The sequence below is a fragment of the Coprococcus sp. BIOML-A2 genome, assembly GCF_009875795.1.
In the GTDB taxonomy this organism is placed as follows: domain Bacteria; phylum Bacillota; class Clostridia; order Lachnospirales; family Lachnospiraceae; genus Coprococcus; species Coprococcus aceti.
On sequence record NZ_WWSI01000003.1, the window covers coordinates 57,672 to 115,342 of the forward strand.

Below are 57,671 nucleotides of genomic sequence, written 5' to 3' on the forward strand. Positions count from 1 at the left end.
TGAATAATGTTGTTTTACCGCAGTTAGGATTTCCTGCAAGTGCAATCTTTACTGACATTGTTTACCCTCTTTCCTATTGTATTGTGCAGACGCATTTAAAGGGGCTTACGCACGGCGTCTGCGTACTTCATATTAGCCTTTTCTATCATATGTTAGCATATACTAACGTATGAACAAAAAAATAAGCTGTTACTCTACCTCTATGATCTCAGCATCAGCTTTACGTATTGATAACTCATAGCCTCTTACAGTAACCTCTACAGGATCACCGAGAGGGGCAACCTTACGAACATAAACCTGTACACCCTTTGTGATGCCCATGTCCATGATACGTCTCTTTACAGGACCCTCGCCTGCAATCTTCTTGACAGTGACAGTACTGCCAACCTTGACATCTTTTAATGTGCTCATGATCTTACTCCTTTTACATACTTTTGTCGTCAGTCAGATACATGTAATCGTACCTATACAAGTATCTTGCTGGCCATATCTTTATCAATGGCAACACGGGAATCTTTGATATTAACTATAAGATTTCCTGCATTCTCTGCCACGACAGTTACAACACTGCCTTCAACAAAGCCCAGCTTTTCAAGAAACAATCGTGTTTTCTCTCTCCCGCCAACCTTTTTGATCACATTGGCTTCTCCCGGTTTTGCAAATGTTAATGGCATAATTGCACCTCCTTAACTAGCAACTTAAACCACTGATTTTCATATCGTGGTTAGTATATACTAACATCAATTAGATGTCAATAATATTAATCATTTTGGACTAATTGAACAAAACACGGCTCTTTTATTGATAAAAAGTGCCTATTTGTCGAAATTCGTATTTCAATTATCAAATTGAATAAAAAATTCATTTATGATATATTATTTATAATTGCTACATTGATACAGATACATTTATAATGTTAAATATAAGGGGGATATATAATAATGTTGACCACGAATGAATCAGTAGAGAATTATCTTGAAACCATTCTCGTTCTCAGCCAGAAGCTTCCGGTCGTCCGAAGCGTTGATGTTGCCAACGAGACTGGCTATAAGAAATCAAGTGTAAGCGTTGCTATGAAGAATCTCAGGGAGATGTGTTATATAGAAGTAAGCGATTCAGGATACATAACTCTCACAGCAGCCGGTAAAAAAATTGCAGAGATGATATATGAGAGGCACCAGCTTCTGTCTTCATGGTTCACAAGTCTCGGCGTTGCAAAAGAGACCGCAGCCGAGGATGCCTGCAAGATCGAACACGTTATAAGCCAGGAGACTTTTGAGGCCATCAAGAGGCATGTGAATTCTACAAATGCATAACATAGAATATAAGTTCTGACACAGACAGGATAAACAACAAAACAGGAACAGCGTATAGCTCCATAGCAAGCTATACGCTGTTCCTGTTTTATATGGAATATATAATATTGCTCTTAACGTACATATCCAACCAGCTCGCCCTGTCTGACTCTGGTCTCAATATCTTTTCTAGAATTTTCAACTATTCTGTCTAAAGGAGCGACTTTGTCCTTCTGGATGAGAAGAATGATTGTTGAGCCACCAAACTCAAAATAGCCCTTTTCCTCTCCTCTTCTGACATCCGTGGAATCCACATACCTGTTAACTATACGACCAACCAGAAGTGCTCCAACCTCCATATCAATGATGGTTCCCGCATCCTGCGTCCTTATAAGACAATACTCTCTGGTATTTTCTTTGTAAATGTCGTAATATTCACTGGCTATAGGGTTAACTGTGTGATATAAGCCTTCTATACGTCTGACATCAGACTGCTTTCCAGACACGTTATATATGTATCTGTGATAATCATCGACACACAGTCTGAACAGCCACAATTTTCCACCTCTGTAGTGTCTCGCAAGCTTTTTGTCCCTGAGGAGGGATGCCACCGTGTACTCTGAATCCTTTATATTGAAAGTCTGTCGTTCTGTGTCTTCTATATCATATACCGTAAGCCTGCTGTCACATGGACTCACAAAACCTTCATCGGTCATATCTATGGTCCTTGCTCCCGGCACCAGCTTTCTCTTGAAGAAATCGTTATATGAGTCAAACTCATTCTTCTGACACACAGATATATCAATATCATTTTTCTTAATGAATGGATTGATCATGATTCTGGATAATCCAGTGTCCATGAATCTTCCCACAAGCTTTGACACCTCTGGTCTGATCAGCCATCCCAGCACCATACGACCCGCTCTGTTGCCATATAACAGGCGCAGGACTCTGTCCTGTGTCGATACACACTCATTATGTTTTGATCTTTTGTATATTGCATATTTGTTCTTTATCATATCTTATACATCATCCTTCATCGCTTCTGTATATCCGGTATAGCCAAATTACTTCTATATCTTTTATTTTCCATAGCTCCTATACACTTATAATAGAAGGGATATAAAATAAGGAATAGTTATGATATGACGTCTGACTATGTATCTTATCATAAGCCAAACTACGGCAACTGCCACAATGACAATTATCACCATAAGTTCCTTTGTGGTTGGCTTAGGGAATCTGAAATCTGTTATGAAAAGTATCATTGCAAGTATCATGATTCCATGAAGCAGAATTGGGAAAGAGGACCCAAGCAAAGGTGACGTAACGTATATTATAGGAAGCCCCACCGATATTGCGGTGATCGGCATTCCATGGAAATACTTTCTTCCATCTGGCTGCTCTATGACCTCAGCATCATCATCGTCATTGTTCTTCTTCTCCTCGAGCACGTTATAGTATGCAAGTCTTATCATTCCAGCCAGACAGTACAGTGCAAGAATAACCATTCCAAACGGCGTGTTCATTCCTGAATACCAGCACAATACAACAGGAAAAACTCCAAAACTCACCAGGTCACAGAGAGAATCTATCTGGATACCAAATCTCTTCTCATCCATAGTCCTATCCTTCTTGCTCCTTGCGACTTTTCCGTCAAATGCATCAAACAGACCGGAAAGTGCAAGACACAATATTCCTATGCTAAGGTGTCCGGTAAATGTAAAGAACATGCCTGTGATAGATGACACCAGGCTCATATATGTCAAAATAACTGTATAATTATAAAATCCTACCATGTGTGAAATACCCCGTTTTTTTCTTTTATACTTGCAAAAAGCACGTATGAATCAAATTATACACAATTACTTGACATAAAACCACATCTTTTTGCAAATCTTTCATACAATTAATCCTTTGAAGCTGTTTTCCATACACACGGTCCCCCAGCCTGTATATCTGTTCGGGTAACTGCCCAGTGAACCGAGAGGCTTTGCTCCCCTTATAAGCTGAGCCTTAACCCTCTCTCCGTACATATATGGATCGTTCCCCAGGACTATCCCCCATTCCATGATAAGTGCCGCACAGCCAGACACAAATGCCGCCGCCAGCGATGTGCCATCGGCATTTCCGTATCCATACTCACCATAGCTGACAGTCACTCCGACACCCGGAGCTGCAATATCCGGTTTTATGGCATTATCCGACGTAAAACCCCTGCCTGAAAATCCCGTTATGGATGCATTTACCTGATCATAGGCAGCCACCGTTATTATATTTGATGCCGTACCCGGGATCGTGAGGGTTCCATACACCGAAGGATTCTCAAATGCAACCTGCCCCGTCACATAACTGTCACCGGGTAGATACGCATTGAATATCCCATTTGCAATGCTCTTCGGTGCAATCCTCACATGCCATATCCCCTGCTCTATATCCCCGGTCCCAGACTGGAAAAATACATATATGAGCTGCTTGACATTGTAAGGTGAAGGTCCCTGGAATATCCCAAGCAACTCCGTGCTCCCATAATACGCCCCGGATACTATCTGTCCCTCCGTGAGATACGCCACAAGGTCGTAGGACGGCGAATAGACGAGCACATCGAAGCTGTCGATATAGTTTTTCCATATCTGCAGGCCAAAGTTTTTCACACCGGCCGCCACCGCAATGTCAATACTCGCATAGCTTACATTTCCAAGCATACCGCTGGTATGCAGTTGTCTTCCACCGTCATTTCCTGAACCCGTGACAACACACACCTTAGCCATCTGGGCCACAGAATTAACAAACAGCTCAAGTGTCGACGTGCCATCATGGGCTCCAAAGTTATTTCCATATGAAAGATTTATCACTACCGGAGTTCCAGTCTCCATGCTGTATCTCACAAGTAGATCTATCCCCATCATTATACCTATCGTGTCCGGCAGCGCGCGTTCAAGCGACTGTTCAACGACAATGATCCGGGCTTTTCCCGCCACTCCTATATTGCTCCCGGCGGCCACAGATGCAACCTCCGTGCCATGCTGCTCTCCCATGACACCAGGCAGCCGCCTGTCCTCATACATTTGCCCGATCTCACTTTGATCATATATCCGTCCAAGGCCATAGCGGTTTGGGTAAGTCCTTTCATAATCTGTATTCTGGTTCCAATACATGACTATCCTGGAGCCGGCGTCATCTGCAAATTCCCGGTTGAGGATATTCACGCCGCTATCTATAATTCCGATACATACGCCTTCGCCTGTGAGCCCATACTTCGACATGAAATTTTCCGTTATGCAGGATATGTATCTGTCATAGGCGACACCCGCACCATAACTGTAATATTGAGCTTTATCGATATAAAGTACCCTCGGCTCCTCCTGAAGCCTTTTTATATTGTAGGAATACACGTTCACTATGGCATATCCCCCGAGCAGATAAACGCAGCTATTCAGAATATCTCCCTCAAGATCATCTATGTCACCGGAATGTCTGATTATCAGCATCCACGAATCATCGGATGCGTTATATCCAAGATAAAGACTGCTGTACGGCATGTAACCATCCGCATCCATGGCAAGTTTAAGTTCAGGGCTTATTTTGTCATCCATACATATACATTTCTCATTTTTTATCATTATATTGCACAAAATATCGCTCTATGTCGCAAATTGTTTGCTTATTTCGCACTTTTTAGGATGTTTTAGCACTTTTCCACATTATCCACAGATTTATACACATTTTTCAAATATATAGTCGTATATTGAAAAACTTAACCACATTTCCATCAACAAATTAAAAATTCAATCGAAATATCGATGCTTCATTTATTGTAATACGACCATTTTCTTACCGGCCCACATATATAATTCCAATTGCACTACATGAAAAGAAGTGAATTATTTGAACTTTCTGACAAATGTATTACTAGGCAGACATTCAAGGATCACCAATGCTATCGGTTACCTGGACACAGGTAACACGCTAAGATGCAATCTCACAGGACGCAGCGTCGCCGTGACTACATACGCCGTAGCCATCGAACTGGCTCCACCGGAACTGACTCCACTGCTCGATGACTACATCAAAAAACCGTCTTCCATATATGAATATGATTACCGTGATGACATTCCGGCCGGAATACACATAATTCCCTACAATACGATATGCTCCGGAAATCAGCTTATGCTCGCCATGGACATTGACTACATGTTCATCGACAGCTCATACATGGAACACAGACCACTGATCGGTATCAGCCCAAATACATTTAATATACTTCACACAGACAAATGTATTCTTTTAAGCAAATATTATATGAAAAGAGGCAAAAGACATGTTAAACACAATAAGGGGTAACGACTTCAAATTTACTGTTGCCAGCAATATTTCACTGCGCTCCCTGAAAAGCGGCAAAGATATATATTATATTGGAGGAACCGAGGTACTTCCCGCCCCGCTGGAACCCCACGAGGAGGCCGTGGTCATAAACGAACTCACAAACAACCAGTCGGATTCCGCAAAGAAAATGCTGATAGAGCGAAATCTGCGACTTGTCGTATACATTGCTAAAAAATTTGACAACACGGGTGTCGGAATTGAGGATCTGATATCCATAGGCACGATCGGTCTCATCAAGGCCATAAACACCTTCAAAAATGACAAAAACATAAAGCTTGCTACCTACGCATCAAGATGTATTGAAAATGAGATACTCATGTTTCTCCGTCGCAACAGCAAGCTCAGAACAGAGGTGTCCATCGATGAACCGCTGAATGTTGACTGGGACGGCAACGAACTGCTTCTGTCCGACATTCTGGGAACGGATGAGGACGTAGTCTACCGTGATCTGGAGACAGAGGTAGACTACAATCTCCTCGACAATGCCATATCAAAGCTCTGTGAAAAGGAACGCACCATCATAGAACTGCGGTATGGAATAAACACCATAGGTGGGGTAGAAAAGACTCAGAAGGAGGTGGCTGATCTCCTGGGAATATCCCAGTCCTACATATCCAGGCTGGAAAAAAGAATAATCAAGAAGCTTCGCAGAGAGATAATGAAGCAATACTGATACACACAGACAAATATGACCGGGAAGCTACATACATCCGTTGTTCTGCAGTCTCCCGGTCATAATCTTTCAGTGACGATATTATGTCATTATGACATACTGTCAGTGATGATATCCCGCCATACGTCTCTTGTAATCATCCACTTTATCCCTCAGTTTGGTGTAGTCCTTTTCCTTGAGCTGCCCCTCCTCATTAAGCTTCGTAACCAGCTCATCAAGTTCCTTCAAGGCTTTATGCGCCAGATCCTTGTAGTTGTTCGCCAGATTCATATCCAACTCATTCACAGCCGAATTCACCTGCTGTTTTACTTTTCTACTCATCATAATATATCACCGCCCATTCATTTCAAGATCTTATTCCCACGTATACCAAAAGAGCCTGAAACCCTTGATTCTACTCAGGTTTCAGGCTCAATATAATGCCGGCTGCGGGACTTGAACCCGCACGATGTTGCCACCAACAGATTTTGAGTCTGCCTCGTCTGCCAATTCCGACAAGCCGGCGCTTGCGACATTTGTTATATTAACACATGCCCCATTTAGTGTCAACTACTTATCATCCCCTGTTATCCTTCGCGCAACCACGACAAATCTGCCATCCTCAGTGTGTGAAGCGCATGTTGAAAGTGTGATGAGTTCATCACCGTACTCAGCCGTAACACCGCTGTCATATGATGTGTTTGACTTGACAAAATCAATATATTCATCAAATTCCGCCTTATCCGCAGCGTTAAAGAACTCATAATAATGATAGTGCTCCGTGTCATCGTCAGGATATATCTCCGATCGGAATGCACCGATGACCTCGTATGTTCCGGTCTCATACAACGTGTCAAACTTGATATTCTTATGCTTCTTATAAAAGCTCTCGTCCTCATACTGAAGCAGCTCTCTGAACATTATTCCCGACTTCATGTTATGTCCGTATATGAGAACATTGTCCGTTCTGTCATCAAACGGTCTGCAGTTCATATCTATGAACGGTGTACCCGGATCACTCCAGTTCTTATCGAAGTCCAGATGCAGATAATAATCGTTGTCATCGGGAGTGTACATGACCGGATAATCTATGGTCGTACCATCGATCGTGAGCCATCCTGCAATATCACTGTTCTTCTCGTATAACTTCTCGAACTTCTTGAGTATCTTCTTCTCGCCATTGTCCTTACTTTTATCCGAGACCTCCACCGTAACCTTTTCGGTATCATCCCCATCGGTATCGAGCATTCCTTTAAGATCATTGAAGTTATTCTGCGCATTCTTCGCAATATAATAATACCTTCCAAGATACGCACCGCTCCCAACTGCTATAAGTAAAAAAACGACCAACAGTATGTCCAGAACTATATCCTTTGCTGTTCTCTTTTTCTTTTGTTTTGATCTGTCTGCATTCTTTCTGTTCATGTCTTACCCTCAAAAGAAAACTAAAAAGGCTTCTGTACCTGCATACAGAAGTCCTTTTGTTGATTAATAATACTTCTTGTTTCCCCACAGATTCTTTTTCTTAAGATCAACATACTCTGAATATGCCTGTTCAAGTATCTGCTTCTCGTTAGGAAATTTCAGAAGGTGGTAGGCTTCATGGTATTTGTAGTAACCGGAATCCACGAAATACTCTTCTCTCTGTGGCTTGCTGTAATAGCTGTCAGACATCATGAGATACCAATGAACATCCTTATTTACCACATCAAATGCCGTGTTAAAAGTGTAATTGCTCTTTCCCACGTATTTGATTATAGATGCGCTTACACCTGTCTCCTCTTTCACTTCTCGCAAGGCGGTCTCATCGTGCTCCTCGCCCTTTTCAACAGTTCCCTTGGGGAGAACCCATCCTTCGTATTTGTTCTTGTAGTTCTTATACAACAACAATACTTTTCCTCTGAAGATTACCACCCCTCCACAGCTTGTTGCTTCTATCACTGCAATTCCTCCTGTTTCTTCCGGGTGTGTAATTAAAACTTGAAGTCAGTATATCATATGTCAAATTATTTTTAAAGTAAATATGATCACGTATTAATGGCATACGCATCATTTTGTGCAATTATTTCACATAATTATAGTATGCGTCAAAGAGCTGTCTGGCAATATACTTTGCTGAAGCTCCAGTTGAGCTTGCATTCTCAACTATGACACATACGACTATATCCGGATCATCAACATTTGAGAATCCAACAAACCACGAATGTGAATCCATGTTGTCGTTGAACTCCGCAGTACCTGTCTTTCCGGCTATGGTATATGAGCAATCTGCAAATGCATCCGATGCCGTACCATATGATGTTACGCCAAGCATCAGATCCTTCAGAAGTCTTGCGTCAGATGCAGATATGATCTTACCGTAGGTGTTCGGCTTGAATGTCTTTACAAGATTGCCATCGCATGTCTCTATCCTGTCGATGAGATATGGGGACATCATGACTCCTCCGTTTGCTATGGTGCTCATGATCATGGCACTGTGCAGAGGTGTTATAAGTGTGTCGCCCTGTCCTATGGCTGTCTGAGGTATCTCCGAATCATCTGAGGTTGCATTTAACTCGAATACTGATTTTCTGTAATATCCGTCATAAGGAAGATCCTTGTTAAACAGGAACTTCTCACACAGATCCTTGTACGACTGCTTGTTGAGCTTCATTCCTATATTGGCAAATGAAGTGTTACAAGATTTCGCCAGTGAGTCCGCCAGATCCACAGTTCCATGAACCGCATAATCTGAGCAGTGTATCTGTACTCCGTCAAATATATCCTCGCCCTCGCACTCATACGAATATTTCTGATAATTGCTGTTCTCATGAATATACTCCAGAGCCGTGAGTACCTTGAAGGTTGAACCAGGTGGATACAGACCCTGTGTTGCACGATTCAACAGATAAGAGCTGTCAGAATCCTGTGAATCCTCTATCACACTGTCTATATAGTTCGGATCAAAATCAGGCTTTGAGACCATGGCAAGGATCTTTCCAGTATCCGGTTCCATAACCACAACAGCGCCGTCATTATATCCCAGTGCATCGTAAGCCGTGCTCTGCAGCGTGGTATTCAGTGTACTTATGACATTGTTTCCCAGACTCTTCTCATTCCTGAGCTTGTTGTATGTCTGCGTGATTATGTTCTGGTTTGATGTCAGGAGATAGTACGCGGAGCTCATCTCAAGTCCCGCCTGTCCGTTGCTGTCATATCCGACAACATGTGCGAACACATTGGAATATGGATAATTTCTGTACTCATTTCCATCATCATCCGTCAATGTCTCCGCAAGGACATTTCCATCGCTGGATATGATGCTTCCCTTCTTTATCTTCTCCGCATAGAGAGACTGTCTCCCATTGTATGAATTGGCGATGAATGTTCTTGAATCCCTCACCATAAACACGATAATATATGCAAACATACAGATAAAGATTATGACAACAAAATATGTTATAACCAGAACAGGCACATTCTTTTTGTCATTTGTCTTCTTGTCCAGAATGTCACTATTCTCCCCAGAATTCATCTGAGTTCGTCTCTTTCCTGTCATATCCTGTCTTTGCTTTGCGCTGGACTGGCTTTTTCTGTTTGCGTTGTTTTTCACCGCTGTTTGACTGACCCCTGACCGCGACTGGGGTCTCTGGCCACTCTTCCCTGCTGATACTTTCCTGTCTGACATTTTTATCAACTCCACTGTTCTCTAATACACATATACCCTGAATTATTCCAAATATAATGAGTGTGCTGACAACCGAACTCACTCCATAGCTCACAAGCGGCAGCGTCACACCCGTAGATGGTATGAACTTCACAACACCGCCAACGTTCAGGAATATCTGGAATATGAAGCATATTGTAAAACCAAAGGCTACATTCTTATAAAAAGCATCTCTTATCTTCATCGATATATTGATGAAATATATGAAGCAGCTCAGATACATAAGAAGCAGGCAGAGTCCAAATATAACTCCAAGCTCCTCACATATCGCAGCAAATATAAAATCACTGGACACGACCGGTATCGATGTCGGAAGTCCCTGGCACAGACCCGTTCCCTCGAATCCGCCCGAGCCTATCGCAAACAGACTCTGTGCAACCTGATATCCACTTCCATCTATATATTCGATCGGGTTAAGCCATGCATCGATTCTCATGGTGACATGGCTGAAATGATTCTTCAAAAGCATATATCCAACCACAGCAAGAACCGAACCTCCGAGGCCTCCGCCTATAAGTATGCTGTGCTTACCAGTGGCAAGGTACAGCATCATGACAAATACCATGAAGAAGATCACCGCACCACCGAGATCCGTCTCAGCCACCAGAACCAGCATGAAAAGTCCTGCTACACAGATCGTTTTCATCATATCCTTAAAGTTCTTTGCCTTTTCAAATGAGCTGGCAAGGAAGAATACGAATATGATCTTGACGATCTCCATAGGCTGCATCGATATTCCGCCTATGCTTATCCAGTTGTTTGAACCATATTTATCAACTCCCACATGCGGGATGAACACCGTGCACAGGAAGCCTATACCAAACACCGCATAGAATATATTCCATTTCTTTATCTGCGGGAACTTTACCACGAACAACGGCACAAATGCCGTCACCACCAACATGATCGTGGCAAATATAAACTGCTTCTTCGCCAGGTCAAAATCAAGTCTTGTCAGCATGACATAACCTATGAGAAGAAGGAATGACATATTGTTCGTTATAAGTCTCGATGAGCCCTTATAAATGGCATGATATGAAACCATATATGTTATGGATACTATCATCTGCAGCAGATAAAATATAAGTATGCTCTTCTTCTCATAATGCAGATATAATGTCAGATAGCAAAGAAAATGTATCATGAACACATAAAATATCTGCACATTAAGCGCCCGCCGCTTCTTATCGGCAGGCACAGGCTTTAAAACCGTAAAGCATTTTACGGTGTATAAAACCATAAAAAATATGATCAAATACTTCGCTATCTCCGTTACTATTGTTATCATGTTTCCACCTTTATCAAAAAGTCTTAATCGATTCCTTTGTAATAATGTCCCCTGGTATACTGATCTACAGACATGGATAACGCTTTTTCCCCTGACAGGGCAAGCTCCAGACTGTCCATTATATCCTTCACTTTATTAGTATCCTCAATTGTAAATTCAATATAACAGTCTTTATCTGAAATACCGGTTTCAGCCAGTCTGTCTATCATATTTGTAGGAACACCATTATATATAATGTTATAGCAGTGCGCACAGTCATTTCTGACATAGAATCTGTTTCCCCTGTCATCCGTCAGGACATTCCGGGACATCTTCCTTGAGGCACAGCCGTTCATGTAATTACCAACTATACAGTTTGCAGTGATCATAACCTTCTGATGACCATAGAGCTTTATGAGTGTCTCATATGAAAGACCATGTATCTCATCAAGTGTGAGCTCGTTTGAGCACATAAAGCACACATCACCCATATTCTCTCTATAGAAATCAAACGCATTGTCATTATACGCATAGAGACTGGCATCTGCGATCACGAGTCCCTTATAGTCCAACTTCTTTAGAATTCCCAGCTCGTCATAATTTCTGATCATCACACCGTCAAATGAACCAAGTTCACCGGAAAGGCCTGAATATCTGTCAAGCTCCCTCTGCCGCAATATCTCAGGCAGAGCAAGGATCACTCTGAATCCGGCCTGCTTCAACTCATCTGCATATTTTCTGACATTATAATCTACTATCACATTGCTGACCCATTTATAATTCTTAACAATATTTACATGGTCAGCGTCCGACACTCCAACTGTAACACCGTGAACAGTGTTGTTTTTCACATTTTCAAGAGGTCTTTCAACGCCAGGCAGGCCAGTTCTTACTGCACCGCCATCCCGCCTGTAACTCTGTGAGATCTGCAGTCCAAGCTGTTCAAGCGCCTCCCGCCTCAGGTTGTTCACTGCGCTTATCTGTACAAACAGGTTGTCAGATACATCAGCAGTTATATCCCCGAGTACATAATCTGTACCGCCTGTCTTTTTGATCTTGTCAACTATCTGTGACTCTGTGACAGGCTTGTTAAGTGCCTGTGTACACACAGGCCCCTCGACTGAGACAGAACACTTTCCTTCTACAGTTGAAAGCTTAAGCTCTAATGGCTGATCCGCATACGCACTGACATGTGCAGCGAGCTCTATCTTCCTGTCGGCATTTATTATATTATTCTGTATATCTTCCAGAAGCTTACCGTTTCTTGTACGGTATACATCATTGAACTTTGCAATGCTCCTGAATGACTTCGCCTTAAGTCTGACATTCTTTCCCGCTTTTGCCGCCACATTGCATGTGAGCTCCACATCACCATTTCTGCCTCTTATCTCAAGGACATCGCCTGCGGATACATTCTCGTCAAGTTTTATATCCACATATGGCTTTTCTACCGCATTCACACGCCCAACCTTAATTCCTGTGTGGTTCGGTCTGCTGTTCGCAAGCATCTTTTTGCCATTGGATGTGTAATAATAACCTGAGTAGAATCCGCCCCTGTTATATATGTCGAGAAGCTTCTTCTCCTGCTCCTCTGCCAGTTTCTCCACTGACTCGCCCGCCAGATAAGCATCTCTGACCTCACGGTACGCAGTCACGGTTGCAGCCACATACTCTGGCTTTTTCATTCTTCCCTCTATCTTGAAAGAATCAATTCCCGCATCTATGAGCCTGCTCAGACTCTTCAACATGCACATATCCTTCAGGCTGAGCATATACTCATTTACATCATTTGAGGCATACTGCTTTCTGCACGGCTGGGCACACCTTCCCCTGTTACCGCTTCTTCCTCCGGCAAAGCTGCTCATCAGGCACCTTCCGGAATAGCTGTAACACATCGCTCCGTGGACAAATGTCTCCACCTCTATATCAACATTTTTCTTGATCTCTGTGATTTCTGACAATGACAATTCTCTCGATGGCACAAATCTGGTCATGCCTATGCTTTTCAGAAACGCAGCGCCCTGTGAACTGGACACGCTGAGCTGTGTACTTCCGTGCAGTGGAAGGTCTGGAAACGACTTGCCCAGAACGGAGACAACTCCCATATCCTGTACAATTATCCCATCCACGCCCTGCCTGTAATAAGGCTCCACATATGATGGGAGCCTTTGTATCTCTTCATTCTTAAGCAGTGTGTTGATTGCCATATAGACCTTCACTCCGAATCTGTGACAATAGTCTATGGTATCAAGCAATTCTTTTTCATCAAAATTACCGGCAAATGCCCGGGCACTGAACATACTGCCTCCAAGATATACCGCGTCTGCATATGCATTGACTGCAGCTCTCACCGCCTCCGTATTGCCCGCCGGTGCCAAAATTTCAGTCTTATTTAACATTTTTCTCCGCTTCAAGTTTTATGATCTGTCTCTGAAGTTCACTTATCTTCTCTTTGTATTCCTCTATCATCTTCTGTGCAGACTCATACTTTATCTGCACCTCGATAACCTCATGTCTCAGATCATATATCTGCTTATCCTTGTCGTCATCCTCGGTGAGCATCTGATTGACCTGATCCTTTGCCTTAAAGTAGTCATCGGCTATATTCAGTGCAAGCAGAACATTCTGATACTCTGCGTTAAATCTCCTGTACGCCTCAGATGACTGACATTCTGCTATCTTGCCATTGATATATGTCGCCACATTCTGGAGATAGTCCTCGCTCTCCTGGCCGCTCAATGTATATACTTTATTGTTGATTACCACCTTGATATCATTCTTCTGTGCCATATCCCATTCTCCTTTACTTATCCTTTATAAATGCATCCAGTCCAAAATGTCTGTAACATAGATCAGTGACAACTCTTCCCCGGGGAGTTCTGTTTATGAATCCATTCATTATGAAATACGGCTCATACACATCCTCTATCGTGCCCGGATCCTCACCAACGGCAGCCGCCAGTGTATCCAGACCGACAGGCCCTCCTGCAAATTTCTCTATCATTGTCATTAATATATTTCTATCATTCACGTCCAGTCCCATGGAATCGACCTGAAGCTTGTCCAGAGCGGCCTTAGCAACATCGTGATCTATATGGCCGTCATGACACACCTCAGCATAATCCCTGCAGCGCTTGAGAAGTCTGTTCGCAAGTCTCGGTGTACCTCTTGATCTTCTTGCGATCTCAAGTGCACCCTCCTCGTCTATGTCAACTCCAAGAACCTCCGCTGACCTCATCACTATCTCTCTCAGATCGTCATGGGTATAAAATTCCAGCTTGTCCACCATTCCAAATCTGTCCCTTAGGGGAGCCGACAACATTCCGACCCTCGTCGTTGCACCTATCAGAGTAAATCTTGGCAGATCAAGTCTGATCGACCTTGCACCTGCGCCCTTGCCTATCACAACATCTATTGCGTAATCCTCCATAGCCGGATAGAGCACCTCCTCAACCTGTGTGCTGAGTCTGTGTATCTCATCGATAAACAAAATGTCGTTGTCCGACAGATTGTTGAGTATCGCGGCAAGCTCACCGGGCTTTTCTATGGCAGGTCCCGAGGTGATCTTGATATTTACCCCCATCTCATTTGCCACAATGGTCGACAGCGTCGTCTTACCAAGTCCCGGCGGTCCATACAGAAGCAGATGATCCAGTGGCTCATTTCTCTTCTTCGCCGCCTCTATGAATATGTGCAGATTATCCTTGACCTTTTTCTGTCCAATATACTCCGACAGATACTGAGGTCTGAGATTATATTCACTTTTCTGTTCTTCTATGTCCAAGCTTTCTGTTGAAATAATTCTGCCCATTTTTTCTACCTATCTGATCAATATTCTATATCATAAATCTGAGTGCCGCCTTAAGAAGCTGCTCCTCATCCATATCCGCTGAACCATCTACACGCGAAACAGCACGTCCCGCCTCAACACCTGAATATCCAAGTGCTGTGAGAGCCGATATGACATTTGTTCTCACATCGCCTGCAGCGGTCTGCACAGCAACCGAATCATTGTATGCTGCATCTATCATATCCTCCATACTCAGCTTATCCTTGAGCTCCAGAATGATCCTCGAAGCGCCCTTTGCCCCGATTCCATTAGCCTTTGATATGGCCTTTACATCCTCAGATATGACCGCAAGCCTGAGCTCATTCACGGTGAGTGTTGACAGAAGAGACATGGCTACCTTTGGCCCCACACCGCTCACTCCCAGCAGTATCTTGAACACATTGAGTTCATCTGCATTCTCAAAGCCAAACAGACATATCTCATCCTCGCGTATATACATGTATGTGCTTACTTTTATCTCTGAATGTACCGGTGGAAGCTTCTCCATAAACTTTCCGGATACCATGAGCTGATACCCTATTCCACCACACTCAATCACTATATAATTGTCACCCTTTATTTCAAGTGCTCCTCGAATATATGAAATCATCCGTTAACTTTTCCTGTCCTGTAATATATGACGGTATCTCAAAATCGCATAGAAACCGACACTAAATCTTCGTAATTATATCATATTATTTATCAATTGTGAATATATGTTTGCTTTTTTGAAAAACGACAGCTACTATATATATTGCAGAACAATGCATGTTCTATAATGTACCTTACGCAAGGAACCAAAAGGAGCCATTATGAAAATTTTTGAATATACTGAAGACATAAATGTAGATACAGCTCACATATCGGACGAGCTGTCGGATATACTCTATTTTGATATAGAAACAACCGGCCTCAGCGCCAAACGTTCGGATCTCTATCTGATCGGTTGTTCATATTTCTCAGACAGTGCATTTCGCACCCAGTTGATATTCAATGACAACGGAACTTCAGAGCCTGAAATGCTGTCCCATTTTGAACAGATCCTAAAGAATCACAAAATACTGGTGTCATACAACGGCGATACCTTTGACATCCCCTACTTGCTGAAAAAGATGGAGCAATTCGACGTGGACACTACGCTTGACAATATACAGAGCGTGGATATATATAGAACAACCAGAAAATACAAAAAGCTTCTGCGTCTGGACTCGGCTAAACAGTTTGACATAGAGCATCTGATTGACTTCCAGAGAAATACTTTTATATCAGGAGGCGATCTTATATCCGCCTACAAGCATTATCTGAGTTCTCACGACGAATCTCTGCTTGACGATATGCTCACCCATAACCATGACGATATAAGAGGGCTTATATCTATATCTGAATTTGTGAATATCCCTCATATTCCTGATGACTTTCAGATAGATGATATATCCGATACCATCGATTCAATAACATACAACTGTTCCATTCCAAAGCTTCCATGCCGCATAACGGAATCCCTGAATGGAATTCTTGTAAATGCATGTGACACACATATGCATGTGGTCGTTCCAAAGACCCGGGACACCGAAATGAAATACTTCTTCAAGGACTACAAAAATTATTACTATCTACCTATGGAGCACATGGCCATACACAAATCAATGGCGGCTTATGTGGACGATGCCCACAAGGAAAAAGCGACAAAGGACAATGCTTTCACCACCAAGACCGGCAGCTTCATACCCTGTCCACCAGGATTTCACGGAGAGATATTCTATGATACAGATCTTAAAGGAAACCGTTTTCTTTCGGACAGCACCGAATTACACGAAAAATGTGAGCAATCCCACGCCTATATCCTTGCAGTCCTGAACAAACTATTCTGATATAAATATTCTGACATAAAAAAACCGTAGTCATTATCGACTACGGTTTTCTTAACTGTCTATATATCAGATTACTCCTCTGTGTCCTCTGCTACATCATCTGTATACTCTGGAGCTGGAAGTAATTCCTTTACGCTGAGACTGATCTTCTTGTCATCTGCATTGCACTCAACAACAACTGCCTCAACCTCATCGCCTACCTTGTATACATCCTCTGGCTTGTTAACATGCTCATATGAGATCTGTGATACATGGAGAAGTGCGTCAACACCTGGCTCAAGCTCGATAAATGCACCGAAATCAGCCATTCTTGCTACCTTACCTGTAACTACTGTTCCAGGAGCATACTTCTCTGCTGCGTTAAGCCATGGGTTTGTATCATCAAACTTAAGGCTGAGAGCAATCTTCTCGCCGTCAATGTTCTTGATGAATGCCTTAACAGTATCACCAACCTTGAGAACTGACTTAGGATCGTCAACTCTTCCCCATGACATCTCTGAGATGTGAAGAAGTCCATCTGCTCCACCGAGATCTATGAATGCACCGAAGCTTGTAACGTTCTTTACAACACCCTCAACTATCATTCCAACTTCTATTCTATCAAACAGAGCCTTTGCAGCCTCTGCCTTTCTTGCTGCAACGATCTGCTTTCTGTTACCAATTATTCTTCTCTTCTTTGGCTGGTACTCTGTGAGTACAAACTCGATATCCTGATCAAGGTACTTGTCAAGATTCTTCTCATATGTATCTGAAACAAGACTAGCAGGGATAAATACTCTTGTCTCATCGTACATAACGTTAAGTCCACCGCTTACAACCTGAACAACCTTACCTGTAAGGATCTCTCCTGACTCAAGAGCAGCCTCAAGCTTCTCATTAGCCTTCTCTGCAGCAACTCTCTTGTATGAGAGAAGAACTGATCCCTCGCCATCGTTTGTCTTAACAACCTTGGCTGTTATCGGATCATCAACATGTACAAGCTCTGTCAGATCTGCATTAGGTGTGTTGGTATACTCACTTCTAGGAATAATACCATCTGACTTGTAGCTGATGTCTACCAGAATCTCATCAGGCTTAACATCGATAACTCTACCTTCTACTATCTCTCCTGTCTTGATTGAGACTCTGCTCTCATCATTCTTTAATAATTCTTCAAAATTCATCTCGTCCATCCTACCATGAACCTCCTTAATAATTTTGTTTGGGGTAGATGCCCCAGCTGTAATACCTACCCTACTAACGGATTCAAAAGTAGTCAAATCCAAATCAACGAGTGTCTGTATATAGTAAGTATTCTCACATTCTTTTTTACTAATCTCATATAACTTCTGAGTATTAGAGCTGTTCCGACCACCTATAACAATCATGGCATCTACCTTTGATGCAATCTCCTGCGCCTCCCTTTGACGCACAGACGTAGCATTACAGATAGTCTTATAAGCAGTAACATTATACAATTTATTTCGAATAATATCAACAATATAATTAAATTTTCTGTAATTAAAAGTTGTCTGACTAACTATCGATATATTATCCGCTGTTTTGACCTCTCCGTCAATATATTTTCTTACAAAAGCCTCAGCCTCCTCCTCGGAACCTATGACTACCGTAGGCTCTACACACCAGCCCACGATTCCTTTCACCTCGGGATGGCTTGAGTCGCCTATGATGACGACTGTATTTCCTTTCTGTCCTTCCTCGCGCACTATGTTGTGTATCTTCTTGACAAATGGACAGGTCGCATCTATCACCGTATTCCCACCAGCCTCCAGAATGTCATATATCCTTTTCTCAGCGCCATGGGATCTGATTATGACCTTGCTGTCTTTTATCTCAAGCAATTCGTCATCACTGTCGATCACCTGCACTCCGTGCTTTGTAAGATCACCAACCACCTCTTCATTGTGTATTATCTGACCATAAGTATACACATTTTCCTCATCAGCATGTTCGTATGCTGTATCCACCGCACGCTGAACGCCAAAGCAGAATCCGGCACTCTTTGCAAGTAATATCTCCATATCTAAACCACCTGTATTACATTCTCTCTCTTGCAAGTCCGACTATAGTGTCTGTAACCTGCTCTATCGTCATATCTGAGCTGTCGATAAGAACCGCGTCATCAGCCCTCTTTAAAGGAGCTGTTTTTCTCTCCATATCCTGCTTATCCCTCTGGATTATATCCTGCTCTATCTTCTCTATATCAATATTCTCAGCGCCCTTTGCGACAAGCTCGTCATATCTTCTTTTGGCCCTCACTGCCGAAGAGGCGGTAAGGTATACCTTGAGCTCTGCTGAAGGAAGTATATTTGTTCCTATATCCCTTCCATCCATGACAACATCATTTGAAGCAGCGAGATCCCGCTGGAGTGACAGAAGCTTTTCCCTGACGCATGGAAGTGCAGATGCCTTTGAAGCCATATTACCAGCAGCCTCAGTTCTCAGCTTTCCTGTTACATTCTCGCCGTTAAGGTAGACCTGCTGTGCTCCATCCTCATATTTTATCTCCACGGAAATGTCCGCTATGCTTTTCTCCACCAGGTCTTCATCGCTGGCAGATATATCGCTTTCTGTGAGATATACAGCCACCGCCCTGTACATGGCACCTGTATCCACATATATAAAACCAAGCTCGCCTGCCGCCTTTTTTGCTATCGTGCTTTTGCCTGCACCTGCAGGTCCATCTATTGCTATATTCATATCTTCGTCTCCCTGTAATTAAATTGACTGTCGTCCACGCCTATTGTAAACTCTCGGAAGCAGAAAGTCCAGCCAGATATCCAGTCGACCACGCCACCTGCAGGTTAAATCCACCTGTCAGCGCATCGATATCCAGCAGTTCTCCGGCAAAATACACGCCCCCCACAAACTTAGACTCCATGGTGGAAGGATTTACCTCTTTTACGCTCACTCCGCCTCTTGTGATTATAGCCTCATCATATCCCCGAAGCCCCACAAATGTAAGTCTGAATTCCTTCAGCACATCTATAAGTCTCTGTCTTTCTTCCCTGGTCACTGAGTTGACCTTCTTATACGGATCGATACCGGATCTCTCCACAACCACATCTATCATCTTGATCGGAAGCAGATCTCCAAGAGAATTCTTGAAGTCTTTGTTTGCATATTTCTTGAAATCCTTGAGGAGTCTGGCATCAAGCATATCTCTGTCCATAGCCGGCTTCAGATCTATGTACATGTCTATATCTTTTCCAATATACCTGTGTATATATGCGGAGGCCTTGATCACCAGCGGCCCACTTATGCCAAAGTGGGTAAACAGCATCTCCCCCTGTTCGTCAAATATTTTCTTCTTTCCACTGCTTATGTGAAGTGCCACGTTTTTAAGCGACAGTCCCATCATCATGGAGCAGCATTTCTCTTCTATCTCAAACGGAACCAGTGATGGACTTAACGGCTTTATCGTATGACCCATATGTTCTGCCAGTCTGTATCCGTCTCCGGTAGATCCCGTGAGTGGATACGATCTTCCGCCGGTACAAATTATAACAGCATCACAGTATATCCTGTCATTGCCTGTCCCGCCGTTATCTCCTGATACGTCAACACTCTTTATCCTGCCATCCTCTATATTGATTCCTGTAACCTTCGTATTCAAATACAGACTTATATTTTTATTTCTGTTTATAAGAGTTTTGAATGCTCCTATAACGTCTGAAGAATGATCGCTTGTCGGGAACACTCTTCCTCCGCGTTCTATCTTGAGCGGACACCCAGCCTTCTCCAGATAGTCCATTATCATATTGTTGTCAAATGTATAAAAGGAGCTGTACATAAACTTGCTGTTTGTGACCACTGAATTAAAAAATCCGTCAGCGTCACATGCATTTGTCACATTACAACGTCCCTTACCTGTTATAAATAACTTTTTTCCGATCCTGTCATTCTTTTCAATGAGAATGACCTTATTCTTCTGTGCCGCTGTCAGTGCAGCCATTACCCCTGCAGCTCCTGCTCCTATAACCACTATTTTTCCTGTCATATTATCTCCATATATTAAGCAAAAGGACAGAGACTCCGCTCGCGGAGCTCCGTCCCTTTTTATGATCATTTATATATCTGACCTTATGAATTCAGTTATTAAACTGGATAAGCTGTGCTGTCCTTGTCAGCAAGTGTGACATCGACCTTCTTATCCTGAGCCTCTCTGTACTTGAAGAAGTCAGTTGCAACCTGTGGGAACAGTGCATATGTGAGTACATCCTCATCCTGCTTCTTGTACTGGATCATCTCCTTCTCAATCTTGTCGAGCTCGTTCTCAAGAAGATCTGCTGGACGGCATGTGATCTGCTTCTCATCGCCGATAACCTTCTTCTTAACCTCTGGATCAACAGGCTTTACTGACTGACCATACTCGCCACGTACAAGTGCCTTTGACTCCTTTGTACACATCTTGTATCTCTCGCCTGTTACGACGTTGAGAACTGCCTGTGTGCCAACGATCTGGCTTGAAGGAGTAACAAGTGGTGGCTCACCATAGTCCTTACGAACTCTTGGAACCTCCTCAAGAACTGCCTCGAACTTATCCTCAGCACCCATCTCCTTGAGCTGTGATACGAGGTTTGAAAGCATTCCACCAGGTACCTGGTAGAGAAGTGTCTTAACGTTAACGCCAAGAACCTTTGGATTTAAGAGACCACTTGCGATCCACTCTTCTCTGAGTGGTCTGAAGTAGTCTGCTATCTCAGCCAGAAGCTTCTGATCCAGACCTGGATCAAACTCTGTTCCCTCAAATGTCTTGGCCATAACCTCTGTTGCAGGCTGTGATGTACCAAGCGCAAGAGGTGAGATTGCTGTATCGATGACATCACATCCAGCCTCTACAGCCTTGAGATATGTCATTGAAGCTACACCTGATGTGTAATGTGTATGAAGCTGAATTGGAAGGCTTGAACCATCCTTGAGTGCCTGTACAAGCTCTGTAGCCTTATTTGGAACAAGAAGTCCAGCCATATCCTTGATACAGATTGAATCTGCTCCCATATCCTCGATTCTCTTTGCCATATCCTTCCAGTAATCCAGAGTATATGCATCACCGAGTGTATATGAAAGAGCTACCTGGGCATGTCCACCCTCTTTGTTACAAGCCTTAACTGATGTCTGAAGGTTTCTAAGATCGTTCAGACAGTCAAATATTCTGATGATATCAATACCATTTGCGATTGACTTCTGTACGAAATACTCTACAACATCATCTGCATAATGACGGTATCCGAGGATATTCTGTCCTCTGAAGAGCATCTGCAGCTTTGTATTCTTGAATCCATCTCTGAGCTTTCTGAGTCTCTCCCATGGATCCTCCTTAAGGAATCTGAGTGATGCATCAAATGTTGCGCCGCCCCAGCACTCTACTGAATGATAACCAACCTTATCCATCTTGTCGATGATAGGAAGCATCTGCTCGGTTGTCATACGAGTAGCTATAAGTGACTGATGCGCATCACGCAGTACAGTTTCCGTAATCTTTATCGGTTTCTTATCTGCCATTTTATCGTCCTCCTATATAATTTCATTGCCTAAATTCTTAATTAAATTCCAAATATTGCAAGGAATGTACCAGCTGCTACGGCTGTACCGATAACACCTGCAACGTTTGGTCCCATAGCGTTCATCAGAAGGAAGTTTGTAGGATCATACTGTGCTCCAACCTTCTGTGATACTCTGGCTGCCATTGGAACGGCTGATACACCAGCTGAACCGATAAGCGGATTAACCTTGCCCTTTGTAGCCCAACACATGAGCTTACCGAATAGAACTCCGGCTGCTGTACCAACTGCGAATGCTACAAGACCAAGGAATACTATCTTAAGTGTACTCATCTTTAGGAATGCCTCTGCACTTGTAGATGCACCTACTGAAGTACCAAGTAAGATAACTACGATATACATAAGAGCGTTTGAAGCTGTCTCTGTGAGCTGCTTAACAACGCCACACTCTCTGAAGAGGTTACCAAGCATCAGCATACCTACAAGTGGTGCTGTTGTTGGAAGTATAAGAACTACCACAAGTGTAACGATGATAGGGAAGAGGATCTTCTCGATCTTGGTTACAGGTCTGAGCTGTGGCATTCTAACAAGTCTCTCCTTCTTTGTTGTGAGAGCCTTCATGATAGGTGGCTGTATAACAGGTACAAGTGACATATATGAATATGCCGCAACTGCTATAGGTCCGAGAAGTGTTCCACCCATGCCGAGCTTACCGGCAAGGTAGATAGATGTAGGACCATCTGCACCACCGATGATCGATATAGCCGCAGCCTCTTTGCCGTTGAATCCCATAAGGAATGCAAGGAAGTAAGCTGTATAGATACCGAACTGAGCTGCAGCGCCGAGCAGGAAACTCTTCGGGTTCGCGATAAGCGGACCAAAGTCTGTCATGGCACCTACGCCCATGAATATAAGTGAAGGTAAGATACTCCACTCATCAAGCAGGTAAAAATAATGTAACAAGCCGCCCTCTGCCATAATATCTGGGAACATGTTTACAAGAAACATACCAAATGAGATAGGGACAAGAAGAAGTGGCTCAAAACCCTTTCCGATTGCAAGATACATGAAAGCAAACGCTATAAGGATCATAACGTAATTCTTCCAGTCAAGACTTGCAAAACCGGTCTGATTAGCTAAATTTGTCAAAACGTCAACTATTGTGCTGCCCATTTAGTTGTTTCCTCCTATAAGATTTATTCTAATTCAAGCAATTAGTTGAGTGTTGCAAGTGTGTCGCCTGACTCAACACTAGCGCCTACTGTAACATCTATGCTTGCGATAGTACCATCTTCCGGAGCAACAACTTCGTTTTCCATCTTCATAGCCTCAAGGATAAGGATTACCTGACCCTTCTTTACTGAGTCGCCAACATTAGCCTTTACTGCAAGGATCTTACCAGGCATAGGTGATGAAACCTTAACGCTTCCTGCGCCGCCTGCTGCTGGTGCTGGAGCTGCAGGAGCTGCTGCAGGTGCTGCCACTGGAGCTGCTGCTACAGGTGCTGCTACTGGAGCTGCGCCACCTGATAATTCTTCAACTGATACATCGTATGATGTGCCATTAACTGTGATTCTATAATTCTTCATAACAATTATCCTCCTATAATTATCTCTTATTCTTTTTTCTTGGTCTTACAACCAACTTATCGTTACTTGGATAGTTTACACGAACTCTTGTCTTTCCGCCCTGTGCCGCCATAACCGCTGCTGATATAACCGCAACAAGCTCTGAGTCGTTCATAACGCTCTCACCGGTCGCTGTGTTGACAATGTCTACTATTCCAGCTGGAGCAGGTGCGCTTCCTGCAGGAGTCTCATCCTCCTTGTCAACATTTAATGTTGCAACGCTTCCAAGAGCCTTCTTTGCCTTCTCAGCCTTTCTCTTCTCTCTTGTCTCCTTGTCCAAAAGAGCCGGAACATACTTGAGAAGTGAAATTATGAATGATATGAAGATAAGTGCTATAAACACGATACCCATACCTATGAGGGTATTTGCTCCCGCATCCTTCATCTTGTCCTTAAGTGTCTGATTAGCAGCAACTTCAAATTCGGAAATCTTGTATGGATAAACACCATTTGATGCAAGCATCTGATCAGCCTCTTCTTCTGAATACTTATTCTGAGCCATCACTGAATACTTCTGGAAATTGTAAGTTACCGAATTGTCTACAAATGTTGCCTTTACTATAGCTTCTTTTTCTGCACATTCTGCATATAATGTAACAACAACCTTGTCATCAACTTCTTGTATTGTTTTATCATCTTCATCTTCGAGATTGACCGGCTTAAACTGCTGGAATTTACCATAGTCAGACTCAATCGTTGAAAAAACCTTTAATGCATCAGCAGTCGTTTCATCTACCTGACCGCCATTTGCCTCTTCATCCACATAGAAATTATATACATCTTCAACCTGCGCAATCTGCATGTAATTCGTAGCCTGTGTTTCTGCTATCTGAACCAATGTGTTTCCGTCATAGTCAAATTCTACTTTCTTGTCTGAAGACGAACATCCGGCAAGTGCAAATGTAACAGCTAACATAGAAACTATCAATAATAACTTTTTCTTTATTATCTTTTCCATTAAGTTGTCACTCCTTTATATTGTTCCATGCTTCTTGAATGGTCTGTCCTCACTCTTTGAAAAAAGCATATCGAGTGCTGCTATAACTCTCTTTCTTGTTGCATCAGGCTCGATGATATCATCCACGTAGCCTCTTCTCGCTGCAGATACGGCACCTGAAAGAGCATCTGTGTACTCAGCCTTCTTCTCCTTGATATAAGCAAGCTTGTCACCGGCTGCTGCGATCTCATCTTCATACATGATCTTTACAGCCATCTCTGGATCCATTGTTCCGATAACTGACTTAGGCCAAGCAAATACAACATCAGCTCCGATAGCCTTTGAACACATAACTGTGTAGGCTGTACCATATGCCTTGTCAAGCATAACAGTTACCTTTGGCACTGTTGCGTTGGCATAAGCGTAAGTAAGCTTTGCAACAGCCTTTGAGATAGTCTTCTCTTCCTTTACAGTTGCTGCAAATCCCTTGATGTTTACAAGTGTGACAACTGGGATATTGAATGAATCACAAAGCTTTACGAAATCCTCTGCCTTATATGCACCGGCTGTTGTCATGACATCCTTCTGGTTTCCGACAACACCGACTGTCTCACCGTTAAGTCTGATAAATGCAGTAACAACGTCATCTGCAAAATCCTTCTTGAGCTCGAATACAAACTCATCATCAGTGATATCTGCTATAACAGCCTTCACATCCCCTGCCTTTGTAGCAAGATCTGGGATGATTCTGTTCACATCATCCTCACATACTGCGCAGTCGCCATCATCCTCATTGTTTGATGGAAGAAGACCTACCATAGTTCTCACTGCACCGAGAAGCTCTGCCTCTGTGTCGTATACTGCGTCAACATTTGCTGTGTTCTCTGCAACATAATCTGCTGCTGCAGTGTCAAGCTTCTCTGCACGGTTCTCATCCAGTGCATTTGGACTGTTAACAAAGAGCTTAGCTCCTTCCTTAGTCATGAATGTTACGTCTGTGAGATTAGGTATAAGTGCTGCACCACCACCGCATGTACCAAATATAGCTGTGATCTGTGGTATTACACCTGATGCAAGAGTCTGCTTCATGAATACCTCTCCAAATGCATTAAGAGCATCTGTAGCCTCCTGAAGTCTGAGTCCGGCACAATCGATCAGCCCGATAACAGGTGCACCCATCTTCATTGCCATGTCGTAAAGGTTTGCGATCTTCTTGGCATGCATCTCGCCTATAGAACCGCCGAGCACCTTTGCATCCTGGCTGTAAACATAAACTAAATTGCCATCGATCACTCCATAACCGGTTATTACGCCGTCTTTTGGAGTATCCTTGTCCTGAATGTTGAAATCTGTATTTCTAGCAGTTACATATGCGCCGATTTCAACAAAACTTGAGTCATCAAGTAACATTGAAATTCTGTCACTTGCTGACAAGCTTGGTGTGTTGCTCATTTTTAGCCCTCCGTTTAATTTATTTTAGGACTATATATAGTCCAATTTTCGCCGAGTATAATTGTAAAGCCTTTGTCGTCATATTTCAAGTAAAATCGAAAAAACCACCAAAGGTTTATCGGCGTTGTAAGCAATTATTTTTCAAAATAAAACAGGGAATCTGTGTAAAATATACCCCCAAACAAAAGTATACCCCAAATTCCCCGTTGAATTATAAAATCTGTTTTATTTTTTACTGTTTTAGTCCTTGAGAACTTCTCTGTTGTGATACAGATAATCTCCAAGAGATATAAGTGTCAGTGCAAGTGCAAGGTAGATGAGCACCTGATCAAAGATGTAGAACACCTTGAGATCAGCTATCAGAAATCCTACCATGATCATCTGAACCGTTGTCTTGATCTTTCCCCACCATCCGGCAGCAATAACAATTCCCTTTTCTGCCGCAATAAGTCTGAATCCGCTTATTATGAAATCACGCGCTATGATCACTATAACGATCCATGCTGGGATCCTGTTCAGATCCGACAGTGCTATGAGTGCCGAACATACCAGCAGCTTATCTGCCAGAGGATCCATGAATTTTCCAAAATTGGTGACCAGATTGTATTTTCTTGCAATCTTTCCGTCAAGCATATCTGTAAGTGATGCGGCTATGAATATTCCAAGTGCCACCCACTTCGACCATCCCGGTGACATATATAAAAACACGAGAAAGAATGGAATCATTATAGCTCTTAGTATTGTCAATTTGTTTGGTAAATTCATTCTACTATCACTCCTGTCAAGTCATATTCATTTGCCTCGGTTATCTTCACATCCACAAATGAACCGGATATCAATTCATATGGTGCGCTGACGAACACTATTCCGTCAACCCCCGGAGCATCTCTGTAGGTTCTTCCCACATATACATCATCGTCGACCAGATATCCCTCAATGAGAACCTTCTGGGGGCTTCCGATCATCTGCTGGTTCTTCTCATAGGAAATCTCCTGCTGAAGCTCCATGATCTCATCGCGCCACTTTACAGCCAGCTCTCCATCCACCTGATCCTCGTACTCCGCAGCCGGAGTGCCCTCCTCAGGCGAATAAGTGAATACTCCAAGCCTGTCAAACTCGCACTCGTCAACAAAGTCGACCAGACCATCGTGCAGTTCCTGTGTCTCACCTGGGAAACCAGATATGAGCGTGGTTCTGATGGCTATATCCGGCATGGCTGTCCTCAGTCTGCCGACAAGCTCCACAATGTCCTCTCTGCTGGTCCGTCTGCCCATTCTCTTAAGTATCGCATTCTCAGAATGCTGGATAGGTATATCGACATAATGGCAGATCTTCGGATTCGTGGCCATAACCTCTATTAGTTCATCTGTTATCTCCTCCGGATAACAGTACAGAAGTCTTATCCACTCTATGCCTTCTATCTCACTGAGTTTTGTGAGAAGCTCTGGAAGCTTCTTCTCACCATACAGATCAACTCCGTACAGCGTAGTCTCCTGTGCCACAAGGACAAGCTCCTTTATACCATCAGACGCAAGCTTTTCAGCGGATGCGATCAGGCTGTCCATCGGCATGCTTCTGTATCTGCCTCGTATGTGAGGTATTATACAATAAGTGCACAGTTTATTACAACCTTCTGCGATCTTAAAATACGCCATCGACGCATTTGTCGTTACTATTCTCTCGGCAATCGGCCTTGGAGTATAATTTATATCATCTATGATCGACTCCTCGTCGGTTCCTATTGCCTCAACTATCTTATCGTAATTGGTCGCACCAATAATGACATCGATCTCCGGAAGCTCCTTCATTATCTCGTCCTTGTATCTCTGGGACAGACATCCCGCAACGATAAGCTTTTTTAGTTTTCCGGTTTTCTTCAGTTCTCCCATCTCGATGATGGTGTTGATGCTTTCCTCTTTCGCATCGCTGATGAACGCACAGGTATTTACAACTACTACATCTGCCTCTGTCTCATCATTTGTAAGCTGGTGGCCGGCTTTGTTCAGCAAACCGAGCATGACCTCGCTGTCCACCAGATTTTTATCACAGCCTAGTGATATGAGTAATACTTTCATCTGTTCTCCAATAATTTTGCACTTGTTCTTAGTTTATATTTATTGATTCTACACAGTTTGACATGAGCATGGCTATGGTCATAGGGCCGACTCCGCCAGGTACAGGAGTTATCGCTCCGGCAACCTCCTTGGCTGATTCAAAATCCACATCACCGCAGAGCTTATTATTCTCATCCCTGTGGATTCCCACATCTATAACTGTTGCGCCTTCCTTGATGTAAGATGCATCGATCATTTCTGGCTTTCCTATTGCCACCACGAGTATATCAGCACGTCTGCACACTTCCTTGAGATTCCTTGTTCTGGAATGGCACACGGTTACGGTTCCGTTCTCACGGAGCAGCAGCATGCTCATAGGCTTGCCTACTATATTGCTTCTGCCGAGTACCACGCACTCCTTACCCTCTATCTCTATTCCTGATCTCTTGATGAGCTGGATAACTCCGGCTGGTGTACATGACACAAAGCCCGGCTGTCCTATGCTGAGTGCACCAACACTCATCGGATGGAAGCCGTCCACATCCTTCTTTGGAGATATGGTCTTTATAACCTTATCCTCATCTATATGCTTTGGAAGCGGGAGCTGTACAAGTATTCCGTTCACCTTGTCGTCAGAGTTGAGCTTCTCTATAAGTGCAAGAAGCTCCTCCTCAGTTGTCTCCTCTGGGAGCTCATATGACAGTGAACCTATTCCTATATACTCACATGCCTTCTTCTTATTTCCAACATATACTGACGATGCAGGATCATTTCCGACCTGAATGACAGCAAGGCATATCTCTACGCCCTCTGCCTTGAGTCCCGCAACCTTCTCCTTGAGCTCATCCTTTATCTGTTTTGATATAACCTTACCATCTATAAGCTTATACATTTATTTGTCCTCCTAGAATAATCCGACGATCTTGCCGTTATCATCAACATAAATCCTTTCTGCCGCAGGGGATTTTGGAAGTCCAGGCATGGTCATGATAGTTCCGGTAATCGCTACCACAAATCCTGCTCCTGCACTGACATAAACCTCACGGATATTTATATCGAATCCTGTAGGTCTTCCAAGCTTCTTTGGATCATCTGACAGAGAATACTGGTTCTTTGCCATACATACAGGGAAGTTACCAAATCCCATCTCCTCGATCTTGGCGATGGCCTTGCTGGCCTCTGCGCTGTATGTAACACCATCCGCGCCATATATCTCTGTAGCAATACAATTTATCTTATCCTTTATTGAAAGGCTGTCATCGTAGAGCACCTTGAAGTTGCTCTTCTTGTTCTCCAGCGTGTTGAGCACTGCATTTGCAAGGTCTATACCACCCTTGCCTCCCTGCTCCCATACATTTGCAAGAGCAAAATCGCAATCTCTGTCCTCGCAGAACTTCTTGACAAAGTCAAGCTCTGCCTGACTGTCTGTGACAAATCTATTCAGAGTTACAACAACAGGAACACCATACTTCTGAAGATTCTCAATATGCTTCTCAAGGTTTACTATACCAGCCTTAAGCGCGTCGAGATTCTCCTCGCCGAGATCTGCCTTTGCAACTCCGCCATTGTACTTGAGTGCTCTTACTGTAGCAACCAGAACCACCGCATCCGGCTTAAGGTTGTTCATACGGCACTTGATATCGAAGAACTTCTCAGCTCCGAGATCTGCGCCAAATCCTGCCTCTGTTATTACATAATCTGCAAGCTTTAATGCTGTCTTTGTAGCCATTACACTGTTACATCCATGTGCTATATTTGCAAATGGTCCGCCGTGTACGATTGCCGGTGTATGCTCAAGTGTCTGGATAAGGTTTGGCTTGATGGCATCCTTTAAAAGCGCTGCCATAGCTCCTACAGCCTTGAGATCAGCCGCTGTCACAGGCTCATTGTCCATGTTGTATGCAACGATTATTCTGCCAAGTCTCTCCTGAAGATCCTTCATGTCACTTGCAAGACAGAGAATAGCCATGATCTCCGATGCAACTGTGATGACAAATCCGTCCTCTCTAGGCACTCCGTCGACACGCTTTCCAAGTCCGACAACTGTGTGTCTGAGAACTCTGTCATTCATATCCATACATCTCTTGAACACTATTCTGTTCACATCTATTCTAAGTGCATTTCCCTGCTGGATATGGTTATCCATCATGGCTGCAAGGAGATTGTTTGCAGATGTTATAGCATGGAAATCTCCTGTAAAGTGGAGGTTGAGATCCTCCATAGGTACTACCTGTGCATATCCGCCGCCGGCTGCACCACCCTTGATTCCAAAACATGGTCCAAGTGATGGCTCACGAAGTGCGATAACCGCCTTCTTTCCAAGCTGTCCCATAGCCTCACCAAGTCCTACAGTGATTGTCGTCTTTCCCTCTCCTGCAGGTGTTGGATTGATGGCTGTAACGAGGATAAGCTTTCCGTTCTCGTTGCCCTCAACCTTCTTTATAAGCTCATCTGAGAGCTTTGCCTTATACTTTCCATAGAGATCGAGGTCATCCTCTGATATTCCGAGCTTTGCAGCAACCTCCCTTATGTGCTTCATCTCAGCCTTCTGTGCAATTTCAATGTCTGTCATCATAGCTCTTATCCTCCGCTTTTTATAAATTAGTGTCTATATATTCATCAAACTGTTCCTGAGTCATCAGGATCTTTCTGGCCTTTGTGCCCTCCTCCGGGCCAACTACTCCCGCGGCCATCAACTGATCCATGATCCTTGCGGCTCTGTTAAAGCCTATCTTGAACGTTCTCTGAAGCATACCTATAGAAGCTTTTTCTTTCTCTATAATGAATCTTCCCGCTTCCACGAAATATTCATCCTTATCACTGGCTGAAGCCCCACCTATCGCTGTGGCGCCTGATCCACCATTTCCGGATATTGATTTGGATATCTCCTCATCATATGTTCCCACGCCATTGTTCTTCTTGAGGAAATCAACAACCGCTGTAACCTCATCATCCGACACAAATGCGCCCTGTACTCTGACCGGCTTAGGATAGCCTGTCGGATAGAACAGCATATCTCCCTTTCCAAGAAGTTTCTCTGCTCCTACCATATCAAGTATGGTTCTGGAATCAACTCCCGACGAAACTGCAAATGCTATTCTCGATGGAACATTTGCCTTTATGAGACCTGTTATGACATCAACCGACGGTCTCTGTGTTGCTATGACAAGATGTATACCCGCTGCTCTGGCAAGCTGTGAAAGTCTCACTATAGCATCCTCGACTTCGCCGTGGGCAACCATCATAAGATCTGCAAGCTCATCCACTATGACCACTATCTGTGGCATCTTGGTCAGCTTTTCTCCATCAGCTCCCGCTATAACGGCATTTTCAACCTTGTCATTATATCCCTGTATATTACGTACACTGTGCTCAGCAAAAAGCTGGTATCTTCTTGTCATCTCCATGACAGCCCAGTTGAGTGCCCCTGCCGCCTTCTTTGGATCTGTTACGACCGGTATCAGAAGGTGTGGTATGCCATTGTAGCATGCAAGCTCAACCATCTTAGGATCTATCATTATGAGCTTTACCTCCTCCGGTGTGGCTTTGTACAGTATACTCATTATAAGTGTATTGATACACACTGATTTACCCGAACCTGTGGCTCCGGCGATCAGAAGATGCGGCATCTTGGCAATATCCGTTGCGATGACCTGTCCACTTATATCCTTACCAACCGCAAATGCCACTTTGGACTTGAGGTTCTTGAAATTATCTGATTCTATAAGCTCCCGGAACGCCACAATTGAGTTCTCCTTGTTAGGGACCTCTATTCCTATGGCTGCCTTGCCAGGTATCGGTGCCTCTATACGTATATCCGCAGCCGCAAGGTTGAGCTTTATGTCGTCCGCAAGGTTCAGTATCTTGCTGACCTTGACACCCTGCTCCGGCTGCATCTCAAATCTCGTTACAGCAGGACCGCAGCTATAGTTTGTTATGGTTACATTGACGCCAAATGTCTCGAGGGTATTCTTAAGCTTGATGGCTGTCTCCCTGACATGGGCATCCCTGTTGGAATTGTTCGTCTTTTTAGGCTGGGACAGCAGATCTGCCGTTGGGAATTTATATTTTCTTCCCTCCTGATACTGCTTTGAGCTCTCAGTCTGTACCGCCGGCTTCTTTTTGCTTTGAGCCGCGGTATCCGTCTTCTCCTCCTCCGCAAATGCAGAGTCGTAGAGCGGATTGTAATCTGACACACTCTCTGGATGCATATTGCCATTTACCGCTCCCGCAAGGACATCCTCCGCATCATCAGTAAATGAAAGTATCTCTGCATCCTCCATATCAGTGTCCACAGCAGCCAGCTTTGGTTCTTCAGGAGTTACGACCACTGGCTTTCTTCTCTTCACAGGTGCAGGCTTCCGCACCGGTTTATGCACAGGATCCTCTCTGTCTATCTGAACTGGATTGACGATCTCCTCTCTGTCGGTCATGACGATCTTCTCTATATCATTGTTAAATTCATCATAGGACATATCCACAGCGCCATCTCCAGGTGTGAGCTCGTGGACATCCTCCATGGCAAAGAAATCCCTGGCAGGCTCCCTCTCTACATTCTTCTGTGGCTTAGTCTTCCTTGGCTTGACCTGCGTTGCAGCAGTCCTGTCGGAAGCTCTGTCATCCTTGGACTTATCGCTGCTGTACACATTGAGATTTGCCATCGATGGTCTCACTCTGCGAACCGGAGTATCATTTACATCATGTGAGTAATAACCATCGTCATATCTGTCACTTTGATACTCCTCATCTTCATACTGTTCGTCATCATCGCTTTCTCTGCACTCACGGATAGATGCTATGAAAAGTTTGATCTCGTCTATAACTGATATCTCCGTTATGAGAATGAACATGATAACCGCAGCTATAAATATTACTATGCACGCACCCGGAACTCCAAGCAGTGTCCTTATCGCAAAGAATATTCCTCCGCATATAACTCCTCCGCCCGATCTGTCCTTATACCCATCCATGTACAGAACCTTGACCGACTCAAAGGTCGATGAATATATAGCCTGAAATACCATGGACAACAGGATGAGCACAACGCCAAAATATACAACCTTTTTGACGATCTTCCCCCTGAAATCATTTGATATAAGATAGGCAGCCGACACAAACAGATATACCGGGAATATGTACTCGCTGAAACCGATTATTCCAAAGAAAAATCCCGATACTGTATCTCCCACTATTCCGCAGATCCTGAAGTTTGCAAGTAGCAGAAATACCGAAAATGCAAAGAGAACTATGAGTATGATCTCACTTCTCATCTGCTTCTGCCTTGCCAGTTCCTCTTCCCGGGCTTTGCGTTCTATGGCAGCCTTTGATCTGGCAGATGTTTTTTTCGATGCAGTATTCTTCTTCGCAGATGTCCTGTTATTTGATCCACCTTTTGAAGAGTTCTTTGCCACAGTCTTTTTAGACGCAGCGTTTTTGGACGTGCCATTCTTTGATGTATTGTTCTTGTATGACTTTTTATTACCAGCAGCCATTTTCTACCTCTATTCTAAATCTTAAGCAACAAAATACCATATTACAGACACGATTCCCGCGATCATACAATATATGGAAAAGCCCTTAAAATTCTTTTTCTTGACCGTATAAAGCATAAATTTTATACATAAATATCCAACAACACCTGCAACTACCATTCCAACTATGTAATTTACAACATCAGTTCCTGAAATAGATGACTTAAACAGATCAGGTATCTCCAGTATGACTGCTCCCAGAACAGCCGGTATCGACATTATAAATGAATACTTTACCGTGAATTTTCTTGTGTAGCCGCATGCCAGACCTGCAGTTATCGTACTTCCGGATCTTGATATTCCCGGAAGCGTAGCAACAGCCTGTGCCAGACCTACAAATATGGCGTTTCTGTATGTAGCCTTTGCCACACTCTTCTTACCAGCCGGCAGTCTGTCCGCAAAATACAGGATAACAGATGTTATACACAGACAGATACCCGGTATCAAAAGTGTATCTCCCGCATGTCCTATAGCTTTGTCAAATGGGACTGCGATCACCGTCGTCGTAAGAGTTGACACGAGTATGAGCATAACAAACTTTCTGTATGCCGTACACACAATCTTCCTATACGGATATATCTGTTCCTCCTTCGAGGTCTTGTTCTTTATGAAATTTACCAGATTGACACAGCAATCTCCAACTATCTTGAGTCCCTCTATAACAAGCTTCTTTATATCTGCCCAGTAGACTATAAATATGGCAACCAGCGTGCCAAAATGGAGCAGTATGTCAAATAATATACCCGTATCGGTCTCCACTCCAAAAATATTCTTGAAAATAGCCAGATGTCCCGAACTGCTGACTGGAAGAAATTCTGTAGCTCCCTGTATTATTCCCATCAAAATTGCCTGTAATAAGCTCATGACCAACCTCCCTTGATCGATGTTTATACAATATCCTATGGAATTTTACTATCATTTTCTTAATTAATCAAGTCATACAGCGTTTTTAAAGCCGCCGACATACCACCGATCCTGTCTATAACCCTTTTTTCGACAGCCTGTTTTCCTATCAGAACCGAGCCCACATCCTTGGTCAGCTCTGTCGTGTTAAACATAAGTTTCTCCAGTTCTTTCCTGTCTATAGATGAGTGATCCACTGTGAACTGTATGATCCTCTCCTGCATCTTCTCTATATATTCAAAGTTCTGCTTAACTCCAAGCACCGCCGTATTTGTCCTTATTGGATGAACTATCATCGTTGCGGTCGGCACTATAAAAGACACATTTCCCGACACCGCCAGAGGAACTCCTATGGAATGTCCGCCGCCAAGCACGATATTGACGACCGGCTTTGACAGGCTGGACAACATCTCAGATATGGCAAGTCCGGACTCAACATCGCCTCCGACCGTATTTATCAGAGTCAGGACTCCCTTTACATCTCCGCAGTTTTCTGCCTGGGCTATCACCGGAAGCAGCTTCTCGTAGCTTGTACTCTTCATACCGGCAGGAAGCTTGTCATGCCCCTCAATCTCTCCATATATTCCACATAACAGGATATAACCTCCACCTGGAACATCCATAACATGTATGTTGTCAGTGAGTTTTAACCTCTCAGCGATCGATACCGATTCCACTTCGCCTGCACCACCTTCCAACCCCAATCCACTCATTCCGCATCAGGGCAAAAATTAAGAAGGGCTGAGCCCTTCTTAACTTAATATGGTATAAATAATGTATTTATATTCATTACATTACAAGCACGATATCGTTTGTATCAGCAAGCTTGTCAGCAGGGATATAATTGGCCTCAAGTTTCTCACCATTTAATGTGAGGCTCTGGAAACCGCTCTCATGTCCATCAGGATTCTGAACCTTGATTGAGAGCTTCTTACCCCTGAACATCTTCTCGATCTCAAACTCCTTCCAGTCTGATGGGACTGAAGGCGCGATCTTGATTCCGCCAAAGTCTGGTCTCATACCCATGATACCCTCAACGCAGCCAACCATACATGTGGATGCTGTACCTGTAAGCCAGTGTACATGAGCGCGACCCTCAAATGGACTTCCAACAGACTCTGTGAACTGTCCATGGCAGTATGGCTCAAGCTTTCTGATCTCTGCCTTATCATTCATGGATGCAGGAGAGCTCTCGTTGAAATACTCAAACGCTCTGTTTCCATGTCCCATGAGCGCCTCGGCAAGTATTATCCAGCCCTGTGGCTGTGAGAATATACCCGCATTCTCCTTTGTTCCTGCATTGAACAGAAGCATGAGTGCTCCGTCAAATGCATGCTCTCTGTATGGTGGGAACATAAGTCTCACACCGTACTCTGTGTTAAGCTCCCTGTGAACAGACTCAAGGGCGATCTCAGACTGCTTTCTTGTGGCAAGTCCGCTTATAACTGCCCATGACTGAGGATTCAGCCACATGCTTGCCTCAGGATCATTCTTTGAACCGATGACCTGTCCGCCTTCCTTGTATCCACGGATGAATCTGTCATCCTCCCAGCACTTCTCCTGAATGGTCTCACCCATCTTGTACTGAATGCTGTTGATGTAATCTATGTACTCTGCATCATCCTTCATCTCAGCAAAATACTTGATAACTGTCATCGCATAGTAGAGCTGCATTGCAACAAATGTTGACTCGCCTCTCTTTCCAAGTCTCAGACAGTCATTCCAGTCTGCCCAGAGTCCTGCCGGCATACCATTATCTCCAAGTCTGTTCATGGAGAAATCTATCGCTCTCTTAAGATGCTCATAAACTGTACCCTCATCCTTGTTGGCAAATGGAATAACCTCGTCTATGAAGTCAAGGTTGCCTGACTCAGCAATATACTTATATACAGTTGGGAACAGCCAAAGTGCGTCGTCTGCACGGTATGCAGGATGTCCTGTCTCCTGTACATATGATGGATCATCCGGTGTATCCTCATGACCTGCGTTATGTGTGAACTTTACAAGTGGAAGTCCACCGCCGTTGTCAACCTGTGCTGACAGCATGAATCTGATCTTCTCAAGAGCCATCTCAGGTGCAAGGTGGATAACGCCCTGGATATCCTGAACTGTATCTCTGTATCCATATCCGTTTCTCAGACCACAGTATGAGAACGATGCAGCTCTTGACCATATGAATGTCATGAAACACTGGTATGCATTCCATGTATTTACCATGTTGTTGAATGAATCACTAGGTGTGTGCACCTGGAAGTTGTTGAGCTTTGAATGCCAATACTCGATCAGCTCGTCAAGCTCCTTCTGACATGCTGCGGCAGGATCTGCGTATCCGGCTATGACAGCATTTGCAGCGTCATTGTCCTTCATTCCGACTATGAATGCAAAATCCTTTGACTCGCCCGGAGCAAGTGTGAATTTTGTCTGGAGTCCACCGCAGGCATTGCTGTTGTAGTTGAGCTTGTTGCCAAGATCTCCATTTATAACTCCGATCGGATTGCCGTAGCCGTGATATCTTCCAAGGAACTCCTCCTTGTCACCACAGTATGATGCAACATCACTTCCGGCAAGTGCAAAGAATCTTTTGTTTGCCTTACTTCCATTGATCTCAGCCTTCTCAACATTCTCATTGATGACCTGAAGGATCTTGTTGTTGTCCATGAAATATGTTCTGGTTATGAACAGTGTATACTGGAGATTTACCTGATCCTGCTCATAATTGCAGTCATTTGTAAACTCACAGTATCCGATAGCTGAAAGGTTACGAGGCTTATCAGAGTTGTTGGTAACTCTCACCTTCCACACTTCATGTGTCTTGTTAAGTGGAACATAATACATCACCTCTGACTTGATATCAGAATACTCTGCATACATCTTTGTATATGCCGTTCCATGGTGACATTCACTCTTATACACATCAAGACTCTTGCCTACCGGCTGCCATGATGCTGACCAGTAATCCTTTGTGTCATCATCGCGAAGATATACATATCTTCCAGGCTGATCAAAGCTGTTAAATATGTATCTAAGTATTCTTCCGTTTGCTCCTGACTTCTCAAAGCTGTAGCCTCCTGCGTTGTTGGAGATTATAGCTCCGTATTCCGGTGAACCAAGGTAGTTTGCCCAAGGTGCCGGGGTGTCTGGTCTGTCAATTACATACTCTTTGTTCTGTTCGTCAAAATAACCGTATCTCATATGTTCCCCCTTAAATCTGCATTTATTTTTTAGTTTGTTTATGTATGCCTTTATTTACTACAATGCCCCGGAACCGGCCATATGACAGACCGGCTTCGAGACATCAAATTTACCCTTATAAAAAATATCCTTATTATAGTTTAGCTCAGAACTGTTATTTACTGTACATCCTTGAGACTCAGGCTTATTCTTCCTGCTCTCTCGTCGATCTTGATGACCTTAACGTCAACCTCATCACCTACATTTACAACATCCTCAACCTTTGCAACTCTCTTGTCTGAAAGCTTTGAGATGTGGATGAGTCCATCCTTGTTAGGTGCAAGCGATACGATAGCTCCACAGTCGATAACTTTTACAACCTTACCATGGTAGTTCTTGCCAACCTCAAGAGGCTCTACGATCATGTTGATCATCTCGATAGCCTTGTCCATACCTGCCTGCTCTACGCCACAGATAGAGATTCTTCCCTCATCATCGATATCGATCTTAACACCTGTCTCCTCGATGATAGTGTTGATAGTCTTACCTCTCTGTCCGATAACCTCACCGATCTTCTCTGGATCGATCTTGATCTGCTTGATCTTTGGCGCGAACTCATTGACCGTTGGTCTTGGAGCTGCGATGGCCGGCTTCATACATGTCTCCATGATGAAGAGTCTTGCCTCACGTGTTCTTGCGATAGCCTCCTCAACGATAGGTCTTGTAAGTCCGTGAATCTTGATATCCATCTGGATAGCTGTGATACCCTCTGTTGTACCTGTTACCTTGAAGTCCATATCTCCGAAGAAGTCCTCAAGTCCCTGAATATCTGTAAGTACGATGTAATCGTCGTCTGTATCACCTGTTACAAGTCCGCATGAGATTCCGGCAACCATAGCCTTGATAGGAACACCGGCAGCCATGAGTGACATACATGATGAACATGTTGATGCCATTGATGTTGAACCATTTGACTCAAATGTCTCTGATACGGTTCTGATCGCATATGGGAACTCTTCCTCACTTGGAAGTACAGGAAGAAGTGCTCTCTCAGCAAGTGCACCGTGTCCAATCTCTCTACGTCCAGGTCCTCTTGAAACCTTTGTCTCTCCTACTGAGTATGAAGGGAAGTTGTAGTGGTGCATATATCTCTTGGATGTAACGTTCTCGTCAAGTCCGTCAACTCTCTGGATCTCAGAAAGTGGAGCAAGTGTACATACGTTACAGATCTGTGTCTGTCCTCTTGTAAACATAGCTGAGCCGTGGACTCTAGGAATGATGTCAACCTCAGCAGCAAGTGGTCTGATCTGGTTGATAGCTCGTCCATCAGGTCTCTTGTGATCCTTGAGGATCATCTTTCTTACTGTCTTCTTCTGATACTGGTATATAGCGTCTGGAAGGACTGCAAGCCACTCCTCGTTGTCTGCAAATGCCTCCTCAAGCTTCTCTGTGATCTGTCTGATGTTCTCCTCACGAACCTGCTTCTCGTCTGAGAATACAGCCTCCTCCATAGCCTCTGGAGGAACGATCTCCTTAATCGCTGCAAAGAGCTCCTCTGGAACTGCACAGCTTACATATGAATGCTTTGGCTTTCCAACCTCAGCTACTATCTCATTGATAAATGCGATGATGTCCTGGTTGATATCATGAGCCATGTAGATAGCTTCGATCATCTTAGCCTCAGGTACAATATTTGCACCGGCCTCGATCATGATAACCTTCTGTGATGTAGATGCAACTGTGAGCTTCAGATCACCCTCATCCCACTGCTTCTGTGTTGGGTTGATGATGAACTCTCCGTCGATGAGACCTACCTGTGTCATGGCACATGGTCCGTCAAATGGAACGTCTGATATACATGTTGCGATAGATGATCCGAGCATTGCAACCAGCTCCGGTCTGCACTCTGGATCTACTGACATAACAAGGTTGTTGAGTGTTACGTCATTTCTATAATCCTTAGGGAAAAGAGGTCTCATAGGTCTGTCGATTACTCGTGATGTGAGGACAGCGTTCTCTGATGCCTTACCCTCTCTCTTATTGAATCCTCCAGGTATCTTTCCTACTGAATATAACTTCTCCTCATACTCTACTGAAAGTGGGAAGAAATCGATTCCGTCTCTTGGCTTCTCTGAAGCTGTACATGTTGAAAGCACTGTTGTGTCACCGTACTTGATAAATGCAGCACCATTTGCCTGTGCAGCTACTCTGTTGATATCAACAGTGAGCATTCTGCCAGCGATCTCTTTCTGGTATCTCTTGAATTCCTTACTCATCTCAAAATCTCCTTGATTTAATATTTATTTGTATTGTGGAAGACGTCGAAACAACTATAAAAAACACCATGTCTTATAACCTTTTTGCCATCTTTCAGCGATGATCCATGATATTCTTTATAGAAGTCTCGATATGTCATTCCACAATCTTTTAAATTTTATCATACGAATATAAAAAATACAATATCCAAACACCTCTGTTTACACTATTTGATACCATAAAAATGTGTCCGGGCAAATAAAAAGGAATCATGCTTGTACACATGATTCCCATAATTGTTATTGTATTAAGGCTCGAATAGAAATTACTTTCTAAGTCCAAGGCTCTCGATGAGCTTTCTGTATGCCTCGATATCCTTGCTCTTGAGGTATGCAAGAAGGTTTCTTCTCTGACCAACCATCTTAAGAAGACCACGGTTTGAGTGATGATCCTTTGGATTAGCCTTGAAATGTCCGTTGAGATCGTTGATTCTTGCTGTAAGAAGTGCGATCTGAACCTCTGTTGAACCTGTGTCGTTTGCATCCTTGCCGTACTTAGCTACGATTTCCTGCTTCTGCTCTTTTGTTATCATAATAACAATCCTCCTATAAAATAATACATGACTGACACCGGGCAAAAGGCCTAGAGGTGTCCTCAAACTAAGTGTCAGTTGACCTTGTGTAGGATAACATATGTGTCTGGTTTTGTAAAGAGGAAATTAATCCGCAATTTCATACTGCAAAAATGCATAGTGCAGCCTTGTTCCTTCCGCTATACTTTCCGGAAGCAGCGCCCTTGCAACGAGCTTTGTCTCACCGCCAAGATCATTCTCATCAGCAAGATTTGCGTAATCTCCGTCTATCGATTTTACTATATAATATTTCTCCATTTTCTTGACCACCTTATGTCCGGCTGTGCTTTCAGCCGTGTTCTTTCATTCATTTCATAGATATTTTAATATATAACATATTTCATTACAACCCCGGCCGGTAATATTCCCGGTTTGACATTCGCCTTATACGCTTTCACACTTTACAGCATTCCAACTTATTTCTTGTTATCACAAACTTATCTATGCTATAATAGTGCGCGCGGACATTTGCGCTGCAGGATTCTGCAGTTCATTTGCCGAATAGAGAGCGGCAGGTTTCGCCGCATTTGAAAGGAGATATATTATGGCAGGTTCCACCATAGGAAATAAATTTACCATCACCACATGGGGAGAATCCCACGGAAAGGCTCTGGGAGTTGTCGTTGACGGCTGCCCTGCCGGTCTTCCACTGTGTGAGGAAGATATACAGGTATTTCTGGATCGCAGAAAACCCGGATTTTCACAGTTCTCAACGCCTAGAAAGGAATCCGATACCATAGAGATACTGTCAGGAATTTTCGAGGGAAAGACAACCGGAACTCCTATATCCATGATGGTGAGAAATACATCCCAGCGCTCCGGGGATTACGGAGATATCGCCACATATTACAGACCAGGCCACGCAGATTATACATTTGATGAAAAATATGGCTTCAGGGATTACAGAGGCGGCGGCCGTTCATCGGGACGAGAGACCATCGGCAGAGTTGCAGCCGGTGCGATCGCCTCAAAGATACTGAAGGAACTCGGTATCACCATAACTACCTACGTATCTTCCATCGGTGATGTACATATAGACAGGAACAATTTTGACGCTGACTATATACTTAAGAACGACCTCAATATGCCGGACCCGGATGCCTACGAGAAGGCATCAATCCTCCTTCAAGACTGCATGGCGGAGAACGATTCCATAGGCTCTGGTGTTGAATGTATCGTGCATGGAATGCCGGCAGGTATCGGTGAACCGGTATTTGACAAACTGGATGCATGCCTCGCAAAGGCAGTTATGTCCATCGGAGCTGTGAAAGCTGTCGAGATTGGCGACGGCACCGAGGTATCCACTGCAAGAGGTTCATATAACAATGATGCATTTGTCATGAACGGTTATAACGTAGACAAGGAGACCAATCACGCCGGAGGTATTCTCGGCGGAATGAGCGATGGTTCAGACATAATCATCAAGGCGCATTTCAAGCCGACCCCATCCATCGCATCCACACAGAAAACCGTTAACAAGTCCGGGGATAACATAGAGGTCTCGATCAGAGGCCGCCACGATCCTATCATTGGGCCGAGAGCTGTTGTGGTCGTCGAGGCCATGACCGCCCTGACGATCCTTGATCTTATATTTGAGAATATGTCATCCAGAATGGACAAGATAATTGACTTTTATAAGTAATTGTCAAACAAACTGAAAATTGCGACAAACAATAATGCGATAAAATGTAAATAATAAAAAACAGATGTGATATGATCCAGGGTGATTCCTCAAATCATGCCACATCTGTTTTTTATTTATCTATCTTATTTTTCATTCCATCATTTATTCAGTCCATCATTCTGACCTTGTTGCCTATAAGTCTGGCGCCAGATTCTACTCTTCCACCTTTTTAGGCTTGTTGATGATGTAAAGTCCAATTCCCACTATCAGACCACCGCCGATGATATTACCAAGCGTTACAGGGAGGAGATTTTTACTGAAAAAATGTCCCACTGTGAGCTGGTCACTTATCTGCTGTGCGGTATATCCATAGAGCTCGCATGCCTTGTCCACATACTTGCTGTTTGATGCAGCCATCAGACCTGCAGGTATATAGTACATATTTGCAACGCAGTGCTCAAAACCTGACACGACGAATACCATTATCGGGAAGAAGCATGCAAACAGCTTTCCAATTATATCCTTAGCCGAAGATGACATGAGAACCGCGATACACACGAGAACATTACACATTATTCCCGACATGAACGCATTGCAAAAATCAAGGCCTGTCTTACCCATAGCCACCTTGATGGTATAAGCGCCAAGGCCGCCTGCTGAATTATCAAACTGACCGCTTCCATATATAAGAGCTGCAGTCACAACTGATCCAAGCATATTGCTGAGATATACAATAACCCAATTCTTGAGCATCTGCACAAGCTTTATCCTACCATCAATAACCGCTGTTATCATCATACAGTTTCCGGTAAACAGCTCTGCACCGATAATCGATAACATCATGAGTCCTACAGGGAATATGCATCCTGCAAGAGTCTTCGCAAGTCCGAAATTGTCCACCGTATGCACCGCAAGGTTTGATCCCTCAGCTCCTATCGCAATGAACATTCCTGCAAAGAATCCCATCATGATCATCTTGTACAGCTTGAGATTTGCCTTTCCAACAGCACCCTTGAGATTATTCTCAATGATCTGTGCCGGAACGTAGTAATTGTTTTCCATGATTTAATTGTCTCCTTAGTTTATAAGTTATTTGTTAGGCCCTCGGATATGCCTTTGCATATTCTTCCTTGAGCTTACTCTGCTTATTTGTAAGATATATCTGGGTTGTCGCAATATCCACATGTCCAAGCATCTCTTGAACAGACTTTATATCCGCTCCATTCCCCAACATATGTGAGGCAAATGAATGCCTTATCATATGAGGTGTTATATCCTTATCTATGCCGGCCTTAGCCGCATAATACTTTATTATCTTCCAGAATCCCTGTCTCGTCATAGGTGCACCCTTGCAGTTGAAGAACAGATAATCACTGCCTCCACTCATATCATCGCGCACCTCAGTAATATATCTGCTGAGGGCTCTCTGAGCAACCTCCGCAACCGGAACAGTCCTCACCCTGTCGCCGTCGTGGCACTCAATGAACCCAAGCTTTATGTTGACATCCGTGAGTTTCAATGTCACAAGCTCTGTAACACGTATTCCTGTAGCATACAACAGCTCCAGCATCGCCTTATCCCTGATCTCCTTTGGAGTCTTGTTGGTAGGCTGGTCGAGAAGCTTGTTCACCTCACTTATGGTAAGCGTCTCAGGAACCTTCTTCACGATCTTCGGAGGCTTGATATTCTCCGTTGGATCATCATTCACTATCCTCTCCCTCATGAGATAGGCATAGAATGACTTTATGGATGCAATGTTACGTGACACCGTAGCCATGGACATCCCCTGTTTCTCCATTTCCAACACATACGAAGTGATATAAGTTTCATTAATATCATCAATCCTCGTTATGCCCTTCTCGTCAAAATACCTGTAGAATTTTATCAGATCTCTCCGATATGATGCAACAGTATTCTCACTGGATTTTTTTACATTTCTTAAATAATCAACATATCTGTCTATGTATTGTTCCACTAATTTATCCCCTTAGTTATGTAGACTGAATTATATTATAAATACAAATGTAAATAAAATCAAACACTATTTTAACAAGTAAAATCAAGGCTTCACGGCATTTTTAATAAAAGTACAAAATGCGGTGCGCGATCAAATTATGTATACTAGATATTGACATAATTCTTTTCAAAAATATTTCACATTTTTTAATTCCGACAATGTTTCAGTTGAATTTTCTATGTTTCAAATTATGTGATTGCTTGTTTGGGAGCATTTCTTACCCCAATATGCGTAGATTGCAATTATTGTTTTGGAATCCACTATCCTGCCATCTCTTATCATATTGAGTGCATCATCAAGACCTATCTCCTCGGTCTCTATAAATTCATTCTCGTCCAATGCACATATTCCTCTGGTAAGTTCCCTGCCTATATACACGTAAGTCTGTTCATCACTTGTACCGATAGCCAGAACTGTTCTAGTCACATACTCCACAACCTTCGCGATAAACCCTGTCTCTTCCCTGAGTTCTCTTCTGGCTGCATCTTCAGGAGACTCTCCCTCATCGATAAAACCAGCCGGAACCTCGTAGGTTATATCATCAATAGAATTCCTGTATTGCTTTATCAGTATGAGCGATCCATCGTCTTTCACTGGAAGAATGCATGCTCCCGGGTGATGCTTTATCAGATCATATACAACATCTCTGCCATCAGGCAGTTCAAGATAGTCGTTATATACATCAAACACATGCGCTCTGTATGCCACTTCCGTCTTTATCCTCTTGAATTTTTCCATCTTTTAATCTCACCTCCCGTTTTATAGTTTATCATGCATAAGAATGGTAAACTGTATATGACAAATCATAAAAAGGGTTTGTAGATCATCTCTACAAACCCTAATTTTTATTTTGCGTAATCTGTCACGCGTGACTCTCTTATAATATTTACCTTAATCTGTCCAGGATACTCAAGCTCGTCTTCGATCTGCTTTGCAATATCTCTAGCCAGCAATACCATATCAGAATCGCTTACATGCTCAGGAACTACCATTACACGAATTTCTCTACCTGCCTGAATAGCAAATGTCTTATCTACACCCTTATGAGAATTAGCAATATCCTCTAACTTCTTAAGTCTTGTAGTATAAGTCTCCAAGGTCTCTCTTCTTGCTCCCGGTCTTGCAGCAGAAATTGTATCTGCAGCCTGTACCAGAAGTGCTATCAATGACTCAGGCTCAACATCACCGTGATGTGACTCTACCGCATTGACAACAAGCGCTGACTCTTTGTACTTTCTACAAAGATCTGCACCGATCTGAACATGTGAACCCTCCATCTCATGATCAAGTGATTTACCTATATCATGGAGTAATCCAGCACGCTTTGCAACCTTGATATCGACACCTATCTCTCCGGCCAACAAACCACACAACTGAGCTACCTCAACAGAGTGCTTCAATGCGTTCTGTCCGTAGCTTGTTCTAAATTTCAACTTTCCAAGAAGTCTTACCAGCTCTGGATGGATTCCGTGAATTCCTACCTCAAGAGTAGCAGCTTCACCTTCCTCGCGCATCATGTTTTCAACTTCCTTCTGCGCTTTCTCAACCATCTCTTCGATTCTGGCTGGATGAATTCTACCATCCACGATGAGTTTCTCAAGTGCAATTCTTGCTACCTCACGTCTTACCGGATCAAAGCTTGATAAGATAACTGCCTCAGGAGTATCGTCTATGATAAGATCTACGCCTGTGAGAGTTTCAAGGGTACGAATATTTCTACCCTCTCTACCAATTATCCTACCCTTCATCTCGTCGTTAGGTAACTGAACTAATGAGATCGTTGTCTCTGAGATATGATCAACCGCACATCTCTGTATTGCATTGACAACATACTCCTTCGCCTTCTTGTTCGCTTCTTCTTTAGCTCTGGTTTCTAATTCCTTGACCATAACTGCTGTTTCATGCTTTACTTCATCTTCAACAGTCTTTAATAAGTATTCTTTTGCTTGTTCAGAGGTCAAACCTGAAATTCTTTCAAGTTCCTGTAAACGTTTCGCCTGTAACTCTTCAACCTTAGCCTTCTGCTTGTCCAGCGCGCTTTCCTTGTTAGCTAAACTAGCTTCCTTCTTCTCAACTGCCTCAGTCTTCTTATCAAGATTCTCTTCACGTGCAAGAATTCTCTTCTCCATACGTGAAAGTTCTCCACGTCTGTCCTTTACTTCCTTTTCAAGGTCATTACGTGTCTTAAGGGAATCTTCCTTTGCCTCAAGCAGTATCTCGCGCTTCTTAGCCTCGGCGGTCTTCTGAGCTTCGTCAATAATCTCTCTTGCCTGTGACTCTGCTCTTCCTATCTTGGTCTCTACTATGTTCTTGCGATATGCAATAGCGATAAACCATGTAGCAACAAGCAGTGCAACTACAACAACAGCGATTATTCCCCATACTATTGGTGAATTCACAGGAGCACCTCCTTATTAAGTTTTCATTGTACAAGAATACAACTATTTAAGTTTAATATTTTTAAGATGTTATGTCAAGTAATATCAGAGACAATATTTCGTATACACTCAGAAACCTTACGCCTGTCAAAACCCTTGCTGTACATGTATGCATAGACTTTATCACGCTTTTCAGTCAGTTCTTCCACAGTGTATTTTTTTTGTAAAATATATGTTATCCTGTCGCTTTCATCTGATATGTCTGAGTCTTCCACAGCCAGATCGATAATATCCTGGCCTATATGCTTTGCCTGCAATTCAAATCGTATGACACGAATGCCTTTTTTAGCGGAGTTTCTGCGTACATATCCACATGCATACCTGTAATCATCTATATATCCATACGACTTCAGTTTGTCGATGGTCTGATCCACGATCTCTTCGTCGTAATACAGATCCTTAAGCTTCTGCCTGATATCGTATTCACACTTGTCCGAAAACTTTATGGAGTTCACAGCCTTGTTCATGGCACGTTTGAACAGATAGTCCCGTCTGAATTCCTCAAGTTTACTCCATTCTATCTCACCGTCACAGGCAAGATGTAATCTTCGTATATCCGATGCATAGACCGATGAAAAAGGCTCATAGTCCACAAACAGACAAAACCTTTTATCATCGATCTTCCTGATATCAGTGACAGTTGCGATCCTACTCATCTGCTCCATCATCTACAGTGTTCTCGGCAGACTCTCCGGCAACACCAACTGCCTCTCTTACCTTCTGCTCTATCTCATCACAGATAGCTGTATTGTTCTCAAGATATGCCTTCGCATTCTCTCTTCCCTGACCTATCTTATTGCCGTTGTATGCGTACCATGCACCGGACTTATCCACTATGTCGTTCGCAACAGCAAGATCAAGAATATCTCCGACCTTAGATATACCCTTGCCGAACACGATATCGAACTCAGCCTCCTTGAATGGAGGAGCCACCTTGTTCTTAACTATCTTAACTCTTGTTCTGTTACCTACGATCTCACCGCCCTGTCTGAGCGTATCAATTCTTCTTACGTCAAGTCTTACGGAAGCATAGAACTTAAGTGCACGACCACCTGTTGTAACCTCAGGGTTACCGAACACAACTCCAACCTTCTCTCTGAGCTGATTGATAAATATGACAACACAGTTGGTCTTGCTGACAACAGCAGTGAGCTTTCTGAGCGCCTGTGACATAAGTCTGGCATGAAGTCCCATATGCGAATCGCCCATCTCTCCGTCTATCTCTGCCTTTGGTACAAGTGCAGCAACAGAGTCCACGATAACGACATCAACCGCTCCCGATCTGACCATGGTCTCTGTGATCTCAAGAGCCTGCTCTCCGCAGTCAGGCTGTGATATGTAAAGATTGTCTATATCTACACCTATGTTCTTGGCGTATGTCGGATCAAGCGCATGCTCGGCATCTATAAAGCCTGCGATTCCGCCTCTCTTCTGTATCTCAGCAACAATGTGAAGTGCTACCGTCGTCTTACCACTCGACTCAGGTCCGAACACCTCTATGATTCTTCCTCTAGGCACACCGCCAAGTCCAAGTGCTATATCAAGGCTGAGGGATCCTGTAGGGATCACATCTATATTCATATTCGCATTGGAATCGCCAAGCTTCATCACCGAACCCTTACCATACTGCTTCTCTATCTGTGCTATAGCGGCATCCAATGCCTTTCTCTTATCATCAATATTTACATTACCGGAATTATTCGCCATTATATTTTCCTCCTAAACATATGTTCGATTATCTTTTAATATACTATTAGATTATTGCCACTTTGTCAACCATAAATTGGCTGCCTTCACTTAATTAATCAATATCTGTCTGGTATGTGGGGATCATCGGCATCAGAACAATGCCGCATCTTGAATTTTTCACTTAACATCTTTATGTCCGTCATTATAACACACTTTACAGCCATTAATTATTAAGATAGAATAAACTTTACCGACAAAGGCATTATAAATCGTGACAGGTTATAAAACACGCATTTCAAGGAGGAGCCATGAGCACAGTAGGCATAGTTTGCGAATACAATCCATTTCACAAGGGACACGAATATCAGATACAGCAGGCGAAGCTTCTAACTGGTGCCGAACATGTCATATGCTTTATGAGCGGCAATTTTCTTCAGAGAGGCGTTCCTGCCATAGCAGATAAGCACACAAGAACCGAGATTGCTTTGAGATGCGGTGTAGACGCTGTGTTCGAGATTCCATTTGTATACGCATCATCAAGTGCCAGAGACTATGCACATGCCGCAGTCTGCATGATGAACGCTCTTGATGGCATAGACTATATCTCATTCGGCGCAGAATGTGATGACATGGATCTTCTGCAAAAAATTGCCGAACTCACCGTCAATGAACCGCCACAGGTATCGGAATTCATAAAAAAATCCGTATCTTCGGGCATCTCATATGGATCAGCCAGAGCAGCCGCCATCTCCGAGTATCTGCAGAACCAGAACCTTACCGGTTATACCAGCGCTGATCTTGACCGTATCCTGGCAAGCCCGAACAACATTCTGGCCATAGAGTATATTGCTACTCTTATACAGACAGACTCCAGGATCAAACCTGTCCCGATCAGAAGGATCTTATCAGAATACAACAGCACTGCCACCGACAACGACATCTGTTCGGCCTCAGCCATACGTGAGCTGCTCCGGTCAGGTGATGTTGAAAGCTTAAGGCGCCACATTCCTGACAGTTGCTACAACATCCTGCAAAACGCGTACAGAAAGTCATTTCCGATGTTCGACGACGACCTGTCTCATCTCCTGTCAGCACGAAGGATACTTGCTCCGTGCACGGATGACATCGTTGACATGGATAGAGATCTCTGCAACCGTCTCTCCAGGCTTGACACAAATCTATCCTTTACTGAGACCGCAACAGCACTTAAATGCAGGAATTATACTCTCACGCACATTCAGAGAGGTCTGCTGCACACCATCACAGACCTGAGATGTGATGACTATTCCCATTTTAAAGAAAACGGCTGGATAGCCTACATCAAGCTTCTTGGACTAAAAAAAGATGCAGGTGCCGTGATAAAAAGCATGAAAAAGGCTTCGCAGGTACCGATCATAACCCGTTCAGCCGAGATATACAAAAGTACAGATTCCACAGGTCTGTCCATGTTCTCATACGACATAAAAGCCACAGACATATACAGAAACATGGTATACAACAAATACAAAATCAGTATAAAGACCGATTTTGAACAACCTGTCATAGTTATATGACATATTCTTATTTATCATATTTGCTCTATAAAATGAATACAATTGGCATATGAAGAACGTATGTTATATAATTCTAACAGCTTCAATTATAATATTTGCATGTTTAAATTCAGACATCATCAGATCCGGATGCACCCAGGGGTTACAGCTATGGTACTCATCCATTGTACCTATCCTGCTCCCCTTTATGCTGCTGACCGGTGTTATAACCAGCTTTCTCAGATCGATACAAGTATCAAAATGCTGCGCATATGCGATCATCTTTATAATAGGCCTGCTATGCGGTTTTCCCACAGGCACGATCATCATAGCTTTCTTTTACCGAAAGAGGGTCATCTCTGAAAACGTATGTCAGAGCCTACTCCCGATGTGCAACAATATAAGTCCGATGTTTCTTTACAATTACATATACAGGGATCATTTGATGGAATATATATCGTTTGCACGGCTGATCGAGGCTGTATATCTTCCACAGATCATTTATACTGTAATAGCGCTTACTCTGTCATGTATGTCATCCCACCGCTCCAGCACTTCCACGGAGCTGCTTACTGCCGCAACAGTCCAAGTATCATCAGACAACCAGAGCCCCAATTCAGGGAAGCCAGAAAATACGTATTCTGACATAATAAGCAGCTCGGTACACAATATAACTGTGATCGGTGTGTACATGGTCATATTTGCTATTGCAGGAAATCTTATGTGCAGCTACTTTTCAGGCGATGCATGCACCATAATATCCACATATCTGGAGATAGGCGGCGGTGTACCAGTATTATACAGCATGGATATTTCCACAAAAATAAAGACAGCCCTCATTCTCTCACTCACTGCCTTTGGAGGGCTATCCGCCTTGTTCCAAAGCCGTGATATGATAAGAATATCCGGGCTGTCTTTCATCAAATACACAACAGGGAAAATAGTATGTGCCTTCCTGTGTTTCATTTTCTATATGATGTGTCTGTAAATACATCCTGTATCATCTGGCGTGATTACTCGTCGAGGAACTCCTCATCATCCTCATCCTCGTCGTCATATTCTTCATCGTAATCCTCGTCATCATAATCCTCATCGTCAGAGTCGTCTGATGAATACTCTGTCTTGCCGTATACATTGTAATCTGTGTTGTCATCATCAGCAAATGCTGAATCGTCAGCACTTGGCTGTACCTGCTCAGGAACACCGTTGATCTGAGCTATACTTGAATCAAGCTCTGCCATATTGTCTGTAACTCTTGCCGCATTGTCCTCAAGAGACTTAATGAGGTTCTCATAGTTCGCTCTCTCTGCCTGAAGTGTTGCATTTATATACTGGCTTATCTCTGTGAGCTTGTCCTTTGAATAGTACATGGAACCTGCTCTGACTTCCTTGGCATCCGCATTCGCCTCAGCGATGATCTGCTCAGCCTGGCTTCTCGCCATGTCTGTTATCTCATTCGCTCTGATGTTGGCAAGCTCAACTATCTGGCTCTGATCAACCAGTCTGTTTGCCTCTGCAACAGACTCTGTGATGATAGAATCAGCTCTGGCTCTTGCATCCGCAAGTATAGCCTCCTTGTTTCTCATGATCTTCTTACATCTCTCTATCTCATTAGGAAGCTTGAGCTTGAGTTCGCCCACCATCTGCTCCAGATCTTCCTTTGGCACAATAATCTTACTGGATGACAATGGCTGATACTTACAATTGTCAATAAATATCTCTATCTCACTGATCATCTCTTCAATACCTTTTCTTGCCATGTTTTTCTCCTCCTAATAATCTATCCAAAAATTCTTCCTTCGCCTGTCAATCTCTGTCTATCGAATATCGATCTCTCAATGTATCCCTGATCTCCTCCGGGATAAAATCATGTACATCCACACCAAAGCTCGCATATTCCTTGACTACGCTTGAGCTCAGGTACGAATACTCAATACTGGTCGCAAGAAAAACCGTGTCAATATCCGGGGCAACCTTCCTGTTGCTCTGGGCAATCTGTAATTCATACTCAAAATCCGACACAGCCCGAAGACCTCTCACTATGACCTTCACGTCGTTCTGTCTTGCAAAATCCACCAGCAGTCCTCCAAAACCCATAACTTTCACGTTTGGGATATCTGAGACTACATTCTTTAACATATTAACACGTTCTTCCAAAGAAAACAATGGAGATTTTGCGGTATTATTGAGCACCCCGACTATCAGCTCATCAAACATTTCCGCAGATCTCTTAATTATATCCAAATGGCCAAGTGTCACCGGATCAAAACTTCCCGGATAAATAGCTCTACTCATCTTCCAGTCTCCTATATATAAATGTATGTTTATTGGTCTTATATTTCTTCGTCTTATAAAGCTCCAGTCCCAGATCATCAAGATAATCAAAATTCGTGTCAAGATCAGACTCCACAATGACCATTGTGTCATCATCCATCAGAGGTGAACCTGCAAGTCTTTCAAGCACAGCCTTTTCCAGAAGCTTTCCATATGGTGGATCCATAAATATTACGTCAAATGCTTGTCCCTGTCTCTCCAGCATCCCCACTGCCTGAACTGCATCCGCTGACAAGACCTGTGCCCTGTCGGCAAGCTTCGTAAACGCAAGGTTTTTATTGATACACTCCACTGCTTTTCTGCTGTTCTCGACAAATACCGCCATGGCTGCCCCACGGCTGAGCGCCTCTATTCCAATAGCTCCGCTTCCGCTGAACACATCAAGGAACCGGCATCCCGGAATATCATTTGAGAGCATATTAAATAAGGTTTCTTTTATCCTGTCCGTTGTCGGTCTGGTGTCCATCGAATCAATCGTCACCAGCTTCAGACTTCTTGCACTGCCGGCAATAACCCTCATATTCTTCTCCTATCTATATGTACTGTATATCATAAACTTTTCCTGCCAGACATTCTTATACCATGCCTTTTGCCAAATTACAAGAAAAGCTTCCAATCTTCACACTATTTTCCCATTATTCTGTCTCTCACGTATTTTCCGGTGTCAGACAGATCTCCATCGGATAAGCTGCCCGTGGCTGTTGAATCGGACTTTATAAGTGCCGATGTCTCATTCTTGTTACACAGACTCCATGATGAATAGCTGAGATTATTCTCGTTTATAAGCTTGAACCACTCGTCAGATGAATCGTAATCAATACCTCCATTGCCCGATGCATCGCACAGGCTGAACTCACTCACAAATACAGGAAGTCCGTTGTCCAGAGCCGTCTTAACCTTATTTCTCAGGTCATCCTTGTGGGTAGCCGCATAAAAATGCACTGCGTACATGATGTTGTCATAACCGGTTATCGGATCCTGTGACGCAATATCGACATCCTGGCTCCAGTTTGGAGTTCCCACGATTATCAGAGCATCTTTGTCGTTTGCCCTGATGACCGGTATTATGGTCTCGGCATACGACTTGACACTGCTCCACTGGGTTCCACCATTCGGCTCGTTGCAGATCTCATATATGACGTTCTCCTGTGCCGCATATTTCTTAGATACCTTGTCAAAGAATTCTTTTGCATCATCTATATGATTATTCGGATCACTATCGCTTAGTATGTGCCAGTCAACTATGACATACATGCCAAGCTCAGTCGCTGCACTAACTCCTTTGTCGACAAGAGCAAGTATCTCGTCCTTATCTCCGCCACTGCAGTATCCGTAGCTGTCTCCTGTATCCGTATACATCGCAAGTCTTATAAGATTTGCACCCCAGTCATCCCTCAGAGTCTCAAAGGCTTCCTTATTCACATAATCAGGGAACCATGTGATTCCATGGGTGCTGACACCCTTAAGCTGATATTTGTCTCCATTCATGTCCACTATATCCGTTCCTTTTACCGAAAGTTTTCCATGTGTTTCAAATGGGATCTCTCCCGGAACATTTGTATTGTTTTTCTTCTCAGTGGCAGCGGATTCTGTATTTTTCCCGCCTCCGCTTGTTTCATTGCTGTCGGTCTTCTCAGGCGCTGAAGCTACCATCTTAAGACCATCTCCGCTGTACTGTGTGTCATTTACATACAGCACGTATTTCTCAACGGCGATGTCATCTGAAGAGAAATTATATCCGAGGTTGATACTGCCCTTAGCCGGTATCTCCTGGGTGTAATCCACGGCCTTTATTGACACTGTTTTGCCTGATATCTTGTACTCTCCGCCCCATATCTGATCTACAGCCGGAGTTCCCTTATATGTAATCTCAAGCTTCCAATCCTTTGCAGACGCAGATGTGTTGTTATATATGTTGATGCTCTCTGTAGCACACTTTTTGCCATCTGCCTCCCACGTTGTATCATGTCCTATCTCAGCATAGAAATCGCCTGCAATATCCAAGGATTGGTCATCCTGTTTTTCTGACGGCTCAGTTGTATCGCCCGTATTGTCAGCACTTTTTACTTCTTCTGTGCCTGCAGAAGTCTCCTGCAGCGTTTCTTTCTTAACGGAATCACCTTTCTTTCCCGAAGCGATCACATATCCCATAACCGCTATAATTATCAGCAAAATGCCAATAATTATTCCCATAACTATCGTTTTCTTATTTTTCATGGTATACCCCCTTTTTTTATTTATAATACAGGCATAGTGTACAGCCTGTCATCCCCTTTGTTTATCAGTTTCGCATCTATCTCCTGTCCATAGCGGTCGTATACGTCCTGCGCCGCCCTAAGCATGTCAGCATGATTGTATATATCCCCAACCTTGAACATCAGCTCCCCGCTCTGTCTTATTCCAAAGAAATCGCCCGGGCCCCTCATCTTGAGATCCTCACCGGCTATATAGAAGCCGTCATTTGACTTCTCCAGAACATTCAGTCTCTCCATAGTATCCTTGTCCTTTTTTCCGCTCATGAAAATGCAGTACGACTGGAGATTTCCTCTTCCTACACGTCCCCTGAGCTGATGGAGCTGCGCAAGGCCAAAACGCTCTGCATTCTCCACCATCATAACTGTGGCATTTGGATTGTTTATTCCAACCTCTATGACCGTAGTTGAGACAAGAATGCTTATCTTACCATCTGCAAAATCCTGGAGTATCCTGTTCTTTTCCTCCGCCTTCATCTTACCGTGCAAACATACCACCGAAGTGTCAGCGCCATATCCATCCCTGATGGACTTCTTCAGCTCCTCCGTATACTCGGTCACATTTGCAACATCGTCCAGAACTTCGCTGGCCTCCACCATCGGGCAGACTATATATATCTGATGCCCCTGTGAGACCTCCTTCATGATAAAGCCGAGAGCCGTCTTCCTGTAGCTCTCATCCACAACGCAGTTCTTGATCGGGATTCTTCCCGCCGGGAGCTCATCTATAACTGAAATGTCAAGATCGCCATACATGATGATCGCAAGGGTTCTCGGAATAGGTGTGGCACTCATAACAAGCGTGTGCGGAGCTTCTCCCTTTGACGCAAGTCTCTCGCGCTGCTTTACACCAAATCTGTGCTGCTCATCAGTTACAACGAGCGCCAGCCTTCCATACTCCACCTTGTCCTGTATGAGGGCATGTGTTCCGACCACAACCTGCACATCCATATTCTTGATGCGGCTGTACATCTCTCTTTTCTCTTTCGCTGTCATGGAACCCGTCAGAAGTCCCACAGATATTCCGTATGGCTCAAACAGTGAACTGAGCTCCTTGTAATGCTGAACCGCCAGAACCTCAGTCGGTGCCATGATCACTCCCTGATAGCCACTTGCAGCCACTGCGTATAATCCGGCTGCTGCAACTATGGTTTTTCCTGATCCGACATCCCCCTGAACCAGCCTGTTCATGACATGTTCAGAGCGCATATCGTCAAGCATATCACGCACCGCATTCATCTGCGCCCCGGTAAGCTTGAACCTCAAGTTCTCAATAAACGTCCTGACCTCCTCATCACAGTTTATTATACATGTATTTTCTGCATACACATTGTCGTCTTTTATCCTGTGAAGGTTTGATATAAAGCTGTAAAATTCATCAAATGCCATCCTCTTCACAGCCCCCTTGAGCTTCTGCTCATCCTGAGGAAAATGAATCGAGTGGATAGCCTTTTGTATACCCATAATATGGTACTCATCAAGCACATTGTCATGCAGGTAATCCTCAAGCCTGTCTATGGCTTCCTCTGCGCCTCTCACAGCCTTCTGTATGGTCTTCGAGGTTATACCGGGCGTTACCGTGTACACCGGCTGCCAAACATGCGTAAGTTCGCCGTATTTATCATCACTGTAGTATTCCGGCTGCGTCATGGTCATCATACCGCCCTTATAAGCCACATTTCCTACAAACACAAACTCCTGACCTATATGAAAGAAATTACGCAAAAAAGGACAATTAAACCAGGTAAGTTTAATTGTCCCAGAGAAATCCTTTGCGTACAATGTTACTATGGTCAGTCCATGTACTTTTCTGACCTCCGCACGGCTGTTCACAACAGCCCTCACGGACTGCCTGCTTCCCGCCTGCAGATCTGATATATCCACCGGATCCTCATAGGTGACATATGTCCTGGGGTAATTGAGAAGCAGATCGTTCACCGTCTCTATCCCAAGCCGGGCAAATGCCGACGCAGTCTTGTCACCTATGCCTTTTATTGTCTTTATGGAGTCATTCAATTCCATACATACACCTCTTCACAACGGATCTCACAGATACACAGAAAGTTATTCCACAGATACTATATAATAGTATATCGGCTGTCCGCCATAGTAGCACTGCACATCAACATCCGGATATGCCTCCTCCACTCTGCCAGCAAGCTTCTGCGCATGCTCCTCAGACACATCAGCACCATTATATATGCTTATAACCTCTGAATCCTCATCGACCGCATCTGCGATCAGTTCAAATGTTACATTCTCTATATCATTTCCAACACTGACAAGCCCCTTATCGCCGATACCCATGATATCGCCCTCCTTGATGGCCTTTCCATCGATCGAGGTATCTCTTACGGAATAAGTTACCTGTCCGCTTTTGACATTCTTGACAGCCGACTTCATGGCAGATCTGTTCTCGTCCACATCGACTGTACTGTCGAATGCGATCATGGCGCTTATGCCCTGAGGAGCATTCGCGGTTGGAATCACAATTATATTCTTATCTTCACACAGAGTTGCCGCCTGATTAGCCGCAAGAACAACATTCTTATTGTTCGGGAGTATAAATATATTCTCGGCATTCACATCATCGATCGCATTGAGCATATCCTCAGTGCTTGGATTCATGGTCTGTCCGCCTTCTATAACACGGTCTGCTCCAAGCTCTTCAAAAAGAGTCTTGAGACCATCACCCATGGATACCGTAATAAA

At 43.6% G+C, this 57,671-nt stretch carries 53 protein-coding genes and 1 tRNA gene (2 of these 54 cut by a window edge); 7 read left to right on the plus strand and 47 right to left on the minus strand.

The window, feature by feature from the left end:
- The 3 genes from feoB to GT575_RS07280 form a co-directional block, all read right to left on the minus strand.
- Positions 1-58, minus strand: the start of a protein-coding gene (gene feoB, locus GT575_RS07270; protein ID WP_161171796.1) for a ferrous iron transporter B. 2,432 nt of this gene lie to the left of the window's left edge; the window shows 58 of its 2,490 coding nt (coding positions 1-58); the start codon lies at positions 56-58; the stop codon falls past the left edge of the window.
- A gap of 131 nt (positions 59-189) precedes the next feature.
- Complete coding sequence (locus GT575_RS07275) at positions 190-411, minus strand: FeoA family protein (RefSeq protein ID WP_022216503.1); 222 nt, start codon at positions 409-411, stop codon at positions 190-192.
- 53 nt (positions 412-464) lie between these two features.
- Complete coding sequence (locus GT575_RS07280; protein WP_004851067.1) at positions 465-674, minus strand: FeoA family protein; 210 nt, start codon at positions 672-674, stop codon at positions 465-467.
- 267 nt (positions 675-941) lie between these two features.
- Between GT575_RS07280 and GT575_RS07285 the strand changes: the two genes are divergently transcribed.
- Positions 942-1,316, plus strand: coding sequence for a metal-dependent transcriptional regulator (locus GT575_RS07285; protein WP_055144499.1), 375 nt, complete (start codon positions 942-944; stop codon positions 1,314-1,316).
- 113 nt (positions 1,317-1,429) lie between these two features.
- Here the strand turns inward: GT575_RS07285 and GT575_RS07290 are convergent, their stop codons facing one another.
- The 3 genes from GT575_RS07290 to GT575_RS07300 all read right to left on the minus strand — a co-directional run bounded on the left by GT575_RS07290 (position 1,430) and on the right by GT575_RS07300 (position 4,891).
- Complete coding sequence (locus GT575_RS07290) at positions 1,430-2,314, minus strand: phosphatidylserine decarboxylase (RefSeq protein ID WP_055144502.1); 885 nt, start codon at positions 2,312-2,314, stop codon at positions 1,430-1,432.
- 87 nt (positions 2,315-2,401) lie between these two features.
- The gene (locus GT575_RS07295) at positions 2,402-3,094 is read right to left on the minus strand and encodes a CDP-alcohol phosphatidyltransferase family protein (protein ID WP_161171797.1); all 693 of its coding nucleotides are present in this window, start codon (positions 3,092-3,094) and stop codon (positions 2,402-2,404) included.
- 102 nt (positions 3,095-3,196) lie between these two features.
- Positions 3,197-4,891 carry a S8 family peptidase gene (locus GT575_RS07300; RefSeq protein WP_161171798.1) on the minus strand — a complete coding sequence of 565 codons (1,695 nt, stop codon included), beginning with the start codon at positions 4,889-4,891 and terminating at the stop codon, positions 3,197-3,199.
- A 292-nt stretch (positions 4,892-5,183) separates the two neighbouring features.
- Here GT575_RS07300 and GT575_RS07305 point away from each other — a divergent pair, with 292 nt between their 5' ends.
- Complete coding sequence (locus GT575_RS07305) at positions 5,184-5,639, plus strand: sigma-E processing peptidase SpoIIGA (RefSeq protein ID WP_161171799.1); 456 nt, start codon at positions 5,184-5,186, stop codon at positions 5,637-5,639.
- Positions 5,617-6,354 carry an RNA polymerase sporulation sigma factor SigE gene (sigE, locus tag GT575_RS07310; protein WP_015534897.1) on the plus strand — a complete coding sequence of 246 codons (738 nt, stop codon included), beginning with the start codon at positions 5,617-5,619 and terminating at the stop codon, positions 6,352-6,354. Before GT575_RS07305 ends, sigE begins: the two co-directional genes overlap by 23 nt.
- Positions 6,355-6,456: 102 nt before the next feature.
- On the opposite strand, the gene GT575_RS07315 is transcribed toward sigE, so the two are convergent.
- From GT575_RS07315 to ruvA, 10 genes are all read right to left on the minus strand, one after another.
- Complete coding sequence (locus GT575_RS07315; RefSeq protein ID WP_015534896.1) at positions 6,457-6,678, minus strand: hypothetical protein; 222 nt, start codon at positions 6,676-6,678, stop codon at positions 6,457-6,459.
- A gap of 96 nt (positions 6,679-6,774) precedes the next feature.
- A tRNA-Leu gene (locus GT575_RS07320) sits at positions 6,775-6,858 on the minus strand.
- Positions 6,859-6,903: 45 nt separating this feature from the next.
- On the minus strand, positions 6,904-7,758 hold the full coding sequence (locus GT575_RS07325) for a class B sortase (protein ID WP_022216508.1): 855 nt from the start codon (positions 7,756-7,758) through the stop codon (positions 6,904-6,906).
- Positions 7,759-7,821: 63 nt separating this feature from the next.
- Positions 7,822-8,274, minus strand: a complete 453-nt coding sequence (locus GT575_RS07330; RefSeq protein WP_022216509.1) for an NUDIX hydrolase — start codon at positions 8,272-8,274, stop codon at positions 7,822-7,824.
- 121 nt (positions 8,275-8,395) lie between these two features.
- A complete protein-coding gene (locus GT575_RS07335) occupies positions 8,396-9,847 on the minus strand; it encodes a peptidoglycan D,D-transpeptidase FtsI family protein (RefSeq protein ID WP_071849453.1) in 1,452 nt (483 codons plus the stop codon).
- Positions 9,828-11,327 (minus strand): FtsW/RodA/SpoVE family cell cycle protein, encoded by a 1,500-nt coding sequence (locus tag GT575_RS07340; protein ID WP_022216511.1) that lies wholly within the window; start codon positions 11,325-11,327, stop codon positions 9,828-9,830. The genes GT575_RS07335 and GT575_RS07340 overlap by 20 nt, the downstream gene beginning before the upstream one ends.
- Positions 11,328-11,350: 23 nt before the next feature.
- The gene (locus GT575_RS07345) at positions 11,351-13,705 is read right to left on the minus strand and encodes a U32 family peptidase (protein ID WP_161171800.1); all 2,355 of its coding nucleotides are present in this window, start codon (positions 13,703-13,705) and stop codon (positions 11,351-11,353) included.
- The gene (locus GT575_RS07350; RefSeq protein ID WP_015534892.1) at positions 13,695-14,096 is read right to left on the minus strand and encodes a cell division protein ZapA; all 402 of its coding nucleotides are present in this window, start codon (positions 14,094-14,096) and stop codon (positions 13,695-13,697) included. The genes GT575_RS07345 and GT575_RS07350 overlap by 11 nt, the downstream gene beginning before the upstream one ends.
- Positions 14,097-14,109: 13 nt before the next feature.
- A complete protein-coding gene (gene ruvB, locus GT575_RS07355; RefSeq protein WP_022216513.1) occupies positions 14,110-15,117 on the minus strand; it encodes a Holliday junction branch migration DNA helicase RuvB in 1,008 nt (335 codons plus the stop codon).
- A gap of 25 nt (positions 15,118-15,142) precedes the next feature.
- A complete protein-coding gene (gene ruvA, locus GT575_RS07360; protein WP_055279978.1) occupies positions 15,143-15,745 on the minus strand; it encodes a Holliday junction branch migration protein RuvA in 603 nt (200 codons plus the stop codon).
- Positions 15,746-15,947: 202 nt separating this feature from the next.
- Here ruvA and GT575_RS07365 point away from each other — a divergent pair, with 202 nt between their 5' ends.
- Positions 15,948-17,006 (plus strand): ribonuclease H-like domain-containing protein, encoded by a 1,059-nt coding sequence (locus GT575_RS07365; RefSeq protein ID WP_015534890.1) that lies wholly within the window; start codon positions 15,948-15,950, stop codon positions 17,004-17,006.
- A 71-nt stretch (positions 17,007-17,077) separates the two neighbouring features.
- On the opposite strand, the gene GT575_RS07370 is transcribed toward GT575_RS07365, so the two are convergent.
- The 19 genes from GT575_RS07370 to GT575_RS07460 form a co-directional block, all read right to left on the minus strand.
- Complete coding sequence (locus GT575_RS07370) at positions 17,078-19,027, minus strand: bifunctional 4-hydroxy-3-methylbut-2-enyl diphosphate reductase/30S ribosomal protein S1 (protein WP_161171801.1); 1,950 nt, start codon at positions 19,025-19,027, stop codon at positions 17,078-17,080.
- Between the two features lie 16 nt (positions 19,028-19,043).
- Entirely contained in the window at positions 19,044-19,706 is a 663-nt protein-coding gene (cmk, locus tag GT575_RS07375; protein WP_022216517.1) for a (d)CMP kinase, read from the minus strand.
- A gap of 40 nt (positions 19,707-19,746) precedes the next feature.
- Positions 19,747-21,006: an NAD(P)/FAD-dependent oxidoreductase gene (locus tag GT575_RS07380; RefSeq protein WP_161171802.1), complete on the minus strand. Its 1,260-nt coding sequence runs from the start codon at positions 21,004-21,006 to the stop codon at positions 19,747-19,749.
- 98 nt (positions 21,007-21,104) lie between these two features.
- On the minus strand, positions 21,105-22,511 hold the full coding sequence (locus GT575_RS07385; RefSeq protein WP_015534888.1) for an oxaloacetate decarboxylase subunit alpha: 1,407 nt from the start codon (positions 22,509-22,511) through the stop codon (positions 21,105-21,107).
- Between the two features lie 41 nt (positions 22,512-22,552).
- The gene (locus tag GT575_RS07390; protein WP_055222592.1) at positions 22,553-23,683 is read right to left on the minus strand and encodes a sodium ion-translocating decarboxylase subunit beta; all 1,131 of its coding nucleotides are present in this window, start codon (positions 23,681-23,683) and stop codon (positions 22,553-22,555) included.
- A 41-nt stretch (positions 23,684-23,724) separates the two neighbouring features.
- A complete protein-coding gene (locus GT575_RS07395; RefSeq protein ID WP_161171803.1) occupies positions 23,725-24,099 on the minus strand; it encodes a biotin/lipoyl-containing protein in 375 nt (124 codons plus the stop codon).
- Between the two features lie 19 nt (positions 24,100-24,118).
- A complete protein-coding gene (locus GT575_RS07400) occupies positions 24,119-25,096 on the minus strand; it encodes an OadG family protein (RefSeq protein ID WP_055222586.1) in 978 nt (325 codons plus the stop codon).
- Between the two features lie 15 nt (positions 25,097-25,111).
- Positions 25,112-26,527: an acyl-CoA carboxylase subunit beta gene (locus GT575_RS07405; protein WP_015534885.1), complete on the minus strand. Its 1,416-nt coding sequence runs from the start codon at positions 26,525-26,527 to the stop codon at positions 25,112-25,114.
- Between the two features lie 240 nt (positions 26,528-26,767).
- Positions 26,768-27,292, minus strand: coding sequence for a CDP-diacylglycerol--glycerol-3-phosphate 3-phosphatidyltransferase (gene pgsA / locus GT575_RS07410; RefSeq protein WP_015534884.1), 525 nt, complete (start codon positions 27,290-27,292; stop codon positions 26,768-26,770).
- The gene (rimO, locus tag GT575_RS07415; RefSeq protein ID WP_161171804.1) at positions 27,289-28,602 is read right to left on the minus strand and encodes a 30S ribosomal protein S12 methylthiotransferase RimO; all 1,314 of its coding nucleotides are present in this window, start codon (positions 28,600-28,602) and stop codon (positions 27,289-27,291) included. The genes pgsA and rimO overlap by 4 nt, the downstream gene beginning before the upstream one ends.
- 28 nt (positions 28,603-28,630) lie before the next feature.
- The gene (gene folD / locus GT575_RS07420; protein ID WP_055222582.1) at positions 28,631-29,473 is read right to left on the minus strand and encodes a bifunctional methylenetetrahydrofolate dehydrogenase/methenyltetrahydrofolate cyclohydrolase FolD; all 843 of its coding nucleotides are present in this window, start codon (positions 29,471-29,473) and stop codon (positions 28,631-28,633) included.
- A gap of 12 nt (positions 29,474-29,485) precedes the next feature.
- The gene (locus GT575_RS07425; RefSeq protein ID WP_161171805.1) at positions 29,486-31,156 is read right to left on the minus strand and encodes a formate--tetrahydrofolate ligase; all 1,671 of its coding nucleotides are present in this window, start codon (positions 31,154-31,156) and stop codon (positions 29,486-29,488) included.
- Positions 31,157-31,175: 19 nt separating this feature from the next.
- The gene (locus GT575_RS07430; protein WP_161171806.1) at positions 31,176-34,073 is read right to left on the minus strand and encodes an FtsK/SpoIIIE family DNA translocase; all 2,898 of its coding nucleotides are present in this window, start codon (positions 34,071-34,073) and stop codon (positions 31,176-31,178) included.
- A gap of 21 nt (positions 34,074-34,094) precedes the next feature.
- Positions 34,095-34,976 (minus strand): undecaprenyl-diphosphate phosphatase, encoded by an 882-nt coding sequence (locus GT575_RS07435; RefSeq protein ID WP_055144539.1) that lies wholly within the window; start codon positions 34,974-34,976, stop codon positions 34,095-34,097.
- Between the two features lie 59 nt (positions 34,977-35,035).
- Entirely contained in the window at positions 35,036-35,692 is a 657-nt protein-coding gene (locus GT575_RS07440) for a ClpP family protease (protein ID WP_022216527.1), read from the minus strand.
- A gap of 112 nt (positions 35,693-35,804) precedes the next feature.
- Positions 35,805-38,207 (minus strand): GH36-type glycosyl hydrolase domain-containing protein, encoded by a 2,403-nt coding sequence (locus GT575_RS07445; protein WP_055222577.1) that lies wholly within the window; start codon positions 38,205-38,207, stop codon positions 35,805-35,807.
- 158 nt (positions 38,208-38,365) lie between these two features.
- Positions 38,366-40,462, minus strand: a complete 2,097-nt coding sequence (locus tag GT575_RS07450; protein ID WP_022216529.1) for a polyribonucleotide nucleotidyltransferase — start codon at positions 40,460-40,462, stop codon at positions 38,366-38,368.
- Between the two features lie 305 nt (positions 40,463-40,767).
- Positions 40,768-41,034, minus strand: a complete 267-nt coding sequence (rpsO, locus tag GT575_RS07455) for a 30S ribosomal protein S15 (RefSeq protein ID WP_004851136.1) — start codon at positions 41,032-41,034, stop codon at positions 40,768-40,770.
- 126 nt (positions 41,035-41,160) lie between these two features.
- Positions 41,161-41,331 (minus strand): chorismate--pyruvate lyase, encoded by a 171-nt coding sequence (locus GT575_RS07460; protein WP_117549008.1) that lies wholly within the window; start codon positions 41,329-41,331, stop codon positions 41,161-41,163.
- A gap of 286 nt (positions 41,332-41,617) precedes the next feature.
- Here GT575_RS07460 and aroC point away from each other — a divergent pair, with 286 nt between their 5' ends.
- A complete protein-coding gene (aroC, locus tag GT575_RS07465; protein WP_161171807.1) occupies positions 41,618-42,715 on the plus strand; it encodes a chorismate synthase in 1,098 nt (365 codons plus the stop codon).
- 195 nt (positions 42,716-42,910) lie between these two features.
- On the opposite strand, the gene GT575_RS07470 is transcribed toward aroC, so the two are convergent.
- The 6 genes from GT575_RS07470 to recA form a co-directional block, all read right to left on the minus strand.
- Positions 42,911-43,759 carry a formate/nitrite transporter family protein gene (locus tag GT575_RS07470; RefSeq protein ID WP_055222574.1) on the minus strand — a complete coding sequence of 283 codons (849 nt, stop codon included), beginning with the start codon at positions 43,757-43,759 and terminating at the stop codon, positions 42,911-42,913.
- A gap of 34 nt (positions 43,760-43,793) precedes the next feature.
- Entirely contained in the window at positions 43,794-44,672 is an 879-nt protein-coding gene (gene xerD, locus GT575_RS07475; protein ID WP_055144557.1) for a site-specific tyrosine recombinase XerD, read from the minus strand.
- A gap of 225 nt (positions 44,673-44,897) precedes the next feature.
- Positions 44,898-45,452, minus strand: a complete 555-nt coding sequence (locus GT575_RS07480; protein WP_161171808.1) for an NUDIX hydrolase — start codon at positions 45,450-45,452, stop codon at positions 44,898-44,900.
- Positions 45,453-45,559: 107 nt separating this feature from the next.
- A complete protein-coding gene (rny, locus tag GT575_RS07485) occupies positions 45,560-47,113 on the minus strand; it encodes a ribonuclease Y (RefSeq protein ID WP_022216535.1) in 1,554 nt (517 codons plus the stop codon).
- Between the two features lie 74 nt (positions 47,114-47,187).
- Positions 47,188-47,820 carry a regulatory protein RecX gene (locus GT575_RS07490; RefSeq protein WP_242859622.1) on the minus strand — a complete coding sequence of 211 codons (633 nt, stop codon included), beginning with the start codon at positions 47,818-47,820 and terminating at the stop codon, positions 47,188-47,190.
- Positions 47,801-48,859 carry a recombinase RecA gene (gene recA, locus GT575_RS07495; RefSeq protein ID WP_022216537.1) on the minus strand — a complete coding sequence of 353 codons (1,059 nt, stop codon included), beginning with the start codon at positions 48,857-48,859 and terminating at the stop codon, positions 47,801-47,803. Before recA ends, GT575_RS07490 begins: the two co-directional genes overlap by 20 nt.
- A 290-nt stretch (positions 48,860-49,149) precedes the next feature.
- Here recA and GT575_RS07500 point away from each other — a divergent pair, with 290 nt between their 5' ends.
- Positions 49,150-50,394, plus strand: a complete 1,245-nt coding sequence (locus tag GT575_RS07500; protein WP_161171809.1) for a tRNA(Met) cytidine acetate ligase — start codon at positions 49,150-49,152, stop codon at positions 50,392-50,394.
- Positions 50,395-50,818: 424 nt separating this feature from the next.
- Entirely contained in the window at positions 50,819-51,361 is a 543-nt protein-coding gene (locus GT575_RS07505; protein ID WP_156329360.1) for a hypothetical protein, read from the plus strand.
- Positions 51,362-51,386: 25 nt separating this feature from the next.
- Here GT575_RS07505 and GT575_RS07510 read toward each other — a convergent pair whose 3' ends face one another.
- The 6 genes from GT575_RS07510 to GT575_RS07535 all read right to left on the minus strand — a co-directional run.
- Positions 51,387-52,133, minus strand: a complete 747-nt coding sequence (locus tag GT575_RS07510) for a hypothetical protein (protein ID WP_055279982.1) — start codon at positions 52,131-52,133, stop codon at positions 51,387-51,389.
- A gap of 46 nt (positions 52,134-52,179) precedes the next feature.
- Positions 52,180-52,668, minus strand: a complete 489-nt coding sequence (coaD, locus tag GT575_RS07515) for a pantetheine-phosphate adenylyltransferase (protein ID WP_022216541.1) — start codon at positions 52,666-52,668, stop codon at positions 52,180-52,182.
- A complete protein-coding gene (gene rsmD / locus GT575_RS07520) occupies positions 52,661-53,227 on the minus strand; it encodes a 16S rRNA (guanine(966)-N(2))-methyltransferase RsmD (RefSeq protein WP_055144569.1) in 567 nt (188 codons plus the stop codon). Before rsmD ends, coaD begins: the two co-directional genes overlap by 8 nt.
- Positions 53,228-53,331: 104 nt before the next feature.
- Entirely contained in the window at positions 53,332-54,924 is a 1,593-nt protein-coding gene (locus tag GT575_RS07525) for a cellulase family glycosylhydrolase (RefSeq protein ID WP_161171810.1), read from the minus strand.
- 20 nt (positions 54,925-54,944) lie between these two features.
- Complete coding sequence (gene recG, locus GT575_RS07530) at positions 54,945-56,981, minus strand: ATP-dependent DNA helicase RecG (RefSeq protein ID WP_161171811.1); 2,037 nt, start codon at positions 56,979-56,981, stop codon at positions 54,945-54,947.
- A gap of 42 nt (positions 56,982-57,023) precedes the next feature.
- Positions 57,024-57,671: the 3' end of a DAK2 domain-containing protein gene (locus GT575_RS07535; protein WP_161171812.1), read on the minus strand. It continues 1,044 nt past the right edge of the window; the window shows 648 of its 1,692 coding nt (coding positions 1,045-1,692); its start codon lies beyond the right edge, outside the window; its stop codon occupies positions 57,024-57,026.

Coding starts and splice junctions, on each gene's coding strand:
- recA (WP_022216537.1), bottom strand. CDS start 48,859: ATGGCGAATAATTCCGGTAATGTAAATATTGATGATAAGAGAAAGGCA.
- GT575_RS07470 (WP_055222574.1), bottom strand. CDS start 43,759: ATGGAAAACAATTACTACGTTCCGGCACAGATCATTGAGAATAATCTC.
- cmk (WP_022216517.1), bottom strand. CDS start 19,706: ATGAATATAGCAATAGATGGACCTGCAGGTGCAGGCAAAAGCACGATA.
- GT575_RS07385 (WP_015534888.1), bottom strand. CDS start 22,511: ATGGCAGATAAGAAACCGATAAAGATTACGGAAACTGTACTGCGTGAT.
- GT575_RS07425 (WP_161171805.1), bottom strand. CDS start 31,156: ATGATGACAGACATTGAAATTGCACAGAAGGCTGAGATGAAGCACATA.
- GT575_RS07340 (WP_022216511.1), bottom strand. CDS start 11,327: ATGATAACAATAGTAACGGAGATAGCGAAGTATTTGATCATATTTTTT.
- recG (WP_161171811.1), bottom strand. CDS start 56,981: ATGGAATTGAATGACTCCATAAAGACAATAAAAGGCATAGGTGACAAG.
- GT575_RS07445 (WP_055222577.1), bottom strand. CDS start 38,207: ATGAGATACGGTTATTTTGACGAACAGAACAAAGAGTATGTAATTGAC.
- GT575_RS07280 (WP_004851067.1), bottom strand. CDS start 674: ATGCCATTAACATTTGCAAAACCGGGAGAAGCCAATGTGATCAAAAAG.
- GT575_RS07395 (WP_161171803.1), bottom strand. CDS start 24,099: ATGAAGAATTATAGAATCACAGTTAATGGCACATCATACGATGTATCA.
- GT575_RS07275 (WP_022216503.1), bottom strand. CDS start 411: ATGAGCACATTAAAAGATGTCAAGGTTGGCAGTACTGTCACTGTCAAG.
- GT575_RS07490 (WP_242859622.1), bottom strand. CDS start 47,820: ATGATGGAGCAGATGAGTAGGATCGCAACTGTCACTGATATCAGGAAG.
- GT575_RS07405 (WP_015534885.1), bottom strand. CDS start 26,527: ATGAGCAACACACCAAGCTTGTCAGCAAGTGACAGAATTTCAATGTTA.
- GT575_RS07345 (WP_161171800.1), bottom strand. CDS start 13,705: ATGTTAAATAAGACTGAAATTTTGGCACCGGCGGGCAATACGGAGGCG.
- GT575_RS07505 (WP_156329360.1), top strand. CDS start 50,819: ATGGAATATATATCGTTTGCACGGCTGATCGAGGCTGTATATCTTCCA.
- GT575_RS07370 (WP_161171801.1), bottom strand. CDS start 19,027: ATGGAGATATTACTTGCAAAGAGTGCCGGATTCTGCTTTGGCGTTCAG.
- GT575_RS07315 (WP_015534896.1), bottom strand. CDS start 6,678: ATGATGAGTAGAAAAGTAAAACAGCAGGTGAATTCGGCTGTGAATGAG.
- GT575_RS07350 (WP_015534892.1), bottom strand. CDS start 14,096: ATGGCACAGAAGAATGATATCAAGGTGGTAATCAACAATAAAGTATAT.
- GT575_RS07380 (WP_161171802.1), bottom strand. CDS start 21,006: ATGACAGGAAAAATAGTGGTTATAGGAGCAGGAGCTGCAGGGGTAATG.
- rimO (WP_161171804.1), bottom strand. CDS start 28,602: ATGAAAGTATTACTCATATCACTAGGCTGTGATAAAAATCTGGTGGAC.
- GT575_RS07500 (WP_161171809.1), top strand. CDS start 49,150: ATGAGCACAGTAGGCATAGTTTGCGAATACAATCCATTTCACAAGGGA.
- coaD (WP_022216541.1), bottom strand. CDS start 52,668: ATGAGTAGAGCTATTTATCCGGGAAGTTTTGATCCGGTGACACTTGGC.
- ruvB (WP_022216513.1), bottom strand. CDS start 15,117: ATGGGCAGAATTATTTCAACAGAAAGCTTGGACATAGAAGAACAGAAA.
- GT575_RS07285 (WP_055144499.1), top strand. CDS start 942: ATGTTGACCACGAATGAATCAGTAGAGAATTATCTTGAAACCATTCTC.
- GT575_RS07510 (WP_055279982.1), bottom strand. CDS start 52,133: ATGGCAAGAAAAGGTATTGAAGAGATGATCAGTGAGATAGAGATATTT.
- GT575_RS07480 (WP_161171808.1), bottom strand. CDS start 45,452: ATGGAAAAATTCAAGAGGATAAAGACGGAAGTGGCATACAGAGCGCAT.
- ruvA (WP_055279978.1), bottom strand. CDS start 15,745: ATGATTTCATATATTCGAGGAGCACTTGAAATAAAGGGTGACAATTAT.
- GT575_RS07390 (WP_055222592.1), bottom strand. CDS start 23,683: ATGGGCAGCACAATAGTTGACGTTTTGACAAATTTAGCTAATCAGACC.
- rsmD (WP_055144569.1), bottom strand. CDS start 53,227: ATGAGGGTTATTGCCGGCAGTGCAAGAAGTCTGAAGCTGGTGACGATT.
- GT575_RS07435 (WP_055144539.1), bottom strand. CDS start 34,976: ATGAGCTTATTACAGGCAATTTTGATGGGAATAATACAGGGAGCTACA.
- GT575_RS07460 (WP_117549008.1), bottom strand. CDS start 41,331: ATGGAGAAATATTATATAGTAAAATCGATAGACGGAGATTACGCAAAT.
- pgsA (WP_015534884.1), bottom strand. CDS start 27,292: ATGAATTTACCAAACAAATTGACAATACTAAGAGCTATAATGATTCCA.
- GT575_RS07300 (WP_161171798.1), bottom strand. CDS start 4,891: ATGGATGACAAAATAAGCCCTGAACTTAAACTTGCCATGGATGCGGAT.
- aroC (WP_161171807.1), top strand. CDS start 41,618: ATGGCAGGTTCCACCATAGGAAATAAATTTACCATCACCACATGGGGA.
- sigE (WP_015534897.1), top strand. CDS start 5,617: ATGTTAAACACAATAAGGGGTAACGACTTCAAATTTACTGTTGCCAGC.
- GT575_RS07430 (WP_161171806.1), bottom strand. CDS start 34,073: ATGGCTGCTGGTAATAAAAAGTCATACAAGAACAATACATCAAAGAAT.
- GT575_RS07450 (WP_022216529.1), bottom strand. CDS start 40,462: ATGAGTAAGGAATTCAAGAGATACCAGAAAGAGATCGCTGGCAGAATG.
- rpsO (WP_004851136.1), bottom strand. CDS start 41,034: ATGATAACAAAAGAGCAGAAGCAGGAAATCGTAGCTAAGTACGGCAAG.
- GT575_RS07335 (WP_071849453.1), bottom strand. CDS start 9,847: ATGAATTCTGGGGAGAATAGTGACATTCTGGACAAGAAGACAAATGAC.
- GT575_RS07400 (WP_055222586.1), bottom strand. CDS start 25,096: ATGGAAAAGATAATAAAGAAAAAGTTATTATTGATAGTTTCTATGTTA.
- GT575_RS07325 (WP_022216508.1), bottom strand. CDS start 7,758: ATGAACAGAAAGAATGCAGACAGATCAAAACAAAAGAAAAAGAGAACA.
- GT575_RS07525 (WP_161171810.1), bottom strand. CDS start 54,924: ATGAAAAATAAGAAAACGATAGTTATGGGAATAATTATTGGCATTTTG.
- GT575_RS07365 (WP_015534890.1), top strand. CDS start 15,948: ATGAAAATTTTTGAATATACTGAAGACATAAATGTAGATACAGCTCAC.
- folD (WP_055222582.1), bottom strand. CDS start 29,473: ATGTATAAGCTTATAGATGGTAAGGTTATATCAAAACAGATAAAGGAT.
- GT575_RS07290 (WP_055144502.1), bottom strand. CDS start 2,314: ATGATAAAGAACAAATATGCAATATACAAAAGATCAAAACATAATGAG.
- GT575_RS07295 (WP_161171797.1), bottom strand. CDS start 3,094: ATGGTAGGATTTTATAATTATACAGTTATTTTGACATATATGAGCCTG.